Origin of the sequence: Breznakia blatticola (genome assembly GCF_004365815.1) — a bacterium.
Taxonomy (GTDB): Bacteria; Bacillota_I; Bacilli_A; order Erysipelotrichales; family Erysipelotrichaceae; genus Breznakia; species Breznakia blatticola.
In genome coordinates, this window is the sequence record NZ_SODD01000009.1 from 1 (window position 1) to 57,671 (window position 57,671).

The 57,671-nt window shown below is 34.4% G+C and carries 58 protein-coding genes and 1 other annotated feature (1 of these 59 running past the window's edge); of the genes, 7 read left to right on the forward strand and 51 right to left on the reverse strand.

Annotated features, from left to right (window positions below; translation table 11 throughout):
- Positions 1-123 precede the first annotated feature (123 nt).
- Positions 124-552, forward strand: a complete 429-nt coding sequence (locus tag EDD63_RS03940; protein WP_243833731.1) for an RrF2 family transcriptional regulator — start codon at positions 124-126, stop codon at positions 550-552.
- A complete protein-coding gene (locus tag EDD63_RS03945) occupies positions 530-1,009 on the forward strand; it encodes an RrF2 family transcriptional regulator (RefSeq protein WP_134168704.1) in 480 nt (159 codons plus the stop codon). Before EDD63_RS03940 ends, EDD63_RS03945 begins: the two co-directional genes overlap by 23 nt.
- Positions 1,010-1,020: 11 nt before the next feature.
- Here EDD63_RS03945 and EDD63_RS03950 read toward each other — a convergent pair whose 3' ends face one another.
- The 10 genes from EDD63_RS03950 to EDD63_RS03990 form a co-directional block, all read right to left on the reverse strand.
- Complete coding sequence (locus tag EDD63_RS03950; RefSeq protein WP_134168706.1) at positions 1,021-1,638, reverse strand: DarT ssDNA thymidine ADP-ribosyltransferase family protein; 618 nt, start codon at positions 1,636-1,638, stop codon at positions 1,021-1,023.
- A 142-nt stretch (positions 1,639-1,780) separates the two neighbouring features.
- A complete protein-coding gene (locus EDD63_RS03955) occupies positions 1,781-2,377 on the reverse strand; it encodes a transglutaminase-like domain-containing protein (protein WP_134168708.1) in 597 nt (198 codons plus the stop codon).
- Between the two features lie 217 nt (positions 2,378-2,594).
- The gene (locus EDD63_RS03960; RefSeq protein ID WP_134168710.1) at positions 2,595-3,155 is read right to left on the reverse strand and encodes a YdeI/OmpD-associated family protein; all 561 of its coding nucleotides are present in this window, start codon (positions 3,153-3,155) and stop codon (positions 2,595-2,597) included.
- A gap of 58 nt (positions 3,156-3,213) precedes the next feature.
- On the reverse strand, positions 3,214-4,530 hold the full coding sequence (locus tag EDD63_RS03965) for a DEAD/DEAH box helicase (RefSeq protein WP_134168712.1): 1,317 nt from the start codon (positions 4,528-4,530) through the stop codon (positions 3,214-3,216).
- Positions 4,531-4,663: 133 nt separating this feature from the next.
- Positions 4,664-5,203: a DUF1697 domain-containing protein gene (locus EDD63_RS03970; protein WP_134168714.1), complete on the reverse strand. Its 540-nt coding sequence runs from the start codon at positions 5,201-5,203 to the stop codon at positions 4,664-4,666.
- A gap of 52 nt (positions 5,204-5,255) precedes the next feature.
- Positions 5,256-5,555, reverse strand: coding sequence for a hypothetical protein (locus tag EDD63_RS03975; protein ID WP_134168716.1), 300 nt, complete (start codon positions 5,553-5,555; stop codon positions 5,256-5,258).
- A 4-nt stretch (positions 5,556-5,559) separates the two neighbouring features.
- A complete protein-coding gene (locus EDD63_RS03980) occupies positions 5,560-6,024 on the reverse strand; it encodes a VOC family protein (RefSeq protein WP_134168718.1) in 465 nt (154 codons plus the stop codon).
- Between the two features lie 72 nt (positions 6,025-6,096).
- The gene (locus tag EDD63_RS11540) at positions 6,097-6,261 is read right to left on the reverse strand and encodes a hypothetical protein (RefSeq protein ID WP_166667536.1); all 165 of its coding nucleotides are present in this window, start codon (positions 6,259-6,261) and stop codon (positions 6,097-6,099) included.
- Positions 6,262-6,399: 138 nt separating this feature from the next.
- The gene (locus tag EDD63_RS03985; protein ID WP_134168720.1) at positions 6,400-6,876 is read right to left on the reverse strand and encodes an SAM-dependent methyltransferase; all 477 of its coding nucleotides are present in this window, start codon (positions 6,874-6,876) and stop codon (positions 6,400-6,402) included.
- Positions 6,877-6,951: 75 nt separating this feature from the next.
- Positions 6,952-7,770, reverse strand: coding sequence for a MerR family transcriptional regulator (locus EDD63_RS03990; protein WP_134168722.1), 819 nt, complete (start codon positions 7,768-7,770; stop codon positions 6,952-6,954).
- A gap of 113 nt (positions 7,771-7,883) precedes the next feature.
- Between EDD63_RS03990 and EDD63_RS11600 the strand changes: the two genes are divergently transcribed.
- The gene (locus tag EDD63_RS11600; protein ID WP_208318297.1) at positions 7,884-8,288 is read left to right on the forward strand and encodes a hypothetical protein; all 405 of its coding nucleotides are present in this window, start codon (positions 7,884-7,886) and stop codon (positions 8,286-8,288) included.
- Here the strand turns inward: EDD63_RS11600 and EDD63_RS04000 are convergent.
- The 13 genes from EDD63_RS04000 to EDD63_RS04060 all read right to left on the reverse strand — a co-directional run bounded on the left by EDD63_RS04000 (position 8,237) and on the right by EDD63_RS04060 (position 21,646).
- Positions 8,237-8,704: a pyridoxamine 5'-phosphate oxidase family protein gene (locus EDD63_RS04000; protein WP_134168724.1), complete on the reverse strand. Its 468-nt coding sequence runs from the start codon at positions 8,702-8,704 to the stop codon at positions 8,237-8,239. The genes EDD63_RS11600 and EDD63_RS04000 overlap by 52 nt on opposite strands.
- Positions 8,705-8,813: 109 nt before the next feature.
- Entirely contained in the window at positions 8,814-9,275 is a 462-nt protein-coding gene (locus EDD63_RS04005) for a hypothetical protein (RefSeq protein WP_134168726.1), read from the reverse strand.
- Between the two features lie 161 nt (positions 9,276-9,436).
- Complete coding sequence (locus EDD63_RS04010) at positions 9,437-9,724, reverse strand: hypothetical protein (RefSeq protein ID WP_134168728.1); 288 nt, start codon at positions 9,722-9,724, stop codon at positions 9,437-9,439.
- 9 nt (positions 9,725-9,733) lie between these two features.
- Complete coding sequence (locus tag EDD63_RS04015; protein ID WP_134168730.1) at positions 9,734-10,390, reverse strand: hypothetical protein; 657 nt, start codon at positions 10,388-10,390, stop codon at positions 9,734-9,736.
- Positions 10,391-10,535: 145 nt separating this feature from the next.
- Positions 10,536-11,216, reverse strand: coding sequence for a DinB family protein (locus EDD63_RS04020; RefSeq protein ID WP_134168732.1), 681 nt, complete (start codon positions 11,214-11,216; stop codon positions 10,536-10,538).
- 64 nt (positions 11,217-11,280) lie between these two features.
- A complete protein-coding gene (gene rlmD / locus EDD63_RS04025; RefSeq protein WP_134168734.1) occupies positions 11,281-12,597 on the reverse strand; it encodes a 23S rRNA (uracil(1939)-C(5))-methyltransferase RlmD in 1,317 nt (438 codons plus the stop codon).
- Between the two features lie 24 nt (positions 12,598-12,621).
- Positions 12,622-13,218, reverse strand: a complete 597-nt coding sequence (locus EDD63_RS04030; protein WP_134168737.1) for a hypothetical protein — start codon at positions 13,216-13,218, stop codon at positions 12,622-12,624.
- Between the two features lie 27 nt (positions 13,219-13,245).
- On the reverse strand, positions 13,246-14,670 hold the full coding sequence (gatB, locus tag EDD63_RS04035; RefSeq protein WP_134168739.1) for an Asp-tRNA(Asn)/Glu-tRNA(Gln) amidotransferase subunit GatB: 1,425 nt from the start codon (positions 14,668-14,670) through the stop codon (positions 13,246-13,248).
- Position 14,671: 1 nt separating this feature from the next.
- Complete coding sequence (locus EDD63_RS04040; protein WP_134168741.1) at positions 14,672-16,084, reverse strand: amidase family protein; 1,413 nt, start codon at positions 16,082-16,084, stop codon at positions 14,672-14,674.
- On the reverse strand, positions 16,084-16,374 hold the full coding sequence (gene gatC, locus EDD63_RS04045; RefSeq protein WP_134168743.1) for an Asp-tRNA(Asn)/Glu-tRNA(Gln) amidotransferase subunit GatC: 291 nt from the start codon (positions 16,372-16,374) through the stop codon (positions 16,084-16,086). The genes EDD63_RS04040 and gatC overlap by 1 nt, the downstream gene beginning before the upstream one ends.
- 10 nt (positions 16,375-16,384) lie before the next feature.
- Positions 16,385-17,512 carry a CamS family sex pheromone protein gene (locus EDD63_RS04050; RefSeq protein WP_134168745.1) on the reverse strand — a complete coding sequence of 376 codons (1,128 nt, stop codon included), beginning with the start codon at positions 17,510-17,512 and terminating at the stop codon, positions 16,385-16,387.
- Positions 17,499-19,487: an NAD-dependent DNA ligase LigA gene (gene ligA, locus EDD63_RS04055; RefSeq protein WP_134168747.1), complete on the reverse strand. Its 1,989-nt coding sequence runs from the start codon at positions 19,485-19,487 to the stop codon at positions 17,499-17,501. The genes EDD63_RS04050 and ligA overlap by 14 nt, the downstream gene beginning before the upstream one ends.
- 11 nt (positions 19,488-19,498) lie before the next feature.
- Positions 19,499-21,646, reverse strand: a complete 2,148-nt coding sequence (locus EDD63_RS04060) for an ATP-dependent helicase (RefSeq protein ID WP_134168749.1) — start codon at positions 21,644-21,646, stop codon at positions 19,499-19,501.
- A gap of 107 nt (positions 21,647-21,753) precedes the next feature.
- Between EDD63_RS04060 and EDD63_RS04065 the strand changes: the two genes are divergently transcribed.
- Positions 21,754-23,322: an LCP family protein gene (locus EDD63_RS04065; RefSeq protein ID WP_134168751.1), complete on the forward strand. Its 1,569-nt coding sequence runs from the start codon at positions 21,754-21,756 to the stop codon at positions 23,320-23,322.
- A gap of 140 nt (positions 23,323-23,462) precedes the next feature.
- On the forward strand, positions 23,463-25,310 hold the full coding sequence (locus tag EDD63_RS04070) for an LCP family protein (RefSeq protein ID WP_134168753.1): 1,848 nt from the start codon (positions 23,463-23,465) through the stop codon (positions 25,308-25,310).
- A gap of 55 nt (positions 25,311-25,365) precedes the next feature.
- Here the strand turns inward: EDD63_RS04070 and EDD63_RS04075 are convergent, their stop codons facing one another.
- From EDD63_RS04075 to EDD63_RS04095, 5 genes are all read right to left on the reverse strand, one after another.
- The gene (locus EDD63_RS04075) at positions 25,366-27,612 is read right to left on the reverse strand and encodes a heavy metal translocating P-type ATPase (RefSeq protein WP_134168755.1); all 2,247 of its coding nucleotides are present in this window, start codon (positions 27,610-27,612) and stop codon (positions 25,366-25,368) included.
- Positions 27,613-27,616: 4 nt separating this feature from the next.
- Positions 27,617-27,955: an ArsR/SmtB family transcription factor gene (locus EDD63_RS04080; RefSeq protein WP_134168757.1), complete on the reverse strand. Its 339-nt coding sequence runs from the start codon at positions 27,953-27,955 to the stop codon at positions 27,617-27,619.
- An 87-nt stretch (positions 27,956-28,042) separates the two neighbouring features.
- Positions 28,043-28,483 (reverse strand): CpXC domain-containing protein, encoded by a 441-nt coding sequence (locus EDD63_RS04085; protein WP_166667537.1) that lies wholly within the window; start codon positions 28,481-28,483, stop codon positions 28,043-28,045.
- Positions 28,483-29,763, reverse strand: a complete 1,281-nt coding sequence (locus tag EDD63_RS04090; protein WP_134168762.1) for a glucose-6-phosphate isomerase — start codon at positions 29,761-29,763, stop codon at positions 28,483-28,485. Before EDD63_RS04090 ends, EDD63_RS04085 begins: the two co-directional genes overlap by 1 nt.
- The gene (locus EDD63_RS04095; protein WP_134168764.1) at positions 29,756-30,118 is read right to left on the reverse strand and encodes a CvfD/Ygs/GSP13 family RNA-binding post-transcriptional regulator; all 363 of its coding nucleotides are present in this window, start codon (positions 30,116-30,118) and stop codon (positions 29,756-29,758) included. Before EDD63_RS04095 ends, EDD63_RS04090 begins: the two co-directional genes overlap by 8 nt.
- A gap of 130 nt (positions 30,119-30,248) precedes the next feature.
- On the opposite strand from EDD63_RS04095, the gene EDD63_RS04100 reads away from it, so the two are divergent.
- Complete coding sequence (locus tag EDD63_RS04100) at positions 30,249-30,497, forward strand: NifU family protein (protein ID WP_134168766.1); 249 nt, start codon at positions 30,249-30,251, stop codon at positions 30,495-30,497.
- A gap of 50 nt (positions 30,498-30,547) precedes the next feature.
- Here EDD63_RS04100 and EDD63_RS04105 read toward each other — a convergent pair whose 3' ends face one another.
- The 11 genes from EDD63_RS04105 to EDD63_RS04155 all read right to left on the reverse strand — a co-directional run bounded on the left by EDD63_RS04105 (position 30,548) and on the right by EDD63_RS04155 (position 43,059).
- Positions 30,548-31,210 carry a potassium channel family protein gene (locus EDD63_RS04105; protein ID WP_134168768.1) on the reverse strand — a complete coding sequence of 221 codons (663 nt, stop codon included), beginning with the start codon at positions 31,208-31,210 and terminating at the stop codon, positions 30,548-30,550.
- A gap of 7 nt (positions 31,211-31,217) precedes the next feature.
- Positions 31,218-32,603: a TrkH family potassium uptake protein gene (locus tag EDD63_RS04110; RefSeq protein WP_134168770.1), complete on the reverse strand. Its 1,386-nt coding sequence runs from the start codon at positions 32,601-32,603 to the stop codon at positions 31,218-31,220.
- Positions 32,604-32,696: 93 nt separating this feature from the next.
- Positions 32,697-33,263: a rubrerythrin gene (rbr, locus tag EDD63_RS04115; RefSeq protein WP_243833732.1), complete on the reverse strand. Its 567-nt coding sequence runs from the start codon at positions 33,261-33,263 to the stop codon at positions 32,697-32,699.
- A gap of 126 nt (positions 33,264-33,389) precedes the next feature.
- Complete coding sequence (gene pyk / locus EDD63_RS04120; RefSeq protein ID WP_134168772.1) at positions 33,390-34,802, reverse strand: pyruvate kinase; 1,413 nt, start codon at positions 34,800-34,802, stop codon at positions 33,390-33,392.
- A gap of 16 nt (positions 34,803-34,818) precedes the next feature.
- Entirely contained in the window at positions 34,819-35,781 is a 963-nt protein-coding gene (pfkA, locus tag EDD63_RS04125; protein WP_134168774.1) for a 6-phosphofructokinase, read from the reverse strand.
- Between the two features lie 68 nt (positions 35,782-35,849).
- Complete coding sequence (zapE, locus tag EDD63_RS04130; protein ID WP_134168776.1) at positions 35,850-36,761, reverse strand: AFG1/ZapE family ATPase; 912 nt, start codon at positions 36,759-36,761, stop codon at positions 35,850-35,852.
- Positions 36,748-37,914, reverse strand: a complete 1,167-nt coding sequence (locus EDD63_RS04135; protein ID WP_134168778.1) for a DnaD domain protein — start codon at positions 37,912-37,914, stop codon at positions 36,748-36,750. The genes zapE and EDD63_RS04135 overlap by 14 nt, the downstream gene beginning before the upstream one ends.
- The gene (gene coaE / locus EDD63_RS04140) at positions 37,901-38,512 is read right to left on the reverse strand and encodes a dephospho-CoA kinase (protein WP_134168780.1); all 612 of its coding nucleotides are present in this window, start codon (positions 38,510-38,512) and stop codon (positions 37,901-37,903) included. Before coaE ends, EDD63_RS04135 begins: the two co-directional genes overlap by 14 nt.
- Complete coding sequence (gene mutM, locus EDD63_RS04145; protein WP_134168782.1) at positions 38,485-39,318, reverse strand: DNA-formamidopyrimidine glycosylase; 834 nt, start codon at positions 39,316-39,318, stop codon at positions 38,485-38,487. Before mutM ends, coaE begins: the two co-directional genes overlap by 28 nt.
- A 9-nt stretch (positions 39,319-39,327) precedes the next feature.
- Positions 39,328-41,919, reverse strand: coding sequence for a DNA polymerase I (gene polA / locus EDD63_RS04150; RefSeq protein WP_134168784.1), 2,592 nt, complete (start codon positions 41,917-41,919; stop codon positions 39,328-39,330).
- A gap of 114 nt (positions 41,920-42,033) precedes the next feature.
- Positions 42,034-43,059 carry a M15 family metallopeptidase gene (locus EDD63_RS04155; protein ID WP_134168786.1) on the reverse strand — a complete coding sequence of 342 codons (1,026 nt, stop codon included), beginning with the start codon at positions 43,057-43,059 and terminating at the stop codon, positions 42,034-42,036.
- Positions 43,060-43,139: 80 nt separating this feature from the next.
- Between EDD63_RS04155 and EDD63_RS04160 the strand changes: the two genes are divergently transcribed.
- Entirely contained in the window at positions 43,140-44,009 is an 870-nt protein-coding gene (locus tag EDD63_RS04160; RefSeq protein ID WP_166667538.1) for a metallophosphoesterase, read from the forward strand.
- Between the two features lie 116 nt (positions 44,010-44,125).
- On the opposite strand, the gene EDD63_RS04165 is transcribed toward EDD63_RS04160, so the two are convergent.
- From EDD63_RS04165 to serC, 12 genes are all read right to left on the reverse strand, one after another.
- Positions 44,126-44,794, reverse strand: coding sequence for a putative ABC transporter permease (locus EDD63_RS04165; RefSeq protein WP_134168790.1), 669 nt, complete (start codon positions 44,792-44,794; stop codon positions 44,126-44,128).
- Between the two features lie 4 nt (positions 44,795-44,798).
- The gene (gene leuB / locus EDD63_RS04170; RefSeq protein WP_134168792.1) at positions 44,799-45,872 is read right to left on the reverse strand and encodes a 3-isopropylmalate dehydrogenase; all 1,074 of its coding nucleotides are present in this window, start codon (positions 45,870-45,872) and stop codon (positions 44,799-44,801) included.
- Complete coding sequence (gene leuD / locus EDD63_RS04175) at positions 45,865-46,362, reverse strand: 3-isopropylmalate dehydratase small subunit (RefSeq protein ID WP_134168794.1); 498 nt, start codon at positions 46,360-46,362, stop codon at positions 45,865-45,867. Before leuD ends, leuB begins: the two co-directional genes overlap by 8 nt.
- Before the next feature lie 2 nt (positions 46,363-46,364).
- Positions 46,365-47,633, reverse strand: coding sequence for a 3-isopropylmalate dehydratase large subunit (gene leuC / locus EDD63_RS04180; protein ID WP_134168796.1), 1,269 nt, complete (start codon positions 47,631-47,633; stop codon positions 46,365-46,367).
- A 3-nt stretch (positions 47,634-47,636) separates the two neighbouring features.
- On the reverse strand, positions 47,637-49,316 hold the full coding sequence (locus EDD63_RS04185) for a 2-isopropylmalate synthase (protein ID WP_134168798.1): 1,680 nt from the start codon (positions 49,314-49,316) through the stop codon (positions 47,637-47,639).
- Positions 49,317-49,331: 15 nt separating this feature from the next.
- Positions 49,332-51,731, reverse strand: a complete 2,400-nt coding sequence (gene leuS, locus EDD63_RS04190; protein ID WP_134168800.1) for a leucine--tRNA ligase — start codon at positions 51,729-51,731, stop codon at positions 49,332-49,334.
- A 44-nt stretch (positions 51,732-51,775) separates the two neighbouring features.
- Positions 51,776-51,985: a binding site (T-box leader), on the reverse strand.
- 19 nt (positions 51,986-52,004) lie between these two features.
- Positions 52,005-52,466, reverse strand: a complete 462-nt coding sequence (locus EDD63_RS04195) for a DUF1307 domain-containing protein (RefSeq protein WP_134168802.1) — start codon at positions 52,464-52,466, stop codon at positions 52,005-52,007.
- An 88-nt stretch (positions 52,467-52,554) separates the two neighbouring features.
- Positions 52,555-53,940, reverse strand: a complete 1,386-nt coding sequence (gene gltA, locus EDD63_RS04200) for an NADPH-dependent glutamate synthase (protein ID WP_134168804.1) — start codon at positions 53,938-53,940, stop codon at positions 52,555-52,557.
- 2 nt (positions 53,941-53,942) lie between these two features.
- Positions 53,943-54,785 carry a sulfide/dihydroorotate dehydrogenase-like FAD/NAD-binding protein gene (locus EDD63_RS04205; RefSeq protein ID WP_134168806.1) on the reverse strand — a complete coding sequence of 281 codons (843 nt, stop codon included), beginning with the start codon at positions 54,783-54,785 and terminating at the stop codon, positions 53,943-53,945.
- 10 nt (positions 54,786-54,795) lie between these two features.
- Entirely contained in the window at positions 54,796-55,725 is a 930-nt protein-coding gene (locus tag EDD63_RS04210; RefSeq protein WP_134168807.1) for a LysR family transcriptional regulator, read from the reverse strand.
- A 91-nt stretch (positions 55,726-55,816) separates the two neighbouring features.
- Positions 55,817-56,974, reverse strand: coding sequence for a 3-phosphoglycerate dehydrogenase family protein (locus EDD63_RS04215; RefSeq protein ID WP_134168808.1), 1,158 nt, complete (start codon positions 56,972-56,974; stop codon positions 55,817-55,819).
- Positions 56,971-57,671: the 3' portion of a 3-phosphoserine/phosphohydroxythreonine transaminase gene (serC, locus tag EDD63_RS04220; RefSeq protein WP_134168809.1), read on the reverse strand. 379 nt of this gene lie beyond the right edge of the window; only the last 701 of its 1,080 coding nucleotides appear in the window; the start codon falls outside the window, past its right edge; the stop codon is at positions 56,971-56,973. The genes EDD63_RS04215 and serC overlap by 4 nt, the downstream gene beginning before the upstream one ends.

Below are 57,671 nucleotides of genomic sequence, written 5' to 3' on the forward strand. Positions count from 1 at the left end.
GTTACCTTCCTTATTTTTATATGGTAATCTTACATTTCAATGTATCATCATACATGTAACAATCTAAGTTAGGTGCGCATCGGTTGAATTAAGCCTAAAAATTTTCTATGATATAATTCTCATATGAAGATAAGTAAAAGAGGAGTATATGCCGTAGAATGCCTGGTCTACTTGGCAAATGAAGAAAAAAGTATGTCGATTGCCGACATTGCAGATAAACGAAATTGTTCAGCTAAATTTCTTGAACACATTTTCCGAGACTTGAAAAGTGCGAACATACTTATAAGTAAACGTGGGAAAACTGGAGGATATATGTTGGCTCGCCCATCAAGTGAAATATCCTGTAAAGATATTGTAATGGCAGTCGAGCAAAATATTGAAATTGTTCATTGTGTGTCTGGGTACTGTGCCCAGCAAGAACATTGTATGACAAGCAGTTTATGGAAACGAACACAAGACCAACTCTATCGTTCACTTGAAAATATCACGATTAAGAGTTTAGTTGATTCGTATAGGGAGGAGGTTTCTCATGAAACTAACTACCAAATCTAGATATGCAGTACGTGTATTGGTGGGTTGTGCAATATTTGAGGATCGAGGTTTGATTACTGTTAAAAATGCAAGTCGCCACTTACAACTATCTCCTAAGTATATTGAAACGATATTTATTGAGTTAAAAAAGGCAAATTATATAACAAGTGTTCGTGGACATAGAGGAGGATACAAATTAGCACTTCGACCTGAAGATATTACTATCTACAGTGTCATTATGGCAATGGAACCAATTGATGGACTTGCCCCTCGTCGTGATAATCCTGATGCTTTATCAAGATTTGTATATCGTGAGGTATGGTATCGCGCAGGTGCAGAATTAAAAATGTTTTTAAATGATATTTCAATTGCGGATTTAATTGAAGAAAAAGGTGGTATTGAAGAAATTAAGAAAACAGATTGGTATAAGGATTACAATAAAGAAGAACTCGAAGAAAAAAGAAACCTAGGATTGTAGGTTTCTTTCTTTTATTGTGGCAATGGCTTGTAATTATTGACCTTCCAAAACTCAAAATCATGACGTGTTTTAAAATAGGTACGATCAATACAAATCTTCGTTTCGCACTTTTTAGGAATGGTACCTTTATAAATCCAATAGTTAGCTGCATCAGGAAAATGAACTTCCTTAATCGCCTCTACTGGAATGGTCTCGTAACAAAGTATTTTGGATTGTACAGTTGTTGGATACTTGTCATCAAGTTCCATTTCTTTCCTACTTTTTTGGTCGCTGACTTCATCAAACAAAGACAAAAAGCCTGCTTTTCCATGGCGTAGTTCACTTCCCTTTAATGGTGAATACGCACATGCATCATAGTTAATCATCTGGGCATCAATTTTTAAGATGATCCATGGTAAATTGTGTTGACGAAAACGAATTGCATTAAATTGTGTATAATCTGGAAATTCTATCGTTAATGCTACGGCATCGTGATATTTACGACTACGTAAATTAAATGTAGAGTCAATGCCACGCTCAATCAATTCTGTCCGTGGTATCAAACCATAACGAAAAATATTATATAGATTTTCAGCATTTGTAAAATGGATTAAGTATTCTATCTTTTTCTGTTTTAGTATCTCTTTCATGGTATCCCCCTCTAGCGTTCATAAGTAAATTATACTTGAAAACGCTTACAGTTAATAGCCAGAAAAACTGAAAGTTTCACTATTTCTTACATTTATTTTCATCATTTTTTCATAAGAAAAACAAGCACAAATTTATGCCTGTTTATAGTTCTTGTAGCATGTGAAATTTATAGAAATCGATCATATTACGTGCATTTGCTAGTGGATTCATAACACGTGGTAAGGGCTCAGCATATACTTCTTGATAGTCTACTTCCCCATAAGCATCACGAACTTGAAATGCTAATACTTCTTCTTCAAGATTTAGTGCTGCATGAATTGATTCATTATTACCTCGTGCATCCATGCGGATCCAACGATTCTCATAATAAAATGCATTAAGTGCATGAATACAATATCCCTTTTCAGGTGTATCTTGAATGGTTAAGCGTTGGTAACAAATTCCACAAGGAATGCGTTTTGCGCGTAGTAATGCAGCTAATAGGTTTGATTTAGATAAGCAAACACCAACACCTTCAAGTAAAACATCACTTGCCTTTATCGTAATTCGCTTGTCTTGTACATCCCATGAATGTGCAATTTCATCACGGACGAACTCAAAACATCGCTTGATGTAATCAAGTGTTGTACTACTTTCTTGATCCAATTGCTGGACCAATTTCATAATATTTGGATGCTTGTAATCAATAAAACTCGTACACTTTAAGTAAGCTTGTAAATTATCTTCGACTGGTTTCATAGGCTCCTCATCTTGGGTAAGATTTCCCCACTTGTCACGGAATTTAATTGTTATATAATACGTTATTGTTCTTTTCTTTTTTCATTGTAGCAAACTTCATATCACTTGAACATTGAAATACACAAAAGTTCATAATAAATTCACAAAGCGTATGTATCTATCTTGATTCAGAAAGTGTAAATAAAAAGCATACATTCGTTTGCATGCTTTTCGCAAATTACATCGGTTTTAAGTTTTTTTCTAAACGTTCAATCATCCATTGAAGTCTTTTTCTTTTACCATCATCTGTTTTTGCGGCAAAATATGCACGTGTATATGTCTTCTTTACAGATGGTGACATATTCATAAAATTGGTATATGCAAGTTCGTTTGTTTGTAGTAGGTTTTGAACTTCGCAAATTGCATCATCATCCACAACACTTGGTTTTTTTGCTGCTTCCCACATACCGTTTTGCTTTGCCTCTTCTATTTTAGCAAGACCTAGTTCAGTGACTAGATTACGTGCAAGTAAGTCCTCAACCAATTTCTTATTTCTAAGTGACCATTTACTATTCTTTCTACGTTGTGAAAAGTACTTTATGTAACTATTTTGATCAATTTTCTTCATAACTCCATCAATCCAACCAAAGCATAATGCTTCTTCAAGCGCTTCATTTGCACTTAGTGTTTGGATATCTTTAGTTTTGGAAAAAAGTAGATATACACCTTCACTTGTTGCTGCATTATCTTCTAGCCACAAGCGAAACTCTGCTCTTGTTTTACATACGATTGGTTCCATCCATTTACCTCACTATATATAAGATTATACATGAACGAAATCGTTTTGTCGAAATGGATTATTTTTGCTTTTTTGTTTTATTCCTTACATTTCGCTTTGGTTTTTCTTGTTTTTTATCTTTATTTCGATAGTTTTTAGGATCCACACGTTTGTGTTTTTTACGTTTAGGTTTCTTAATAACATCTTCACGACGTTCTTTAACAACATTTTTCTTTTGTGGTTCTTTTTTCTTTTTCTCCGTTTTATCAATCATTGGATATTCAATATTTTCAAGAACTTGAATTCGTTTCTTTATCAATTTCTCAATATCCTTAAGTAATGGGATTTCTTGGTACGAACAATATGAAATAGCTAAACCACTCTTCCCTGCTCGACCTGTTCGCCCAATACGGTGAACATAACTTTCTACTTGTTCAGGTAGATCATAGTTGATGACATATTTTAAATCTTGTATATCAATACCACGTGATGCAATATCTGTCGCGATCAGTGCATCAATTTCATGATTTTTAAACAATGTTAATGCAATTTGTCGTGCATTTTGCGACTTATTGCCATGAATGGCTTTTGCGCTAATATCACGTTTTGCTAGATCACGCATCAGTTTATCCGAACCTCGTTTTGTTCGTGTAAAGATTAACACTTGTTCATGTTTATGTTGATTCATAAATTCTTTCAATAAATCAATTTTATGATTTCTGTCAACATAATAGACATATTGTTCAATACTATCAACTGTAGATGATACAGGTGTTACTACGACTTTCTTTGGTTCATGCAATAAGGTATCTACAATTCCTTCAATTTCTTTTGGCATGGTAGCTGAAAATAGAAGTGTTTGAATATCTTTTGGAATGTATTTAATAATCTTATGAATATCACGAATAAATCCCATATCCAGCATACGATCTGCTTCATCTAAGATAAAAATTTCAATTTGTGAGATATCGACGAATCGTTGGTTCATTAAATCAAGTAAACGACCTGGAGTTGCAATTAGTATATCCACACCTGCCTGTAATTGTTTTACTTGTTTATTTTGATTTACACCACCAAAAATGACTGCACTTTTTAGTGGTAACTGCTTTCCATAGATTTGAAAACTTTCATAAATTTGTAATGCAAGTTCTCTTGTTGGTGTAAGAATTAATGATTGAATTCTATGTGTCTTTACTTTCTTATGTGCAAGTTGTTGCAATGTTGGTATGGCAAAAGCAGCAGTCTTTCCACTTCCCGTTTGTGCTAAACCAAGAATATCTCTACCTTGCAATGCACTTGGTATTGTTTCTTGTTGTATTTTTGTTGGTGTTTTATATCCTTGTTTTTTTAGTACATTAACTATGGGCGTACAAATCCCTAATTCATCAAACGTCATGGCTTACCTATTCTTTCTCACATCCACCAATGGTTTGATTTTTGTGTTTATTTTTTTTCTAAGCTAGTGGATAATACCACATTCTAACAAAACTGTCCATTTATTTATCGATTGGACGATTCTAGCATTTACCTTACTTCTTTAAGATATTACGTATGGTATTCGCTGTACGTATGGTAATTTTACTTGCTATTTCACTTGATGCGGTCTTTTTCCACCAGGTGCTTTTATTGTATTCTTTTCTAGAAAATGACCAAAAGACTACTTGATCATAGTGTTCCACTTTTTCAATTGCATCGTTTGGATCTCCAACTTCTTGATAAAAGAAATCATATGAAATATCAGGAAATAAGCAAATGAGATTATCATATATACTTTTATCATCATTTCCCCACCATTCTGGTGCGTGTTGAAGTTTATTCTCAAGATCTTCAAGTGCAATCACAAGTACAGGTATCTCTAATGCTAAATGATCTTTGATACTTATTGAAATGGCTTCTTGCATAGCAAGATGATCAGTTTCTTCAGTTGAAAATATAACATTTCCACTATTTAGATATGTACATACATCTATAAATCCTAATTCTTGCATATACTGTGTCAAATCTTTCATGGAAATCTTATTTCTCCCACCTACATTAATTCCTCTTAATAATGCTACATATCGTTTCATCCTTGTCTCCTTATGAAATAAAGGTGCCCAATAGTTGCACCTTTTCTATTACTTATAATTGCTCGTGATACAAAACTTCTTTTCCTATTTGTTTTGCGTATGTGATTTCTTCTTTTGTTGTGTGACCGATATAACCTTGGATATTCACAACATAAATCGCATCACAAATTTCGATTTTTCGTTTATGTATATTGTTTAGTGTAAGTATTTTATTTTCACTTAATTTTGTGTTTGAATCAACATACACACATTGAATAACTACATACTTATGTTGTAATTCAAGATTGGCAGCTATATCTCTCATTTGTGAAGCAAATTTCATACTTCCACAAATAGTAACAACTTTCATCATCGTTTTAGCTTTCCAATAACGTAATTAAGTCCGGTATTGAGACATCCATTCGTACAGAGGTTTCTTCCATACTCATTCCTGAATCAAGAAAACGTTGAATTGTAATTTTCATCTTTTCACCAACTTCGATAATATGTCCATCCAAATCATAGAAACGAACATAGCGTTGACCCCAACGCGCTTCCATTGGACAACTTCCAATATATTCAATGTCATTTCTTGTTTGTAGTTTATGGATAAAACCATCTAAGTCTTCTTCTTCAAAGTACAATTCCATATTATTTGATTTGACTTTGATTTGATCTTTAGGCATTCCAATTAACCAATCGAATTCTTGTTGTAAAGAAACACCACCAAATGTAATATTAATTCCATAATCTTGCTGTACTTCTAAGCCAAAGACTTCTTCATAAAATGTACGCGCTTTATTGATGTCTTTTACTGAAAGACATACTCCTTCGTATTTCATATAAACTACCCCCCTACGTATGTATTTATTATGCCATTGAAATGACAAGATGCAAAGTATATTTATCAATATCTACTGAATTGTAGTTAGTTGTTGTACAAATTCTTCATAGGTGATATCACCTAAAACCAAACGTTTACTTAGACAGAAGATCTTTTCACTTTTCAAATATTCTTTTGCTTCTAGTTCACGTAAACAAAGTTCTCCATTCGCTAGTGGTTGTAAAACTCTATACACATATAAAACTCCTTTACTATGATATGTATCATATCACAAAACATGAATGAGAAAAGAGCTGACGCACTGCGCCAGCATAGCTATTTCGTAGTTAAACAATTCAGCAAACTACCATTTTAAAATCTATACATAACTTTACTAGAAATTAAACTCGTTTTCCCAATCGAATGCACCTGAACTTTCTATATTCTTTGGCCAATGACTACACCAGTTTGGCATGGATGGAGATTCTACTCGATCAATACTTGGTGTATATGGTTTTATGTCAAGAAGTGGTGTTTGATCATGTGCATCGATGTATGGAATATGAATCACTCCTTTTTCCATATCAATATGCAATACATCTACAACCGTCACTGCAATCGGGTTTGGACGAACTGGTGAACGTGTCGCAAAAATACCCATCACTTCTGGTGCATTCTTATAGGGTTGCTTTGTTTCTAATACTTCACGATATGTTGGTTCATCAAAATCGCTAGCCCACCAAAGAACGTTGATGTGGCTAAACCCTTCTAATGCTTGAAGTGCTGGTATATACGCTTTATCAAGTGCTATATATACACCTTCATTTGAATTACAGATTTTTCCAATTGATTTTACATTAAATGTTGTCATAAATTACCTCCGTGTATCTATCTGTACATACACTCTAAACCCTCACATCATGTGAGAGTCAAGCATAATTTAACATCATTTATTTCTAATCAATGGAATTTGAATTTCCGTAAGATATGCATCTGGATTTTCTTCATTCCAAGGTCCGCGATGAACGATTTGTCGACTGGATCCTGCCATCGTATATTGATCATTTTTTTCAAGCCAACTAGCAAAGGTTTGATATGCATTAGCAATGTTACTAAATTCACCATAGACCATCGTACAAGCCATAAACTCTACAGGTTCAACATAACGATACACGCAAGGAAATATATCATCATATTCTTTATCAACTTGCACACATAACTCAACATCTACATCTTGTTCGCGATAATCAGTATCGTGATAGATAGAAAACGTTTCTTCATTTGTATGGATTTGATATTGTTTTAAATAGGTTGATAGTTCCTTCCATAACTCCCCTTCATGGTAATAATCAGGCAAAATTCTTCTAAGGGATATAACTTGGTAACCAGGGACTGATTTGATCGATGTGTTGTAGTGCATGGTTTGTTTGCCATCACTTAATTGCTGTTTAGCAATCTTGATTTTATTGAGTTTTTCTTTTTCATCTTCAATATTCTGCTTTATAACATTTAATTTTTGATCCAACTGAGCCAATGTCTTTTGGGTATCCGAATACTCCAATGCTTCAAAAATTTCAGCAACACTAAAACCACTATCACGAAGATAGATGATTTTATTAAGTCTAGGAATTTGGTCTACTGCATACATTCGATACCCAGTATCTGCATCAACAGTTGCTGGCTTAAGTAAACCATTTTCATCGTAATAACGAAGCATACGAACTGACACTTGAGTTAATTTTGAAAATTCACCAATTTTAAACATAGTATTTCTCCTACATGTAATCAAATTATAGTCAGTTGTTTTTCATACTTCAATAAAAATATTATGCCTCACATAACATTTTCTAATGATACAAAAATGTAAGTAAATAACAAATGGCACAAATTAGTGATAACGGAGTCATTACATATTTTTCCTTTTTGCTGTTTGAAAAGAAATTCATCGCTGTATTGACTACAAGATATATTGCAAGAAACAAACAGATCCACTTTGCTGCAGTATATGAAAGTGGTAGTGTAATCATATTTCCAACATATAGAATTATCAATATTGCAAATATTTGTATGATAAAAGAAATACCTGTGGCAATTCTCATATGTTTAGGAAGCACTCTATGTGCACCTCCAAGCGTATATTCACCAAGAGGAAAACCAAAGGTAACTAGTAGTGTTAGAATTGCTACAAAACTAAATAGCAATGCACCAAGTAATGCATATATCACGTACTTCTATCCTATTGATTTCTTTTCAAAATCAATTGATGTTCGTGTACCAGCATGAGGATCATTCCATAATCCAAGTTTTAGCTGAATACGTAAAATACACGTACCTTTATCTTCTTCATTATTTGCAACATAGTACCACTCAGCAAATACCGTTCTCAGTTTCTTAATAATATCTTCATTCTTTTCATCACAAACCCAACCAAGGTTTTCAGCTACTCCATTTGCTGTAAAGTTATCGACAATAATACAAATTGCAACATTTGGATTCTTTGCAACCTGTTGCATCTTCCCTGTCACTTCATGTGTAACCACATAAAATGCCTCATCTTCATAATATGCATCAACAATTCGTGCATCTGGACGAACCATACCATTTACTTCATCTAAAGCGATAGTTGATAGCGATAACAAATTATCCTTATTTCCAAATTTCTCGTTTAAATCTTGTAGTGCTTTTTCATACGTCATCATACATGTCTCCTTTATATCATTTTGTGACTTCTATTACCAGTATTCAAATTTCATATTCATATTGCCAATCAACCAATCCAGTTTATCCTGCTATTGGAAGAGTCAAACATTATAGTTTAATCGTATTGATATCCTCTGTGATGATCCAATCATCCATGTTTTTCTCACGATTATAAGTAAATGGTTCAATTGCTTCTATATCAGATACTTCATAAACCGCAAGATACTTTTTACCTGCCCAACGTTCATACTGCTTCTTTGATAAATTCAATTCTTTTTCATATTTTTTTACGAAATCAATGGACTCTTCTTTTGTCATTTTCTCTGATTCAATGACTTTTGATATTCTTGCCTTGTGTGTAACTGACATATCTCCACCAGTTTCCACAAAATATAATGTATCATCAACTTTCGCACGTCCACCTAATGGTGATTTTTTACCTGCAGCACCACGAATAATCATCGTTTTTTCTCCATCAAGTAATTTGTTTAATTCTTTACCTTCTTTATTTAAATATACTAAGTGTTCTGCTTTTCCTTCTTTTCCAACATACCATTCTGCTTTTGTCATACATCCTTCTTTCCCTGGCTTTTCGACCACACGATTCAGCACTGCACCACAAGGTGCTTTTTAAGTTTATCACAACTCGCTTGTATTAACCTTACAGTCTATTTATCAGAATGTAAACTGAATTTTTAAAAGTATGTCTTTCAACTCTTATCAAATAGTTTTTAGTTTGACAGTAATATTGCATTGTTAATGTATGAAGGGCCTTCATCAACACTATACAAAAGATAGTCTTCATGATCTTTTAGATCAAATTTACGTAGTGCATTTCCATCAATATAATAAACTACTTTATTATGACTATCATAATAAACAGATCTTCCCATCAAATGCTCATATTCTTCAAAAGGTGCAGTAGCATCATAAATTGCTTTATCACTTTCATCTTTGAAGTGTCGATCATCTTCAGTACGATACAAATACGTATCATCATTTGGTATGATTGAACCCACTACTTTTCTTCAGATTTCTTTTATTGGTTTTATTTTAAAATTAGAAGCAAACTGATACATCGTTGATTCAGGCGTTTCTTGTTCATACAATTGATAAAATGGAACAACAACTGCATATATTGTTTTAGTTGCTGAATTGAATCCAAGATTATCAATATGTAATTCATCATTCCAGTCATAATTTTGAATGTTTTTTGATTGCTTATCTACTAAATATGGTTTTATTCCGCGATTGAATTCTTTGATTTCTTCGATTAGTTCACCACCAATGAATAAATGATCATCAATAGGAAAAATATAATTCACAGTTAAAAATCGATCATCAAAAACTGATACATCTTTCGTTTCTACATCGTAAATCATGATGCCATCTTCACGCGAATAAAGAACATCCTGCTCTACTAAGTTTTGTGAGTAATACACTTTATTATCTTTTCTATCATATACTCCAATTGGGTATTGTGCTCGATTTTCATATGTATAAATCTTCTCAGCTTTCTCACTACTCATATCAAAAGAATAAATACTTGTCTCTATTGTGTTTTCATCTTTTTGTATTGATGCTGTAAATGAAATATACTTCCCTTTCATTTCAGCTGTTTTATTATCACATGCAGTCACTATCAATAGAACGCATAGACAAAAACCAACTATAATTCTTTTCACTTGCTTCCCTCCTTTTAATTTTTCATAATCATTATTATGTCTAATTTACTAAATTATAGCATTGTAGTTAACGGTAAAGAAGGATACTTTCTAAAGTATAAAAGACCAACGAATTGGTCTTTTGAGTTTTAAATAATACTTGATTTTATTTTGTGCTTTTTATAATAGAGTAACAGTCACTTAAGTGAACTTTTTGATGTCTTGTTATTGGCATTAGTAGTAAACCACCAATATTTTTCTTACCCCAAAAATCAATTAGCCAAATAGAAACTTCATGATTTAATACAGACTTTGAAGTTAGAATAAAGTCTAATTGATCTTGTGTTGGCTTAACTTTCAAATCACTACTTGTGAGTTTTTGAATGATACCTCTTGTCTTTTTTGCTACTGCTAGGCGGTAGTCGAATAAAGCCTCTTGATTAATAGAAGAGGAAAACTCTATCATTTCCGTTTGAGACATAGAGTTACCAGTATCAATTCTATTAATATTCATTTTCTCGACCCAATTGTCTTGAAAAATCACTTGTGTGTCATTAGCAATTAATGTATTTGCGCAAATATCTTCAATTCGTGTCATATGAAAAATAAAGAACGCAAGTGTACGATATCCTTGATACTTTTTACTTGTAGTGTATCGAAAACTCTTCTCATTTAATCCAGCTAAGGCTTCATTTTGAAAAGTGTCTATAGAACTATACGTTAATTGCTTATCGTGAATAAGTTCATGTGCACGTAATGCCTTTACTTTAACTTTTTCAATATCGCCGTCTTTTATAGCTTGTCGTAACTCTTTAATAAGTAGATTATAAATACTGTTATCCAACATTTTTAACCCTCCCTTGGTCTAGGTTTGTTCGAATGTATTTAAAAATGCTTAAAATCAAAAATCTTTATGAAATTGCTCGTTGCAGTAATACCACACACTCCACATGATACGTGTTTGGAAACATGTCTACAGGTTGTACATATTCACATGTGTAACCATGTTCTTTGTATATCGCAATATCTCTTGCTAGTGTTGCTGGATTACATGAAATATATGCAATTGTTCTTGGTTTCATTTTCACTGTACTTTCAATTGTTAAAGTGTCTAGTCCTTTTCGTGGTGGATCTACAAAAACTACATCAGGATATTTTTTACTTGATACAATTTTATTAGCATATGTACCTGCATCACTACAAATGAACGTAACATTATCCATTTGATTTAATTGTTGGTTGATTTTTGCGTTTTCAATTGCAGGAGCAACAATTTCTACACCAGTTACATGTTTTGCTTGTCGAGCAAGAAATAATGTAATACTTCCAACACCACAGTATAAGTCAATCACTCTATCTTCGTTTGTTATATTAGCTGATTTAATTGCTTCATTATACAAATGGATGGTTTGCTTTGGATTAATTTGGAAGAATGAATGTAATGAAATTTGGAATTTTAATCCATCAAGTTCCTCGACAATATACGCTTTCCCATCAATCACATCAATATGATCACCTAAAATCACGTTGTCATTTCTAGTATTAATGTTTTGTAGTAAAGAAACGATTGGATATCTATCTAGTAATGGTTTCATAAATGCAGCAATTTCCTCTTTATGATCTTTACGCATGATAAAAGCAACCATGACTTCCCCACTTACAAATGCGTGCTTGATTAATACATGACGTACATCATCCACAAATGATGTATTTTTAATAGTTCGTAGTTCAGCATAGATTGTATCAATCAACTCACTTTGTACAAGACATGTATCAATATCGACTAAATCATTCGAACGTAGTCGATAAAACCCCATTGCAAATGGGTGTCCTTGTGCTGGAAACTGTGCTTTGTTTCGATAATGAGATGTATTACTAGCTAAAGGTTTACGCACGTCAATATCTAATTTTCCAATATTTTGAATATTTTGTTTTACAATTCGATGCTTGAAATCTAGTTGTGCTTCATAGTCCATGTGCATAATATGACAACCACCACATTTTGGATAATATGGACATGAAGGTGTAATACGATGTTCACTTTCTTTTAGAATTCGTTCAACTTTTCCATATCCTAGTTTTTTATTGCGTTTAAGTATTAAGAATTCAATTTCTTCATGTAATAAGACACCACGCACAAAATAGGTGAAGTTATCTACTTTAACTACACCCATTCCATCATATGTATAATCGCTAACTGTTCCTTGCAGTAGTTCACGTTTTTTCATTGAAACCTCCAAAAAAATCGAGCATTACTGCCCGATTTCTTCTCCTTTTTTTGGATATGATTTAAGTTTATCAGCAACTTCTTGATTTTTAGCGTTAGATACAATATCCGTATGTTGTGATTCTGCACTTGCATTTTTTACAAGTACGTAATGGATGTTTGTTGGTCTTGCTTCATCTGGTAGATAGTTATAAACCTGAATTTCTAAATCATACATTTTTGTATTTTCCTTGTTAGTGAAATACGTAGCAATCGGCAATATAGAATCCACTTTTGCATATGCATCATTTACGATGGCTGCAATTTGTTCGTTTGTTGTTTCATCTTTTGTGTTGATTGTAATTCGTAAAGTAGCACTTTTCAAATTCACTTCAACATCTTCTGCTTCAGCATATCCTAACAAACCTTCAATATCTTTTAACTTTGACTCTTCAATTTTTGGATCCAGTTGTCCTTTGAAACGATCTCCGACTACTGGTTGGCTTGAAGAACCCATAGATGTAAGTAATACGAAAGCAAGGATCAAACATGGTACTGCAACTATCACAATTGTGAAACGAAGCAACCAGTTTGGTCTACGTTTATTCTTCTTGTTTTTGTTTGTTTTTTTGAGTATAGCCATGAAACTCTCCTTGTCTAACCTATTTTACTATCTTTTGTTTAATTCTTCAACAAGCAACTTATTTGTAAGTCCTGGGTTTGCTTGTCCCTTTGATAGTTTCATAACTTGTCCTACTAAGAAACCAACTGCACGGTCTTTACCGTTTTTGAAATCTTCTATAGATTGTGGGTTTGCATCAAGTGCTTGGTTAATAAGCGCTAAGATTGCATTTGGATCACTTAATTGTTCCATTCCCTTTTCTTTAACAACAGCTTTTGCCGTCTTTCCTTCAACAATACCTTCAAATACTTCTTTGGCTTGTTTACTAGAGATTTCTTTGTTTGCAACCATGTTAATCATGCTTGCAAGTTCAATTGGTGCTAGTTTACTTTCTTGAATTTGTAATCCATTTTTATTTAAATATGCACTTACATCACCTAGTAACCAGTTAGCAACCAGTTTGTATTCTTTTGTGTGTGCTACGGTTTCATTAAAGAAATCAGATAATTCTTTATTTGCTACTAATGTATTTGCATCATAATCGCTTAATTCATAAGTTGAAATATACGTTTCATATCTTTCTTTAGGTAATTCAGGCATGTTATCGATAATATCTTGCATCATCTCATCGTCAATACGAATTGGAAAGATATTTGGTTCTGGGAAGTATTTGTAGTCTACAGCACCTTCTTTTTTACGCATTTCCACAGTTTGACGAGTTGCTTCATCAAAACGTAAGGTTGCTTGACTTACTGTTCCACCAGCTAATAGTATTTCATTTTGACGTTTCATTTCATATTCAATAGCTCTTTGCACATTGGCAATAGAGTTCAAGTTTTTGATTTCTGCTTTCGCCCCCAAAACATCACTTCCATATGGACGTAATGAGATGTTTACATCACAACGTAAAGAACCTTCTTCCATACGCACATCACTTACACCTAGGTAGTATAATGTCTTACGGATTTCTTCTACATAAGCAGCAGCTTCTTTTCCATTACGCATGTCTGGTTCACTAACAATTTCAATAAGTGGTGTTCCCGCACGGTTAAAATCAATCATCGTTCCTTCATCTGTATGGAATTGTTTTGCTGTATCTTCTTCCATGTGGATACGATTTAAACGAACTACTTTTTCACCTTCATCCGTTTGAATTGTTACACTACCATTACTTCCAATTGGATAAAACTGTTGTGTAATTTGGAAACCTTTTGGTAAATCTGAATAATAGTAGTTTTTACGGTCAAAGCGAATTAAACGATCTACTTCACAGTTTGTTGCTAAACATGCTTTCACAGCACTTCGCACAGCTTCTTTATTCACACATGGTAGAGTTCCTGGCATTCCTAAGTCAATTTCATTTGTACACGTATTTGGTGTAGCGGCAAAACTAAGTGGTGCACTTGAGAACATTTTAGTATTTGTTTTTAATTCACAGTGGATTTCAATCCCAATAATGACTTCAAAATTCATCTTAGAAATCCTCCTTTGTTATACCAGCTAATCCTGTTACATCTTCAATTCCTTTAGCAACATTAAACATTGTTTGTTCATCAAAAGCGCGTGCTAATAAGTTAATTGCAACAGGCATTCCATCAACCATATCATAAGGTACAGTAATTGAAGGATATCCACTAAAGTTTCCTAATAACATATGGTTTTCTGCAACCATAAATGTATTGTTTAAATCCTCTCCATATGAGTCATCTGGTTTAGGTGCAAGTGTACCTGCAGCTGGTGCTAATAATACATCATAGTTTTTTAATGCTTCATCAACTGCTTCAACAATAACACGACGTACTTTTTGCGCTTTTCTAAAGATTTTATCTTGGTTTTCGACAAATAAACTATATGATCCAATAACAAAACGGTTACGTACATCACTACTAAATCCTTTTGTTCTTGAATTGATCATGATTTCATTTAGATCTTCACCAGGCTCACGCATTCCAAAACGAATTCCATCCAAATTTGAATGATTAGCTGTAGCTTCTGCATTTGAAATAATGAAATATGTTGGTAATAAAGCGTTCATTAGATCTTGGTCAATTGTAACCATCTCTAATATAGTTCCTTTTTCTTCTAGTTTTTTAGTGAATGCATCGAAAGAAGGACGGAATCTAGGGTCAACAATTGCATCAATTACATTTGTGATAATTCCGATTTTCTTTCCTTTTAAATCACCATTTAATAAACTCGCATATGCTTCAACTTCCTTGTATGATGAAGTCATATCTTGGTCATCGCGACCTGCCATTACTTCTAAAGCAAGGGCAGCATCTTCAATGTTTGTTGTAAAGTATCCAACATGGTCCAAACTTGATGCATATGGAATGACACCGTAGCGTGAAATTCTTCCATAAGTTGGTTTTACTCCAACAATTCCACAGTATGCAGCAGGTTTTCTAACACTATCACCTGTATCTGTACCAATGGCTAGTGGTGTTAATCCAGCAGCAACAAGCGCAGCAGATCCACTACTACTTCCCCCAGTGATTCGTTCCAAATCATATGGATTATTTACTTTTCCAGTGTAGGCATTTAGTCCCGTTCCACCCATTCCAAGTTCATCCATAGCGCTTTTACAAGTGAAAATTGCACCTGCATCACGCAACTTTTTAACTACTGTTGCATCATAAAATGGTACATAGTTATCTAATATACGACTTGAAGCTGTCGTTCTAACACCTTTCGTTGAAATGTTATCTTTTAAGACAACAGGTGTTCCAAATAATGGTGCATCTTCTTTCATCTTGTAGTCTTTAATTTGTGCATCTACATCACAAAAAGAAACAACTGCGTTTAATTTCTCGTTTGCACTTACAAGTCTTGCTTGTAAATCAACAAGTTCATGTATATCTTTATTTTTAAAGTCTTGAATTCGCATTATTTCACCACCTTTGGTACTAAAATTTGACCATCTTTTACTTCTGGAGCATTTTCTAATGCTTCTTGTTGTGAAATAACATTCTCTATTTCATCTTCACGTAAAAAATGCGTTTCTAGTTCAAATGGATATACCATTTCCTTTACGTCGTCTGTATTGATTTTATCAAGTAAGTCCATCTTGCGAAGAGTCACTTCAAATTCCTTTTGTAGGATTTCGATTTCATCATCGCTCAAATCAATCATAATTTGATTTGCCAACTTACGAAAATATGCCTTATTTTTTTCCATAATGCTCCTTCTAATAATAAATTACTTCTGTATCTTTTGATCCTTGCTCACGTTTAATCATCGCAAAGAAATCATTTGTGTTATTTACAAAACGTACTGTAATTTCATAACTGTCGCTATCAAAGTTTTGTAGCAACTCATTGGTTGTTTGTAAAATTGCCATCAATTCTGTATAGGTTTTTGCTTGCGTTTGTACCGTGATTTGTAATTTCGTCAAACGGTCATCATCAAACTTCCCTTTTCCAATTACTCCAATATCATTTGGGACAATCATGAAGATTCCTTCTTTTACACTATTAAATTGACTACTTAATACAGGGTCAAGTTTTTCTACATCTGTACTTGGGAATAATACCCATTGTTCTTTGATGCGACTAAAACTGATACTTTCTTTTCCATATCCTTTTGCCATAAACACACCAGGTAATGAATCATCTGTCGATTGTGCTTTAAATAGCATCATACAAATTGGTGTACTGTTTCCAATGGCTGGATCTTTATGTAGATAATCAAGTAACGAAATACTTGCTTCCTCACCAATTTTATATAGTGTATCATCATCAATTGTTATTTCGTTACCTTCACCATCATAAGTGTTTGGATTTAACACAATTGCTAAGCTAATTCCTTTTACTTTTGGATCATCGCTGGCTTCTTGCACAAAATCTATTTCAAAGATATCTGCAATAAGAATTGTTTTTTCACCTACTGTGATAGTAGTTCCTGCAGTATTGATTGGCATAGTTGTACCCTTAGCAGGATTTAAACCATATGTATTTTGCTCACTTTTACGATCAAGCAAACCTTCAGTATCTTCCATAGTGATTCCAGCTTTTAAGTCATCACGAGAAATAATTTGGCCTTCCATCATATAATATGACTCTGGTGAAAAATGCTCTTTGGAATACTTCGTTAGTCCATTTCCAACTGCTTCAGCATCATACCAACCACGGTTAAAATCAACATGTGTTTTTCTTGTATCATTACTGGCTTTCGTTTTTAGTATTTTATAATCTCCAGCGACGATTGGTTCTGTAACAATTGCCTTGTCACCAGCATTTTCATCGCTTGAGCAACTAACAAGTCCCATTACCATACACAATAATACAACCAGCATTCCTGTTTTAGTTTTCTTCATATTTTGAGACCTCCGCTAAGAATGTTGCTTCATCCATAGTTTCTACACCAAGTTGTTGTGCTTTGCTTAGTTTACTACCCGCTTCTTCTCCATAGATAACCAAGTCGGTTTTCTTTGAAACACTACCTGAAACATTTGCACCATACTTTTCTAATAATGCTTTTGCTTCATTGCGGGTTAAACCAGTCAAACTACCTGTTAAAACCACGGTTTTATCACTAAACATCGTTTCGATGTTATCTATTGTATCACTATTCATGCGTAGTCCAAAACTTTTTAGACGTTCAATTAAGCGTTGATTGCTATCCTCTTTAAAGAAGTCAATCACACTCTCAGCTGAAATGTATCCAATATCATTAACTGCGATTAATTGATCGTATGTAGCAGCCATTAATTGGTCCATATCTTTAAAGTGTTGTGCAAGTACATGTGCTGCTTTTTTACCGATATGTTTGATTCCTAAACCGTATAGTAAATCATCAAGTGGTTTACTTTTACTTGTTTCAATCGCATCAAGTAATTTATCAATAGATGTTTCTTTGAATCCTTCCATTTGAATGAGTGTATCGCGATGCTCATGTAATGTATAAATGTCTTCAATTGTATCAAGTAAATGATTTTCATGGAATAAAGCAATTCTTTTATCACCAAGTGTATCAATATTCATTGCATCCCTACTTGCAAAATGCACCATACTCTCTAAAACTCGAGCTGGACAATCTACATTAATACAATAGTGATCTGCTTCTCCATCATAGCGCACTAGATGCGTATGACATACTGGACATGTCGTTGGAAATGTATATACTCCTTGGGAACCATCACGTCTTTCTGGTAAAGAACGGACAACTTCAGGAATGATATCTCCTGCTTTACGTACAACAACCATGTCGCCAATTCGTATATCTTTATGTGCGATATAATCCTCATTATGTAACTGCGCAGCTTGTACTTTCGTCCCAGCAACACGTACAACTTCTAGTACAGCATTTGGTGTGACTTTTCCCGTACGTCCTACAGTTAAGGTAATATCTGTTAATTTTGTAACAACTTCTTCTGCGGGAAATTTATATGCAATTGCCCATTTTGGTGTTTTTACTGTGTAACCTAATTGATTTTGTTTTGCTAAGGAATTCACCTTGATAACAATTCCATCAATTTCATATGGAAGTGTTGCTCTTTTTTCACTATTTGTTTCAATAAATGACCAAATTTCATCCATGTTCTTACAAATGCGATATTCTGGATTGATTTTAAAGCCGTTATGCGCAAGAAATTCAAGTGAATCACTTTGTGAATTCACTCCTTCAACATCTACAGCAAGTTGGTACCAAAATCCATCAAGTTTTCGCTGGTATACAACATTTGTATCAAGTTGACGAATTGTACCTGCTGCTGCATTACGTGGATTTGCAAACAGTTCTTCGTTTTGCTTTGCACGTTTTGCGTTTACTTGTTCAAAACTTGCTTTTGGCATGTAGATTTCTCCACGAATTTCCAATGTGTCTTTGTATGGGATTTGCATGGGTATAGAACCAATCATACGAATGTTTTCTGTTACATCTTCACCGACAACACCATCTCCTCTGGTTACTGCTTGAACAAAGATTCCATTATCGTAATGTAAAGACATAGCAAGACCATCAATTTTTAACTCCAAGACAAAATCGGTATCACCTACACTAGCATCAACACGTTTTACAAAACTTTGTAAGTCTTCATAGTTATACCCATTACCTAAAGAGTACATTTGACGAACGTGACGAACTTTACCAAATCCTTCTAGGATTTTCCCACCTACACGTTGTGTTGGCGAATTTGCATCATAATCTTCCGGATGCTCTTTTTCTAAATCTTGTAGTTCTTGCATCAAGCGATCATATTCTTGATCACTGACGCTAGGTTTATCAAGTACGTAATATTCATATCCATATGTATGAAGAAGATCACGTAATTCTTTTATTCTTTGATTCATTGTTTGTACTCCTATTTTTTATGCAACATATGATGATTTGCAGCTAGTTTTTTAATTCCAAATTTCTTGTCAAAAGCAATTTGTGCAACACCATCACTGATTTTAATAACAACACCATCTCCAAAGGCATCATGCGTAATTAAATCACCTTTGCGCAAGCTTCCTTTTCTTGTACTCTTTGGAATACTTGAAGATGAAGTGCGTGTAATTCCATCATCTTTTTTCGCTTTATATCCTTGAAAGATTTCACCTTCTTTATTTAATACGTCATCTCCAAGTTCTTTAACAAAGCGACTTGTTGTTTTCATACGACCAGTAACATAGCTTAAACCAACAGAAGTTGTAAGGAATAAACGTTTACGTGCACGTGTAAAAGCAACATATGCTAAACGACGTTCTTCTTCAAGTGCGTGCTTACCACCTTCATTTACACTACGCTCATTTGGAAAAATCCCTTCTGCTACTGAATAGACAAAGACATTATCAAATTCCAAACCTTTTGCACTATGCACACTCATCAATTGAACTGCATCACCAGCACCTTCTTCCTGGGTATCTGTATATAATGCAATCATTTGTAAGTAGTCATCTAAAGTTCCTTCAGGATTGTTTTCTTCATATGTTTCAATATCGTGAATTAACTCATTGATGTTATCTAAACGGTCCGTTTCATTTGCATCTTCCAACATTTTAAAATATCCACTTTCTTTAAGCAATTTGCGAATAATGATAGAAATCGCCATCGTTTCACTTTCTTTACGATACTTTAAAATCAGATCAACAAATGCATCGATATTTTGTTGGGTCTTTCCTTTTGCGATTGGATGTAATCGAATTGTCTCAAAATAATCAAAGTTATGTGCTTCTGCCAATACATCCATCGTTTCCATTGTCTTAGGACCTGCACCACGTTTTGGCACATTTAAAATACGTTTAATTGCAAGTTCACCCATGCTTTTATTATCGGTGATCATTAAACGCAAATAACTTAGTGCATCTTTAATTTCTGCACGTTCAAAGAACTTCACGGAACCATAAATTCGATACGGAATATTTCCATCAAGTAATACCTTTTCCAAGTTTCTAGATAAATAGTTACTACGATATAAAATCGCCATTTGATGATATGGAACACCTTCTTGGTGTAAAGAGATAATCTTTTTTGCAATCCATAAACCTTCATGTTGCTCATCTTGCGATTCATAGAAACTGATTTTGAAGTCTTCTTCATTTTCTGTGTATAAATCTTTATCAATTCGATATTCATTGTGGCGAATCAAACTGTTTGCAGCTTTTAGAATGGTCTTTGTTGAACGATAGTTTTCGTTTAATACGATACTTTTACATCCTTTAAAGTCCTTTTCAAAATTCATAATGATATCTACTTTCGCTCCACGCCATGTATAGATGGTTTGGTCAGGATCTCCTACCACACAAAGAATGCATGCTGGACCACATAAATACCGTACAATTCCATATTGAATCATATCCACGTCTTGAAACTCATCAACATGAATGTAATCATAGCGTCCTTGCCATTTTTCACGCACTTCGACATTTTCCTTAAACAATCGATATACGAAAAGTAATAAATCATCAAAATCTAGTGCTTGCATATCTTGTAGTTTCTTTTCGTAGTCTACATAAATTGTAGCTAAACGTTTTTCATGTTCATAATTTGCCATGTCATATGCTTTACCAGCACTCACAAAACTTGTTTTATTATTACTGATATATGACAATGTTTGTGCATAAGGTGCACTTTTTAATTCAATTTCATGTTTTTTATAAATATCACGTAAAATTGACTTTTGATCATCACTATCTAAGATGACAAAATTTCTCGGATAGTCAAAATAACGGATTTCTTCGCGTAAAATCCGTACACATAAACTATGAATGGTGGATAGTAAAACACCACTGTTTTTCACGCCTAGAATTCCTTCTACACGTTCTTTCATCTCATTTGCAGCTTTGTTTGTAAAGGTGATTGCAAGTATGCGATATGGTGCTACATGCTTCTCCATAATTAAATAGGCAATACGTGTTGTAATTACACGTGTCTTCCCACTTCCCGCTCCAGCAACGATTCGCAAATGTGAATCAATTGTGGTTACTGCTTCCTTTTGTTTTGCATTTAATCCATCTAATATATTCAAAGTTTTTACCTCGCTGCAAACATTATACTACAAAATCACACATCATTTTTGTTAAAACTACAAGATTTTTTATTCAATATGATATATAATCGTTACGAGGTGTGCCAGTGAAAAAAAATAAGAAAACAAGAAACATACGTTATGGTCGAATTCTTGACCTAATAAATATGATACTATTCCCTATCTTAAGTATTTTACTCGTGCTATTTATTCATAAATATAGCGACAAGTATTACTTATATGCGATAGGATTATTTGCATTTGTATTTGTAGTTATCCTTTTACTTTTTAAAATCAAAGGTAAGATTATTGAAAATATCCGTCGTGTCTTTTTATTGTTGATGGTGATTTTACTTGGACTCGCTAATTTTTATACAAAAGATATTACAAGTGGATATGAAGCATTTGCAAGTTCTATGGATAATTCGGAAACAACGATTCATTATGATGTACTTACCTTAAAAGAAAGTACAAATAACTTACAAACACTTGAAGATTTAGATGGCTATGTCATTGGATTTCCTACAAATGGTTCAACTGAAGCTACAGATAAAGCAAAAGAAACATTATCAAGTAAGCTTAGTGATTATGGAACACTAAATTACGATAACTATATGACGATGTATAGTGATTATACACAAGAATATGTTGATGCAATCGTAGTTGATCAAAGTCAAAAAGCCAATCTTCCTGAAGATTATAGAAACTTATATGAGATTAGCAATGTCGTTGATACGTATTCATTTACAATTAAAAACAATATCAAGGGTAACGATATTGATATCACAAAAGAAGTATTTACCGTTTTAGTTAGTGCAAGTGATCAAATTGAAGCACCAACAAGTCACTCACTAAGTGATACCAATATGATTTTGATTATTGATCCAGTAAATCATATTATTCAAACGATTTCGATTCCTCGTGATTCGTTTATCCCAAACCCTGCATATGGTAATGTAAGCGATAAACTTACACATACAGGAAATGATGGAGTGGAAAACACAAAAGTTGCAATTGAAAAAGCATTTGATATTAAAATTGATTTCTATGTGAAAGTGTCATTTTCTTCACTTATTGAAATTGTTGATACATTGGATGGAATTCCAGTTAATGTATTACAGCCAATCGTGGAACAAGATGAATATCGTAGTTTTGCTGAAGAGGATCTTATTTACTTAGATGCTGGACAACAAACACTAAACGGAAAACAAGCACTTGCCTATGCAAGACACCGTCATTCATACGAAAACCAAGACCTTGGACGTAATCAAGCACAAATTGAAGTTATGAAGGGATTGGTTAAACGCGTATTATCTCCTGATGGAATTACCAAAGTAGATGATGTGATGAAATTAATGAGTAACTATGTCATTATGAACTTCTCTGAAAGCCAATTAACAAGTTTTGTGAAACAACAAGTTGATAATATGCCTTCATGGGAATTCAAATCATTAAGTTTAGATAAAGGAATGCAAGGTTCTGAACCAACTGCATCTATGCCAAGTGTATATTCAAGTGTCTATTATTTATCAAAATCAGATATTGAAAAAGTAAACGCTATGTATCACCTTATGAAAGAAAGAAATCGCTTGAGTGAATTTCATTTTGATTTAGATGATATGTATAACGAATATAGTACATATGAAGAAAGTAATGATATTGTACTAGCACCATAATTCAGTAAAAACGGGATGGGTTTCCATCCTTTTTTTATACGAATCATGAAACCTCTTGCTAACGATACATTTCTTCATCACAATTTCACTTTACACTACCTGCCTTTCTATACTATAATTAGTTGAAAAAGAGGTTATTTATGAAAAAATTTATACAGTCGCGTAAGTTTGACTTTCTATTAATAATTTTACTAGGTATTGCACTTGTTTGTGCTGGATACTTTGCTTACCAAGTGCGTGTTTTACCAATGAAATACCGTATTGCGGTAATCGCAATTACAGCAATTGTATTTTTAATCTTACTTGCATTAACATTCAAACGTTTTCAAATAAAAGGAACATGGATACGACGTGTCATCGTTATTTTGATTACAATCATATATGGATTTGTTTCCTTATATGCATATAAAGGAAATCATACAATTCGCTCAATTACAGATCCTTCAAAAGATAAATACATTACGATATCGGTACTTGCAAAAGCCGATAGTGATATAAATGAATTAAAAGATCTAGAAGATGCAACTGTTGGTTTTCAAAACTCAACAGATGAAGACAATGCAAAATATGCAAAAAAAGAAATCAATGCTTCAGTAGCAAATGTTACTTATACAGATCAAAGTAACTATACAGATTTAGGTAACTCATTATTAAATGATGAAATTGATGCCTTAATCATTACAAAATCAAGCATTAGTACGGTAGAAGACCACATTGAAGGATTTACTTCAAATACAAAAGAAATCGCAACATTCCAACGTAAAGTGCAACAAACTGCATCAAAAAACTCTGGAAAAGATTTAACGAAAGAACCATTCACAATTTTATTAAGTGGTATTGATACATCAGATACTGGTGAAGCAAGTCAACGTAGTGATGTAAACATGATTCTTATTGTGAATCCAATTACAAACCACATGGAAATGGTAAGTTTCCCTCGTGATTCATATATCCCTAACCTAGCTTTAGGTGGGATTAATGATAAATTAACACACCTAGGAAACCATGGTGTTGAAAATATTATGGATTCGATTGCTGCAATTAGTGGCTTTGAAATTGATTTCTATGTACAAGTTAACTTCACATCAGTAGTTGAAATTGTAGATGCTATGGGTGGAGTTGAAGTTGATGTTGCTATGGATTTCACTGAACAAAATAGTCAACGTAGTTTTGAAGATGGTGATTTGATTGTCCTAAAGAAAGGATTACAAACACTTAATGGTGAACAAGCCTTAGCATATGCACGTAACCGTCATGATCAACCAGAAGGTGATGTTGGGCGTACAAGAGCACAACAGGATATTATTAAGGCGATGATTAGCAAATTAACGACTGCGCAAGGTGTTACAGCTGTTCCTTCCCTAATGGAAACCGCAACGAAATACATTGAAACAGATATGAGTTATGAACAACTATCAGACTTTGTGAATTATGAAATTGAGCACTTAGAACCATGGACATTTGGTAGTACATCTTTAGATAGCGGAAAAAATGACAATATCCCTATCCCATACGCTGGTGGTAGTATGCCATTATCAGTTTACATCTTATCTTTAACAGATATGGAGATGTTATATTATCGTTACCAAATGATTATTAATCCGACAAACTTCAAAGATTTCAGCTTTGATTTAGAAGATTTATATGGACAGTTACCTCCATACCAACGCCCAGCAACAGGAATGTTTGTTGGTGATGATTTCTCTAGCGAGAAAGGTGGCGGTGATTATGATACAGATTATGATGAACCTGCATATGTCCCACCTGTAGAAGAACCTACAGTACCTGAAACACCTGTTGATAATGATACAGATAACGGATCAAGTGGTGGTGATACAGGAACTGGATCTGGAAGTACTGGTGGTAGTGATACTCCTGGTAGCAATCCAGGAGATGGAACAAATCCTCCTTCTGGTGGAGAAACTCCTAGCGAGCCAGGAACAAGTGATCCAAGTACGGATCCTTCAGCTCCATCAACTGGACAATAATAAACAAAAACCAATTGGACAATGACATCCAATTGGTTTTCTTTTTTATACTTTTTTATACTTTTTTATAGTAGTAAAGCATACGCATTGCATTTAATACAGCAAGTAAGGTTACCCCAACATCTGCAAATACTCCTGCCCACATATTGGTAATACCAAATGCAGATAAGATTAATACAATGCTTTTAATTCCTAATGCCATCACAACATTTTGAATTACAATTTGTTTTGTTTTTCTAGCGATTTTCATCGTTTTTGGGATGAGTAGCAAATCATCACTCATTAAGACAATATCACTTGCCTCAATTGCTACATCACTACCTACACCACCCATTGAGATACCAACATCAGCTCTCATTAAAGCTGGTGCATCATTAATTCCATCACCAACAAAGGCAACTGCATGGTTTTCTTTATCTAAGTAAGACTCAAGAATACGAACCTTATCTTGTGGTAATAGTTCAGCATGTATATTTTCAATACCAACTTCTTTACCAATCGCATTCGCAATTTCTTTTTGGTCACCAGTTAACATAACAGTATTTGTTACTCCAAGAGTATGCATATCTGCAATTGCTTGTTTACTTGACTCTTTCACTTGGTCACCAATTACGACAGAACCTACGTATTGACCGTTATAAGCGACATAGAGCACGGTTCCTAGACTTTGGTTAGCTGTATAGCTAATTTGCTCTTTATCCATCAGCTTTTGATTACCAACGAATAGTGGCTTATCATCAAGTGAAACTGCAATACCATATCCTGCAATCTCTTGATAACTACTAAGTCGTGTTGCATCAATCGTACCTGTATATGCAGCAGCGATGCTTTTTGCAATTGGGTGATTTGAATAACTTTCTGCATAAGCAGCAAGTTCTAGTGTTTGCTCAGCTCCAGTAATACTTTCAACAGCAAATTCCCCTTTTGTAATAGTTCCTGTTTTATCCATGACAATGGTATCAACATGTTCAAGTAATTCTAAATAGTTACCACCTTTAACTAATGCACCAATGCGACTTGCACTACCAATACCTGCATAGAATCCTAACGGTACAGAAACAACAAGTGCACACGGACAAGAGATAACTAGGAATGTACATGCACGATATAACCATGTATAGAAATCACCAACAAAGATCGTTGGGATAATAACTAATAATAAAGCCAACCCAACAACGATTGGTGTATACACCTTCGCAAACTTTGTAATAAAGGTTTCTGTAGGTGCTTTTTTATTACTTGCGTGTTCTACAAGGTCTAGAATTTTAGACACTGTAGAATCTTTATAAACGCGTGTTACTTTACATGTAATTAGTCCTGATGTATTTAATGATCCAGCTAGCACTTCATCATTTTGATGTACATCTTTGAGTTTTACTTCCCCATTTAATGCACTTAAATCAAGTGATGAGCTACCATCGATTACAATTGCATCAACAGGTACTTTTTCTCCTGCTTTAATTGCAATTACATCATTAATTTTTAATGTTTTTGGATCCACTTGTTTATACGATTTATCTGGTTGTACAAGATTTGCGTACTCTGCTTGTAAATCCATCAATCCTGTAATTGACTTTCTTGTTCGGTCGACTGCTAAATCTTGGAAATACTCCCCGATATTGTAGAAGACCATAACAGCAACAGCTTCTTCATAAGATGAGACTACAAATGCTCCTAATGTTGCAATTGTCATTAAGAAATGTTCATCAAAGATTTCTCCATGTTGAATATTCTTAAAACTTTTATAAATTACATGATATCCAGCAAAGATATATGGAATCACGTAAATAAAGAATGGATGTATATTTGTAGTTTTCTCGATAATGACTCCAACAAAGAATAAGATAATACTTAAAATCAATTCGTTTCGTTCTCGATTGGACTGTTCAGGTGCTTGTTCTTCTTCACCAAGTAATTTAGCCCCTGGTTCTACTTGATCGATCAGCACATTACTACGTGTAAGGACATCGTTTTGACTTAATTTACCTTTTGGTTCAATATAGGCTAATCCATGAGTAAAGTTAATTTTTGCATGTTCAATAAAGTCTGCTTTATTTAAACGATCTTCAACTTTTTGTGCACAGTTTCCGCAATCCAGACCCGTAAGTTTAAATTTATACTTGGCATCTATATCGCCGATATCATCTTCCTCACTTGAAGAAGATGCTGCACACTGACACGATGCTTCATGATGGTGTTCATGTTCATGTGTTTCGTGTGATTCTTTTGTAATGCTTGTATCATGATTGCAACAAGATCCATCTGGCTTGTGATCATGATGATGTACATGTAAATGTTTCATAATTCTACTCCTTCATATGTTCATATGCTGCATTAAAGATAAGTTCAATGTGTCGATCATCTAATGAATAAAACATGTTTTTCTTATCTCTACGCGATTTAATGATTCGATTTCTTTTTAAAATTGCAAGTTGATGTGATATTGCACTTTGCGACATTTCTAATTCATCGGCAATACATTGCACACACATCTCACCTTTGAATAAAACATGTAAAATCTTTAGTCTTGTTGCATCTGCATACATCTTAAAAAAGATAGCAAGTTCTTCTGCTTCTACAGCATCTAATTCATCGACTCTTTGAAATTGTGTATGTTGACATTCATCTGCTTTTCTATTTTCCATCTCTTACCTCATATGAACGTTTGTTCATATGTTCATTATATACTGTTTTTCAAGTATTTCAAGTATTTGCACTAAAAAAGCGAGAAATTAATCCCGCCTTTTCAAACATATAAGTTGTTCTTCTTTACGAAAGAACAGTTGATGATCATCTTTGCCATCATATGTATAGCCTTTAAGCACTCCATCCTTTAATGGTAATATTGCTTCTAAGTCAATTCCATCTTGTAGTATATGTACATATTCAACAAACATATCCATTGTACTTGCTTCTATGTATGTTGAAGTAATACTTCCCTCACCCTTTAATTGATATCCAATATACATCCGTTGTTTAGGAAAATAATACAATACTGGATAATCTAATGGAAAGGTTGTTTTACAATTTTCACATGTATGGACAAATAAGCTTCGATTTGTTACTAAAGGTACAAGATTTTCATCGATTTCATGATTGATGATCGTATCACGCTTTATGTAAAATTCCTGTTTACATGTAGGACATACAAGTTGAAACAGTTTTTCTTGCACTATTTTTTTCCTAATAGTCTAAACATGTTTTTCTTATATACTTCAACCCCTGGTTGATCAAATGGGTTTTCATCTAACATCAACACAGACATTGCAACTGCTCTAAAGAAGAAGTATACAAGGTATCCAAATGAGTGTGAACTCATATCTTCAACTTCGATTAATAAGTTAGGAACATTTCCTTCAACTTCGTGTGCTTCAAGTGTACCTTGCATTGCCATTTTATTTACCCAATCAAGAGATTTTCCAGCAAGATAGTTCATGTTATCTAAGTTATCTGCATCTTCAGGGAAAATAACATCTTCAGTTGGATTTTTAAATAAAACTAATGTTTCAAATACAATCTTCAATCCATCTTGAACAAATTGCCCCATTGAGTGTAAATCTGTTGAGAATGTTCCAGCAGCTGGGAAAATACCTTTTCCGTTCTTGCCTTCTGATTCACCGAACAGTTGTTTCCACCATTCAGCTAACATCGTTGTTTGTAAGTCGTAAGTAATAAACATTTCGACATTTTTACCTTGGTTTTGTAGAATACGACGAGCTACTGCATACGCATATGCAGGATTCTTTGATAAATCTGCTGTATCAAAGTCATTAAATGCATCAGTTACCCCTTGCATTAATGCATCGATATCAATTCCAGCAACAGCAATTGGTAATAATCCAACAGGTGTAATTACTGAGAAACGTCCTCCGATATCATTAGGAATTACGTATTTCGTGTAACCTTCTTTTGTTGCTAAATCAAATAGTGTACCTTTTGTTCCATCTGTTGTCGCAATGATACGTTTTTTTGCTTCATCTTTTCCGTATTTCTTTTCGATAAATTGTTTAAATAAACGGAACGCTAATGATGTTTCAGTTGTTGTTCCTGATTTAGAAATAACGTTAATCATTACTTCTTTATCAGCAATATAGTCTAACACTTGTTTTGTATATGTACTTGAGAATGTGTTTCCACAGAAAATAATTTCAGGTTTATATTTATCTTTACCATATAATCCGTTAATCATTTCGATTGCAGCACGTGCTCCTAAGTATGAACCACCAATACCACAAACTAAGTAAACTTCACAGTTTTCACGAACATATGCTGCATCTTTTTTGATGCGAGCGAATTCGTCTTTATCATAGTTGTTGCACCAGTCAACCCATCCTAAAAAGTCATTTCCTTTTGCTGTTTTGTTCATGATTGCATCATGAAGTTCATTCACTTGTCCTTGGTATGAAGCAATATCTTCATTTAAAAACGCGTGGTCTGTGTTTAATTTAATCATCATTTTCCTCCTGTAACGTTTCTTTGATCCAAATAGGAAGTTTTTCTTCCAATGTACGAAAACCTAATTTATGTTCCGGTAAAAGTTTTTGCACATTCGAACGACGATATCGTCCTCCTTCTTTGCGCAAAGCCTTTAAGGATAGTTTAAAATGGTGATCATCCTCTCCTAAGTCAAGAATCTTCACCTGTAGTATTTCTTCCATTTGTAAATACTGACGAATATCGTGAATATAATCGTCTGAAACTTCAGATATATGAAGTAGACCATTGTGATTGTCATCAATTCTTACAAATGCCCCATATGGTTGAATTCCTGTGATTACCCCTTCAACTACATCTCCTACTTGATACAATAGCGTTACCTCCTATGAGAAACATTATATCACAAACAACTCACAAAAAAATAAGGAATAGAAAGCAAACCTCTATTATTTTTTATAAAACATGCTATAATACATCTCAGTAGATAAAGAGGTGTATAGTATGGCAACTAAAAAAGAAGAAGAGATTATTGCTGTTATCAATAAAATGCGTCCTTACATCCAAAGAGATGGTGGAGACGTTGAATTTTCGAAATTTGAAGACGGCGTAGTATATGTCAAAATGTCAGGTGCTTGTATGGACTGTTTAGCCCTTGATGATACAATTACATTTGGTATTGAAGCAATGCTAAAAGACGAAGTTGAAGGCGTTAATGAAGTTCAAGTTGAACAAACAGAAATGCATTTCTAAGCAACCGAAAGGTTGCTTTTTTTGTACAATAAAAGAAGTCAAATGACTTCTTAAATTAAATCTAAATTTTGAATCACATTAATGTGTGCAATCACAACAAGTCGATCATCAGCTTCAAGAATATATGAAGGATCTGGTGTAATGTTTAGTTTTTCATGAAACTTACGAATTCCTAGTACATTAACACCTAGTTTGTTGCGTAAATCTAAATCAACTAATGACTTACCAACCCAGTGATTTGGTACTTTGATTTCAACGATTGAATATTCTTCATCAAGACTAATTTGATTGACGATATCATTATTGATGAGTAAGTTTGCAGTAAGTGTCCCCATCGCTTTTTCTGGGCGAATAACTTTATGTGCACCTACTTTGCGTAACACCATTTCAAAGCGTTTATTTTTTGCTTTTGCTATTACCTGAGGCACACCAAGTTCTAAACAGTTTAATAAGCTCATAACGCTTACTTCTAGTTGTGTACCAACAGCAATTACTGCTACATCGCAATCTGCTACTCCTGCAGCTGTAAGTGCATCTAAATCTGTAATATCTTCACGAATTGCAACTGAGACAATGTCTTCAAGTCGTTCAACTGCTTCCTGGTCACGATCAATTGCAATAACTTCAATTCCGTGATTACTTAACGTTTTTGCGACAGTCGATCCAAAGACACCAAGTCCTAATACTGCTACTTGTTTAATTTTCTTTTCCATATAGCTCCTATCCGATCATCAAACGCCCTTCAGCGTATTCGATATCTTTATGTTTATCTTCTCTAATAATAGAAGACAAGAATGTGATAATACCAATTCTACCTACATACATCAAAGTAATAATTATCAGTTTTCCTAAAATTGGTAAACTTGCTGTAATTCCTAAACTCAAGCCCACTGTTGCCATTGCAGATACTGCTTCAAACATAATGGCTAGTAAACTAAAATCGGTTGCTGATGATAATATCATTATCCCAGTAAAAAGAAATAAGAAATTAAGTGTGAATACATTTAGTGCACTGGCAACCGTTTGTAAGGAAAGTGTTCGATGGAAGACACTTGTTTTTGTATGTCCTCTTAAACTGCGAATAACAAAGATTGCAATAACTGCAAACGTTGTCGTTTTAATACCACCGGCAGTACCTCCAGGAGATCCTCCGATAAACATTGTCACAATCATCATAAATGCGGTTGGTTCATAGATTTTAGTATAATCAATCGTTGAAAAACCTGCCGTACGTAGTGTAACTGAGTTAAATAACGAAGCAGATATCTTTCCATCAAAACTAAGTGCTCCTAGTGTATTTGGATTGTTGTATTCATTAATGAAAATAAATAGTGCAGGCACAAAAATTAAGATAATTGTCATAATAAAAACAAGTTTTGTTTGTAGATTTAAACGCTTTATGAATTGTTTAAATGGAATATGTTGTTTTGTTAGCAAATGCATTTTATCACGAACATCAAAGTACACGATAAAACCAAGTCCCCCACTAATAATAAGTCCCATAACAACAAGATTGACTAATGGTTGACTTACATATGGTGCTAAATTGACAGTTCCTACAAGGTCAAATCCTGCATTACAGAAAGCTGAGATAGCTGTGAATATAGACCAAAATAAACCTCGTACAATTCCTTGTTCAGGAACAAACACAAATGCAAGTAGTAAAGCACCAACAAGTTCAAAACTAAATGTATATTTCACAATACGAAATAGATATGCTTTGTAGTTTACGACTTGTTTTTGACCAAGTGCTTCTCTCATTGCGACTTTGTTTTGTACTGACAAGCGATTCTTTAATCCTAAATGAATAGTTGCAACTAAAGTCATTAATCCTAAACCACCAATTTGAATGAGTAGCATAAGTACAACTTGTCCAAATACCGTTAACTGTACGGCTGGAAAATAGACAACTAAACCAGTTACACAAACTGCACTTGTTGCAGTAAAAAGTGCATCAATGAAAGTAATACTTGTACCTGGTTGATTTGCAATTGGCAGTGTTAATAAACATGCGCCTATGAAAATAACCACAAAGAAACTAATTGCAATTTTCTTTGTTGGAGATAGTCCAGACATAGTCACAATCTTATATAATTTATGTTTCATAAAATATATTATACCCCTTCCCAGTTTTTATACAACCATAGTTGAGCCATATTTAAAAAAAGCGACATCGTGTCGCTTTATTGTTGTACTAGCTTAGAATTCTTCTTCAAAAATTTCGTAGTGAGCACGTGGGTGATCACATGTTGGGCAAATTTCTGGAGCTTCTTTTCCAACTGTAATATGTCCACAGTTTGTACAAATCCAAACTTTTTCTTCAGATTTACTGAATACTGTGTTTTCTTCTACATTTTTAAGTAACTCTAAGTAACGTTCTTCGTGACGTTTTTCAATGTCACCAACACTTCTAAATCGTTCAGCGATTTGGTGCAATCCTTCCGCATCTGCTGTTTCGGCAAATCCTTTATACATGTCTGTCCACTCGTAGTTTTCACCAGCGGCAGCATCTTTCAAGTTCCATGCTGTATCTTTTACAGCACCATCATGTAACATTTTAAACCAAACTTTCGCATGTTCATGTTCATTGTGTGCAGTTTCATTAAAGATATTTTGAATTTGCACATATCCATCACTCTTTGCTTTTGAAGCATAGAATGTATATTTAATTGATGCTTTAGATTCCCCTGCAAACGCTGTTTGTAAGTTTTCTTCCGTTTTGGTTCCTTTCAACTTTTTAAGATCAGACATTTCTGCTATTTTCATATTTCCGTTCCTCCTATATGTTATCTTAATTAAAACACTTTATATATATACTATCAAGTATGACGCACACGAAGAGTGTAAAAAAAATGAGAACCCATTATAGAGTCCTCATTCAATTAAAATGAATTATTCAACTTCGATAATACGCATTGAGTTTGTTGCTCCTGATCCATGTGGATATCCAGCAACAACGATGATTGTATCACCTTTTTTGCATCCGAATTCTTTAGCAACATCACTTGCTAATTCTGATTCGTTATCTAAGTTATTTACTTTATCAACAACCATAGCGTTTACACCCCAGTTGATTGTTAATGCATGACGAGTTCTTTCGTCGAATGTTGCAGCTAAAATTGGGCAATCTGGACGGAATTTAGAAATACGTCTAGCACTTGTTCCACTTGATGTGAAACATACGATTGCTGCAATATCCATTGCAAGTACTGTATCTGCTACGGCAATACCAATAGCATCAGATTTTGTACGTTTAGAAGTACTAATTGAAGTACGTAATTTTTCACGGTAAGGTAAAATTGCTTCCATACCTTCAGAAATTGTAACCATTGTTTGTACAGCTTCAATTGGGTACATACCAACAGCACTTTCTCCTGAAAGCATAATTGCATCAGTTCCATCCAATACAGCATTGGCAACATCACTTGCTTCAGCACGTGTTGGACGTGGATTTTGTTGCATTGATTCTAACATGTGTGTTGCAGTAACAACTGGTTTTCCGTATGCGTTTGCTCTTTTAATCATTTCTTTTTGGTAAATAGGAACTTTCTCAAAGCTTACATCGACTCCAAGGTCACCACGAGCAACCATGATTCCATCAGCAACTTGTAAGATTTCATCCAAGTTGTCATATCCTTCTTGGTTTTCAATCTTAGCAATAATATGAATGTCTTCTTGACCTTCTTCTTTTAAGATTTTACGGATGTCCATGATGTCATCTTTACGACGTGTAAATGATGCAGCAATGTAATCCACTTTGTTTTTACATCCAAAACGAATGTCGTTAGCATCTTTTTCAGATACGAATGGCATACTTAATTTAACATTTGGAACGTTACATCCTTTTTTGCTTTTAAGTACTCCAGGGTTTTCTACACGACAAACCAATTCTCCATCTTTTTTTTCAAGAATTGTTAAACGTACTTTTCCATCATCGATTAAGAATGTTCCACCTTCTTGAACATCATCAAATACTTCTGGACATTGTACATGTACACGGTCGTGTGTTCCTAAAATCGGTTCACGAACAAGTGTTACGATATCTCCTGCTTTGTAGCTTTCTTGACCATTTTTGAAATCTCCTAAACGAATTTCTGGTCCTTTTGTATCCAATAAGATTCCGATATTTGAATCTAATTCTTCGTTTACTTTACGGATGTTTTTAATTCTGTTTCCGTGTTCTTCATAATCACCATGAGAGAAGTTTAAACGTGAAATGTTCATTCCTGTCTCTACTAGTTTTTTAAGCATTTCTGGACTTTCTGTAGCCGGTCCAATCGTACAAATAATTTTCGTCTTTTTCATTTTTTCTTACCTCACCTTATACTAAACGATCGAATAAATTTTGTAATTCTTTTCTTGATTTTGCTGGCATGTTAAGTGCTTCTTCAATCGGTACACCAACAATATTACCTGATTGCGTCCCAACGCACTGACCACCAATACCTTGCATCAGTAGATCGACAGCTTTCTCACCCATGCGAGATGCTAAAATACGATCAGCAGGTACAGGAGATCCTCCACGTTGAACGTGCCCAAGAATAGTTGCCCTACCAGAAAATCCGGTATGTTGTGAGACCTTACGCGCAAAAACTTCTACATCTGTAATTTTCTCAGAGATAATTACCAATGCATGGTTTTTCTTCTTCACAACATCAAACTCACGCAAGCGGTCTAACACTTCACCTTCATCAAATCCTGTTTCACTAGTTATGACAATTTCCGCACCTGTAGAAATCCCTGCAAATAATGCAAGGTCACCACAACGGTTTCCCATAACTTCGACAACAGAACAACGATGGTGTGAACTTGATGTGTCACGTAACTTATCGACGGCATCAACAATGGTCGTTAGTGCGGTATTAAACCCGATGGTTTCATCCGTACTGGAAATATCATTGTCGATTGTCCCAGGTAGACCGATACAGTTAATACCCATTTCGGTCAAGGCTAAAGCTCCTCTGTAACTACCATCCCCACCGATGACAACTACTGCTTCAATTCCGAATTTTTTAAGCTGCTCGACAGCTTTTTCTCTCACTTCGAGGCTTTTGAACTCAGGAAGTCTTGCAGACCCCAGCATTGTTCCTCCACGGTCAAGTATGTCAGATACATCACGACGTGTAAGTGGTTGGATTTTTCCTTCCACCATTCCGCGGTATCCATCATAAATTCCGTAGACTTCAATACCGATATTCGTTGCAACTCTTGTGACTGCACGAATCGCAGCATTCATTCCTGGTGCATCACCACCAGATGTGAGTACGCCAATTCTTTTTACCATAATTGCACTCCCCACTGATTAAAAATCACTACTAATATACCACTTATCTTCAATAATATCTAGTGTATCTATCGGCGATTTTTACCTTTCACGACTTTTTCCTCAGCCAACATCTTAATTCGCTCACTAATTCGCAAAGCACCGAGCTCATTATTGACTGATTTCTTACCTAAACTATAGAATTCTTCGAGTTTATCCATCGCACAATTACTTGTGAATATCGTTAAGCGATGTGCTTCCATTCGCTCATTTAATATTGGCAACAGGATATCGTCTCGCGACCAAGATGATGCACTTTCTCCAGCAATATCATCAAGTGCTAAGACCTCTACTTTTTTTAATTTCTCAATCACATGTCCATATCCATGCGGTGTATTCATCAATGTTTTTAAATTCGCAATCAGTGTTGGCACATGCACAAATGCACAGCGCTTTCCTCTAGTTGCCATTTCATTGATAAAACAACACATCAAATAGGTTTTTCCAACACCTGGTAAACCACTTAGATAAAATCCTTGTGGATCACTGATCGTGCTTCGACGTTCGACATAATTAGCAACTGCTAAATATGGTCCACTTTCGTTTGCAATATCGATATTGGTAAAACGATATCCCATTTGTTCAATTGACATATCATTGTAAATTAACTTGTTTTGGTGTGCAGTTTGACGTTCAATTTTGCTTTCATAACGACATGCTACATACTCATAGTCTAATATACCATCATTTGCACTTACTTCAAGCAAATAGCCTGTATTTGGCTGTTTACAGTGACTTAAGCCTACACAATCACGACATTGGTCAAGTCGAGCAACATAATCTTTTAGTGTATATGCATTTTGTAAAACAAACTCATAGTCGACTTTATATGTTGCAAGAAAGCGTTGAATTCGTTCATCTTTAATTAAACTTTGTGCTAGAAACTCACGTTCTTTGCGTTGTAGTTCATCTTCTTTTAATTGAAAACTAACTTTCTCCATTTGCTAACCTCCTTTGTCGTATTTCTTCAATCAAGCGTTGACGTTCATCTTCACTCATTGTATCTTCCTCATCATATGAGATTAATACTTTTTCATCTTTAGTTGTTTTTGTTGGATTATGCATATATGCAACTGCTTGTTCGTAGGTTTCAATATTACTACGTAACCAAGAACCAGCAACACTCTCTACGAAATTCCGTGGGAATCTCTGATTTGCTTTTTGCAACACATAATCGATAAGCACATTAACAACCTCTGGGTGTAATTTATACTCTTCTAATAAAATACGAATCGTTTCACGATCATAACGACTTACCTCAACACCCTTTTGTTTATTTTGTAGGAATCGAACAGGTGGCCACTTGTAGATGTTTACCTCATCTGTTTCGTATTTTGCTTTACTATTTGCAGCACGCTTACGCATCGCTTCTACATCAAGGTTTCCATCTTTATCAAGTGAACGTGAGACGATTCCACGCATCGTTTGCGGATGAATTCCATATAGTGTAGCAACACGTCCAATTTCCTTTAATAGTTTAGCAGAACGCTTCTTTGGTGGCCATACATTTTTAAAATTCAACAAGAATGCATCATAGTTGAAGATAATTTCACTGCCATCCCGTTGTTCTTGAATTTCTTCTTGCATTTGACTAAAGGTATTTTCAAAGTGTTCATTCCAACCTTCTCGAATTACATCACTAATACATTCAGAGATATCTTCATATTCTTGCTTACGTAAGCTTTCTTGTAAGAAGGCTTGTTTTTGAAAGCGAAAGACTTGTTCTCCTAGTAAATCTAGATACATACGTCCAAATACTTCATGTTCCAAAAACTCTGTTGGTTTTTTTGGTGGATATAGTTCATAAATGTATCGATCTAGTTTTTGCGAATAGTATGTTTTTAGTAATTGATATTTTTCAAGTACTTTACGTTCACGCTCAATAACTTCAATGCTTAAACCACTTACTTTAACTAAGATTAAATGATTATCAAAACTCATCTTTTCATCAGCTAAAGCTGCCATCATTTCATACAACAAATACGCGCTTTCATGAATCAAAGGATAATAAAGCATAGTTAAAACATGGTAATCACGTCGTTCGATTTTGCCATGGATCTCGATTTGCAATTTACTATCTTCACGTAATGTCATAACTACCTCTACTTTCTAATAATTCATCCAATTGACAAAATACATCATCACCTGGATTGTTGTATATATATGCACTTACTTGTTGAGTATTGGGCATAAACTTCTTTTGTGCACTCAATACTGTATTTGCATATTCTTTTGAATATCCTCTTTGTTTCATCAATCGTTCAATAGCAACTGCATCATCACAAGTCACAATCCATACTTCATCAAAATAGACTTCCCAACCAAATTCATGGACATTTGCTACTTCAACTACACAAATAGGTGCATGTGTATGTTTTTTAAAGAATGCTTGCATTTCAACTAATACTTTTGGATGAATGAAACTTTCCAATTGTCTTTTTGCTTGTTTGCTAGCAAACACAATGTTTCCTAATTTTTTTCGATCAATTTCATCATTTGTTAGAATGTCTTGCCCAAAAGCTTCAACAATTTCAGCTTTTGCTTGTGTATCACGAATATGTGCAGCCACTTCATCTAGACAAAGCACAGGCACACCTCGCTCTTTCAATATATTGGAAATATACGTTTTTCCTGAACCAATGGTTCCACTAATGACAACTTTTCTCATTTGCGTTTTTGACACGTACGACATACATACGTCCCCCTACCACCAACTACAATTTTATCAATCGAATTTCCACAAGTTGGGCAAGCTTCCCCTTTTTTCATATGGACTTTTAATTGTAATTGGAATTTCCCATCTACGCCTAAAGAAGATGTATACGAACGAATCGTCGTTCCTCCAGCTTTAATGGCACCTTGTAAAATAATACGTGTATTTTCTAAAATCATTTCGAAATCTTTTTTTGTTAGATGATAGATTTTCGTTTCTGGATGAAGTTTTGATCGAAAAGCAATTTCATCTGCATAAATATTCCCTACTCCTGCCATCACACTTTGATCAAGTAGGAACTGTTTCAATGTTGTTTTTCTTCTCTTTGCTTGTTGGTATAAGTAATTTGCATCAACATGTGAATCAAATGCATCATAACCAACATGCTGGAATGCTTTTTGTTCATAAAGAATTACATCTTTATCGTATACATACATCCGACCGAATTTACGAACATCATGGTAGACAAGTTTTCTACCATCATCAAGCATGAAAATAATATGTGCATGCTTACTATATGGATCTTCATCTTTTTGATAAATATAGAATTTTCCTTCCATCCGTAAATGAACTACCAAATTTACATCATTCATACCAAAGATTAAATATTTTCCAACACGCGAAAAATCAATGAAATGTTGATGCACAAGTAACTTTGTGAATTCTTGTGCATCTATCGCATCGATCATTTTTGCATAACGTACTTCAATATGTACGATTTCATTTCCTTTGATTTGATGTTCTAAAGTTCTTAGAACCGTTTCTACTTCTGGTAATTCTGGCATATTATCTTCCTATTTACTATCTAAGTAATTATCTGCAAAGTTTGCATCAATAACTAATGGTACTTGTAGTTTTGCAACATGTTCCATTGCATCTTTAACAAGTTGTTCCATCATGTCCATTTCATCTGTTGGAACATCAAAAACTAACTCATCATGAATTTGTAAGATCAGTTTACTCTTACACTGTTTTTCTTCCATAGCTTTTGTCACATGAATCATCGCAAGTTTAATTAAATCTGCAGCACTACCTTGAATTGGTGCATTCATAGCAGCACGTTTTCCAAACTCACGTGTCATATAGTTTTTATCATTAATTTCTTTAATAATTCTACGACGATTAAACATCGTTTTTACATATCCATGCTCTTTAGCAAAATCAATTGTCTCATCCATGAATGCTTTAATTTGCGGATATGAACGGAAATATCCATCCATAAAGTCTTTCGCTGTATTCATATCAATGTTTAATTCACTTGATAATCCGTATTGCGTTTGTCCATACACCATTCCAAAGTTAACAGTTTTTGCTTGACGACGCATTGCTGAAGTCACTTCATCTTTATCAACATTGAAAATCAACATCGCTGTTTTTGTATGAATATCAATACCATGTGTAAAGGCATCAATCATTTGTTTTTCATTTGCCATATGCGCAAGTACACGAAGTTCAATTTGACTATAATCTGCTGCATATAACATACATCCTTCACTAGGAATAAAGGCACGACGTACTTCACGTGACTCTTCATCGCGTACACTTAAGTTTTGCAAGTTTGGATTACTTGAAGATAAGCGTCCAGTTTGCGTTAAACTTTGATGATATAAGGTATGAATCTTTCCATCCTTACGAATGTGTTTTTGTAGTCCTACTGCATAAGTTGAGTCAATTTTTTGGTATTTACGATATTCAATTAATTTATCAATAATTGGATGTGTATGACGTAATTTCTCTAACACATCAATCGCTGTACTACGTTTCTTATTACTTTTTAAACCTAAAGTATCAAATAAGACCTCTGCAAGTTGCTTTGGTGAGTTTACATTAAATGTGACACCTGCAAGTGTATGAATTTCTTTTTCTAATGCTTGTAAAATCACTTGTGTCTTTCCATGAATTTCTTCAAGTACATCTTGTGATGTGCGCACACCTTGCTTTTCCATGTTAAACAAAATACGTGTCAATGGCATTTCCATTTCGATAAATAGATGGTCCATCTCTTTTTCTTTTAATTCTTCAGTTAGTTTTGGATACAAGTCTTGCACGATATACATTTGATCTCCAACATATGTTAAACGTTGGTCAGGATCTGCAAGTTTTGGTGATGTTGATTTTCCATATACATCATCTTTTGTCTTTTCAAATTGATAATTGTATTTAAATGCTAACTGCTTTTCATCATTGATATAGTTGTCGCATAAAAATGCAGCAATTTGTACATCAAAACTAAAATCTGTGTAGGATAAACCTGCATGATCTAATAAATGATACGCTTCTTTTGCGTTGTTGGTGATCTTTGTTAAATCACTAGTCAACAAAGTAGCTAGTACACTATCCATTAACATATATTCTTTGGCTAGATAATATGCTGTTGTATCACTAGCAACAAGCACTCCATATAATTGTGCATCATAAAATGGTTGATTGTCATAATCAAATACCATGTAAATTTCTTTTTCATTTACTAGTGCTTTTGGTAATGCTTCAACTTCTTTTACTTCGATATTTGTTTTTGTTGGTTTCACTGTAATGTTTTTCATAAATGAGCGCATTTCATATTTCGTGTAGAAATCATTTAATGCTGGCACATTTGCTTCATACTTCAATTGATCCAGTTCAACAGGTACTGTACAATCTGTTTTAATTGTAGCTAGTTGTTTTGACATAAAAGCATTATCTTTGTCCATTTCTAGCTTTTCTTTTAGTTTTCCCTTAATCTTGTCAATATTATCGTATACACCTTCAAGTGAATCATATTCTAATAATAGTTTTGTGGCTGTTTTTTCTCCAACCCCTTTTACTCCAGGAATATTGTCTGCACTATCCCCCATCAATCCTTTTAAATCGATGATTTGCTTTGGACGTACTTGTTTTAGTTCTTCTAGTTTTTTGGTATCAACTACTTCCATCTCTGTAATTCCTTTTTTCATAAGCATTACAGATGTTGTATCATCAATACATTGTAGTAAATCTTGATCACTTGTAAGAATTACAACTTTATGATCCTTATAATGTTTTGCTAGTGAACCAATGATATCGTCTGCTTCAATTCCATCTTCTTCATAACGGAAAATTCCATATGCATCCAAAAACTCACGAACAATTGGAAATTGTACCTTTAATTCAGGATCCAATTCTTTTCGTGTACCTTTATATGCTTCATATGCTTCATGTCTAAATGTCGGTTTCCCACTATCCCAAGCAACCATTACATAGTCAGGTTCAATTGTTGCAATTGCTTTATTGATCATGTTCACAAATCCATATACTGCATTTGTTGAGACCCCACTAGATGTACTCATTCTTGCTCCACTATACAAAGTTGCATAGTAGGCTCTAAATAACATTGAATTTCCATCAATTAATAAAATTTCACAGCTCATATATATCACGCTCCATACTTGTTAATCATACCACAAACTTGCTCGACTCGTTATAAAAACAATTCCGATAATACTTCGTTATCTTTTGATTTTTGGCAAAGAAAAAACAAAAGGCTAATCAAGCTCTTTTGTTTTGATTTCTTCTAAGACTTTTTTTGCATCATGAAGATCTTCAGCATTACTCTTTCCAACATAACGTAATGTTAATGGTTGGTAGGCTTTACCAGTCATACTTTCTTTATCCTTTGGATAACGGAAAGTAAATCCATACTCGTGTGCATGTTCAACTAACCATTTGTATTCCTCAGAACTTTCAATATCTTCTAATTTATCTTTTCCAACAATCTTTAATGTAATTGTAAATCCTAATTGACTTTCACTTTGACCTGGATAATCACTATATCGTTTAAAATCAACTGTTCCATATTGGATTTGTGCATTTTTCCATAACTCAATTTGATCTGTATACGATACATATCCACTTGTAAGTAATAGTTTTCCTGCATTGCTTGGTTCTGCTTTAACAAATGCTGCCATCATTTCACGTAAGGGTTCAATAACTTCATCACGCACTTTAACTTGTTCTTCCCCAGCTACAATACTTGCTGAACCAATAATTGAGAAATCAACACCAACTAAATTCTTTGGTACATAGTTAATCACAATATGTTTGTCTTTCAATAGAAGCATAGGATCTGCTGCATCTAATACAAGATTGCTATCTTTGAAATACAAATATCCATTGTCAAAATAACTTGCTAGACTTTCATAGCTATAGTTTGTGACTAATAATTCAAATTCACGAACGCTATAATCTTGACGATATGTATTCACAAAATTCACAATCGCTGTTGGATCTGCTGGTTGTACATTTTTAGCAGCTTCATAACATAGTATATTTTTCACAGTAAATCCTGGAACTTGAATGAATTCCATATACTGTTCTGGTTTTATTTTTTGTTGGACAATATAATCAATATCATTTGTATCTGTGATTGTTTGTCGAATGATATCTTCGTTTTCTTTTGTAAAGTAACTTTTGTATCTAGCAAACGGGTCATAATGATCATCCAATAAGCTAAAACACACTAGAAACATTGCACATAAAACGAGTACCAATACACCTCTTTTAAGTTTCATCTAACTCATTATACCAAATCTTAGGTCAATCTCAATATAAATAGTTCCACTTCGAGTGTCGGTGTGATAAAATAATGCCTATGAAAGAACGTTTATTAAAAGTACTAATCGTCCTATTAGTGATTGTAATTGCTTTTGCAGGAGTGTTATTTTATTCCATGTATTTTGCACCTGAAAACTATCAAGTGCAACATGAAAGTATTACATCTACTAAGATACCCGAAGATATGGACGAAATAAATATAGCTTACATTAGTGATATCCATTATGGTGAATTTGTTGATGAAGAGCGTCTACAAGATATGATAGACAAGATTAATAAAGCAGCACCAGATGTCATCTTATTTGGTGGAGATTTATTTAGTGATCCCGCTTCATTTATCGATCAACCTGAACAAACTGCAAAAGTAAAAGAACTGTTATCTTCACTAGATGCGCCACTTGGAAAGTTTTATGTACTTGGTGAAGCAGATATGCCTTTAGATCGTACAGATGCCAAAACGATGGTGCAAAACTTACTATTTGATGCTGGCTTTGAAGATATGACAAATCGAAACACTCGGATTCATAATGGTTCAACTAGTAGCATTACCCTAGTAGGTATCGATTCATTACTTGGTGGTTCACCAAATATCCAAGCAGCATTTACAAATGTGAGTGCAGATAGTTTTGTTGTTAGCTTTACACATGCACCAGATATTTATACCCAGTTACCTGATAATGTTGTAAGTATCGCATTTGCAGGACACTCACATGGTGGTCAAATCTCAATTCCAATTCTTGGTGCATTTAAAAGCATTGAAGGGGCAGAAACTTATGAAAGAGGTAAACACACACGTGGTACAACAACGATTCATGTTTCTAACGGTTTAGGTACAAGCAATGTAGATATGCGTGTATTTGCTAACCCTCAAATTGTAATGTATCGCTTAGCACATGCAAAAAAATAAAGATTTATAAGAAGAAGTATTTGTATTGATGAATACTTCTTTTTTTGCGCTTCACAATTGATATCAACAATTTCTCATATAAAAAGACATCACGCTACATGATGTCTTTACTATATTTACTTTTCTACAACAAGGTTTGGATATGCTTTATGCAAAAACTCATCTGGATATACTGTATCAAGCATTTCTCCAACAATTGTCATTGGTGGTTTTCCTTGATTGCGCATTCCTAAACGAAATAGTGCACTATAAGATATACACATATTCAAAATCATAAAAATTAAGATAATCGGATACAAACGATTTCCTATACGAACTGGAATTCGTTCAATCCAAGAAGATAACCACGGATAGATGACATACAAAATCAACATACCCCCAAGTCCCCATACCAACATAAATGGAATGGTTGTTCGTCCACCGATATTTAGAAAATACCCTGTATAATCCCAACTTTCTGCATGAAATGCTACTTCTTCAAACCAAGATAATCCAAACTCTGTAATACCTCCAACTAAACAACTAAGTAGATAATTTACATACCAGGGGCGTGTTTTATAGTTTTTCCCTAACAACACAACAAATAAGATAAATCCAAGTCCATATACTGGATTGAATGGTCCATAAATCAAACCACTGCGATTCACCCATTTATGCATTTCAAACAGCATTAGAATTTCTTCATAATACGTTCCGACAATGCATCCGATAAGAAACAGAAAGAATATTTTCTTAAAGCAGTATCCTTCTGCAAATCTACGCTCAACCTTTTTTACTTTTTCCATACATCTATGCTATTGCAGCTACAATAAGATCTCCCATCTCTTTACAGCCTACTAGCGTTGTATGTTTGTCCATCATATCTCCTGTACGATATCCATCATCTAACACTTTTTGAACTGCAGTTTCAATTGCCTGTGCTTCTTTTTCCATAAAGAATGAATATTTAAGCATCATAGCAACAGATAAGATCGTTCCAATTGGATTTGCTTTGTTTTGACCTGCAATATCAGGGGCAGAACCGTGAATAGGTTCATACATACCACGAGTTCCTTCACCTAATGAACTTGATGGAATCGTTCCAATGGTTCCTGTAATCATACTTGCTTCATCACTTAAGATATCACCAAACATATTTTCAGTTAAGATTACATCAAATTGTGCTGGATCCTTACAAATTTGCATCGCAGCATTATCTACATACATATGTGTAAGTTCTACTTCTGGGTAGTCCTTAGCTACTTCAAGCACGTATTTACGCCATAATTTTGATGAATCAAGAACATTTGCCTTATCTACAGAACATAACTTCTTATTACGTACCATTGCAGTTTCGAAAGCTACTTTTGCAATACGAATAACTTCAGGAGCTGAATACTTCATCACATCGTAAGCTACTTCTACATCATTTTCACTTGTTGTAACATGATCACCGAAGTACACTCCACCAGTCAGTTCACGAACGACCATAAAATCAATTCCCGCTTCAACAATTTCTGGTTTTAAAGGAGACGCATCTTTTAATTCAGTAAATAACTTTGCTGGTCGCAAGTTTGAATACAAGCCTAAACGACTACGAATTCCTAGAAGTGCTTTTTCTGGACGATTGTTTGGTGGTTGTACATCGTATTTTGGACCACCAACTGCACCTAATAAAACTGAATCACTTGCTAAACAAGCTTCTACCGTTGCTTCTGGTAAGCATTCACCATATGCATCAATTGCTTCCCCACCAGCTTTTACATAATTTAAATTAAATGTATGTTCATATACTTCTTCTACTTTTTTTAAAACTTTGATTGCTTCATCTACGATTTCTGGACCAATTCCGTCCCCTTTAATTACTGCAATATTCTTAATCATTGAATTTTCCCTCCTTGATTGCATTTAGATATCCATTACTTGAAATAATCTTTTGAATAAATTCAGGAAATGGAGGGAATGTATATTCTTTGTTTTGACTTTCATTTACGATAATTCCTTTATCAAAATCAACATTTACGATGTCTCCATCTTTGATTTCTTTAGCTGCTTCAGGGCATTCAATGATCGCTAATCCAATATTAATTGAATTACGGTAGAAAATACGTGCAAAACTAGAAGCGATTACACATGAGATTCCACTTGCTTTAATTGCGATTGGTGCATGTTCACGACTGGATCCACAACCGAAGTTTGCTTCACCAACCATGATATCACCTGCTTTTACTTTATGGATGAAATCAGCATCGATATCTTCCATACAGTGACTTGCCAATTCTTTTTCATCTTGTGTATTCAAATGACGAGCTGGAATGATAACATCTGTATCAACGTTATCTCCATACTTATGTACAGTTCCTTTTGCGATCATGATTATTCCCCCTTAACACTTTCTGGTGTTGCTAGTTTACCAGCAATTGCGCTTGCTGCTGCAACTTGTGGTGAAGCTAAATATACTTCACTTTTTGGATGTCCCATACGACCAACGAAGTTACGGTTACTTGTTCCTACACAACGTTCACCTTCTGCAAGAATTCCCATGTGACCACCTAAACATGGTCCACATGTAGGTGTTGAGAAAATACATCCTGCATCAATAAAGATATCAACAAGACCATTTTTAATACAGTCCTTATAGATTTGTTGGGTTGCAGGAATTACAATACAACGAATTCCCTCGGCAATATGACGTCCTTTTAGAATGGTTGCAGCTGCTTCCATATCTGAATAACGTCCATTCGTACATGAACCAATATATACTTGATCAATTGCAATATCTCCCCATTCACTAGGCGTTTTCCCATTTTCAGGTAAGTGTGGGAATGCAACTGTATGTTCAATTGTTGATAAATCAATATCATATACTTCATCATAGATAGCATCTGCATCTGCTTCAAAGATGGTTGGAGTACGTTGCCCACGTCCTTCTACATAAGCTAATGTTTGTTCATCAACTGGGAAGATTCCATTTTTTGCTCCAGCTTCAATTGCCATATTCGCAATACAGAATCGATCATCCATGCTCAAATTTTTAATTCCATCACCAACAAATTCCATTGAACGGTATAAGGCACCATCAACGCCAATTTTTGAAATAATATGAAGAATAACATCTTTACCACTAATATCTTTGTTTAATTTACCTGTAATATTAAATTTAATTGCACTAGGCACTTTAAACCAAGCACGTCCAGTTGCCATACCAGCAGCCATATCTGTACTACCAACACCAGTTGAAAATGCACCAAGTGCTCCATATGTACATGTGTGTGAATCAGCACCGATAACTAAATCACCACAAGTCACAATTCCTTTTTCAGGCAATAATGAGTGTTCTACTCCCATTTGCCCTACATCATAGAAATTTGTGATCTCTTGATGTTTTGCAAAACAACGACATTGTTTACTTTGTGTTGCTGCTTTAATATCTTTATTTGGTGTAAAGTGATCGAGTACGATTGAGATCTTATCTTTATGAAACACCTTATCAAAATCATGTTTTTCAAACTCATTAATTGCAACTGGAGTTGTAATATCATTTCCTAATACCATATCCAAATTTGCCATAATAAGTTGTCCTGGTTGTACGTTATCAAGACCTGCATGTGCTGCTAAGATCTTTTGTGACATTGTCATTCCCATTGTTTATTCCCCCTCTATTTTTGCTTTTTCATTGATCGCTCGATTTAAGGCACTAACCATCGCTTGAATACTAGCAGCGATAATATCATCGTGTATTCCTACACCAAAACGATCTACATTGACACAATCATTTATTTCCACATAGGCACAAGCCTTTGATGCACTACTTTTTCCAAGTGAGTGTTCATTGTAATCAATGACATCAAAAGTTAAGCCTAAGTGTTCTCTAAAGGCATTAGCAACTGCATCTAAACGACCATTACCATTACCTTTGCACATTTTATGTTCCCCTTTAAAGTTCACTTCAACTTCTACAGAAATATCTCCATTTCTAGTAAAGTGATAATCGATTAATTCTAATGGAGCTTGTAAATTCACAAAGTCCTTTTCGAATATATCTTTAATTTCATTTGGCATTAGTTCTGCATGTTTCTTATCCGAAATATCTTTGATGTAGTAGCCAAATCCTTCACGGAAGCGCTTAGGTAAATCAAATCCGTAGTACTCTTCCATCAAGTATCCAATTCCACCTTTTCCAGATTGTGAGTTGATTCGAATTACATCACTTTCATATTCACGACCAACATCTTTTGGATCAATTGGTAAATATGGAACATTCCATAAATCACTACCAATTTCTTCACGATATTTCAACCCTTTTGCAATCGCGTCTTGGTGACTACCAGAGAATGCCGCAAATACAAGTTTTCCTGCATATGGTTGACGGTCATAAACACGCATACGTGTTACTTCTTCATATACACGTACAATTTCTTGAATGTTGCTGAAGTCTAATTTTGGATTTACACCATGCGTAAACATATTTAATGCAAGAGTCACAATATCTACATTACCTGTACGCTCTCCATTACCAAATAATGTTCCTTCAATACGGTCTGCACCCGCAAGTAAACCAAGTTCACTATCTGCTACACCACAGCCACGGTCATTATGTGGATGCAAGCTAATTTCAACTGCATCACGGTGTTTCAAATGTTTATGCATATATTCAATTTGTGAAGCATAGACATGTGACATACTCATTTCTACAGTTACCGGTAAGTTGATGATTGCTTTCTTATCTGGTGTTGGTTGCCATATATCAAGTACAGCATTGCACACTTCAAGTGCATATTCCATTTCCGTTCCTGTAAAACTTTCTGGTGAATATTCAAAACGAATATCCCCTTTTGCATCTTTTGCCAATTCTTTTAATAACTTTGCTCCATTTGTGGCAATCGTAAGAATTTCTTCCTTTGATTTTCTAAAGACTTGTTCACGTTGCGCAACACTTGTTGAATTGTAAACATGCACCACTGCCTTTTTACATCCATCAAGCGCATCAAATGTCTTTTTGATGATATGTTCACGAGCTTGTGTAAGTACTTGCACAGTTACATCATCAGGAATTAAATCTTGTTCGATCAGTGTACGTAAGAATTGATATTCTGTTTCACTAGCTGCTGGAAACCCAACTTCAATTTCTTTGAATCCAACCTTTACGAGTAAATCAAAGAATTTTAACTTCTCATCTAAACTCATCGGAATAATCAAACTTTGATTTCCATCACGTAAATCGACAGAACACCATGTTGGTGCTGTATCGATATATTCTTTTTTTACCCAGTCAAAACAAGGCTCTGGTGGCATGAAATAACCACGCTTGTACTTATTAAAGTTCATAAACTTTACCTCCTATTACACAACAATATTCACTAATTTATTCTTAATTACAATTACTTTACGTAATTCTTTCCCCTCAATAAAACTTTGGATAGCTTCTAATGCCAATGCTTTTTCTTTAATTTCATCATCACTTGAACCATTAGCTATCATAAACTTACCACGTAATTTTCCGTTTACTTGTACGATAATTTCTAATTCATCTTCAACTAACATCGCTTCATCATATGTTGGCCAAGCTTCATATGTAATCGTATCGTTATGTCCTAAAATTACGTTCCATAATTCTTCACCTAAGTGTGGTGCAATTGGATATAGCATTTTTGTAAATCCTTCTGCATATGCTTTCGGGAAGTTTTTCTCTTTATATACCGCATTCACGAATATCATCATTTGCGAGATTGCAGTATTGAAGTTCAGACTTTCATAATCATCTGTAACTTTCTTAACTGTTTGGTGATATACCTTATCTAAGTTTGGATTTGCTACATCACTAATTTTACCTTCTTCAGTAAATAGACGATACACACGTACTAAGAAACGATGTGCACCTTCTACTCCACTTGTACTCCAAGGTTTATCGGCTTCTAATGGACCCATAAACATTTCATATAAACGAAGTGTATCTGCTCCATAATCTTCAACGATATCATTTGGGTTTACAACATACTCAGGGTAACGTTTTCCCATTTTCATATTGTTTTCACCTAGAATCATTCCTTGGTGAACAAGTTTCTTAAACGGTTCACTTGTTGGTGCAATTCCTTTATCAAACAAGTAACGGTTCCACATTCTTGCATATAATAAATGTCCAACAGCATGTTCTGGTCCACCAACATATAAATCAACTGGCATCCAGTGTTTTAATAACTCTGGATCTCCTATGGCTTTGTCGTTATGTGGATCAATATAACGTAAGAAATACCAACTTGAACCAGCACTTCCTGGCATAGTACTTGTCTCACGTTTTCCTTTTTTACCTTCTACTTCTACATGAACCCAATCCGTTGCTTTTTCTAATGGCGAAGATCCACTCGAACTAGGGCTATAGTCTTCAAGTTCAGGTAACACAAGTGGTAATTCACTTTCTGCAACTAACTGTTCAGTTCCATCTTCCATATGAATGACTGGAATTGGTTCTCCCCAGTAACGTTGACGTGCAAAGATCCATTCACGTAAACGATAGTTCACATGTTTTGTTCCTACATGGTGTTCTTCAAGCCATGCAATCATTGTTGCAATTGCATCTGCTTTATTCATTCCATCAAGGAATCCTGAATTGATATGTAAACCATCTTCTACATATGCAGCTTCTTCAATATTTCCACCTTCTAAAACAGCGATAATATCAATTCCATATTTTTTTGCAAAATCATAGTCACGCTCATCATGTGCAGGGACTGCCATAATTGCACCAGTTCCATATCCTGCAAGCACGTAATCTGCAATCCAAATTGGCACTTCTGCACCATTTACAGGATTTATTGCATATGCTCCAGTAAACACACCAGTTTTTTCTTTATTTAACTCTGTACGTTCTAAATCCGACTTACTTGCACATACTTTTTTATAGTCACTCACTGCCTGTTTTTGCGCGTCACTTGTAATCATATCAACAAGTACATGTTCAGGTGATAATACACAATACGTAGCTCCAAATAGTGTATCTGGACGTGTTGTAAACACGGTGAATGTTTCATCATATCCAGCAACTTTGAAATCAACATGTGCACCAACGCTTTTTCCAATCCAGTTACGTTGCATTTCTTTTGTTGATTTTGGCCAATCAAGATCATCCAAACCATCAAGTAGTTTTTCTGCATATGCAGGAATATCAATTGCCCATTGTTTCATATTGATACGAACGACTGGATATCCTCCACGCTCACTTTTTCCATCAATAACTTCATCATTTGCAAGTACAGTTCCTAATTCTTCACACCAGTTAACTGGCATATCGATATATTTTACTAGTCCATCTTTATATAACTGTTCAAAAATCCATTGTGTCCATTTATAGTATGATGGATCACTTGTCGAAAAGGATTTATCCCAATCATATGAGAAACCTAATAACTGTAATTGCTCAGAGAAGATTTTAATGTTTGCTTCTGTAAATCCATTTGGATGATTTCCTGTAGAAATCGCATATTGTTCTGCTGGAAGTCCAAACGAATCAAATCCCATTGGGTGCAATACGTTATATCCTTGCATACGTTTTAATCGACTTACTACATCTGTTGCTGTATATCCTTCTGGGTGACCAACATGAAGTCCTTGTCCTGATGGATAAGGAAACATATCTAATGCATAGAATTTAGGTTTACTAAAATCCCATACATCTGTTTTAAATGTATCGTTATCTTTCCAATACTTACGCCATTTTGTTTCAATTGCTTTGTAATCAAATACCATATTTTTCTCCTTTTACCTAAAATAAAAACGTCCTCAGAAATTCATCTAAGGACGTTTTAAACGCGGTACCACCTTAGTTCATATAGAAAAAATCTATATGCACCTTCATTATCGATTATCGCTCGATTCACGAATCGCTTATGAATTACGATTAGCTCCTTGGCGAGTTCACCTTAGTGTTTATACAAGTTTTCACCAACCACTTGCTCTCTATCATAAACCTTAAGATTACTACTCCAAATCTAAGCTATATTGTTACTTATTTTATCACAATTATTTACTTTTACAAGTAAACTCTAGATTTTCATAATTCGCTACAGTTTTCTTTAAACTTAAGCCTTTTTTGGTACTACCTTCAACTTCTAGTAATTTTGCTTCGATTAGATCTTCAACCGATGCTTCTTCTAAGTCAAATACGCTATCTTCTGTAAGTACATTATCTTTCAATGTATAGGTATATGTTACACCTTTTGTAGCTTCCATTTTCTCTTTAACTTCTTTTGCATTTTTATTTACATCATCTTCAGTAATTAAACCTTGATCAAATGCACTTGTTAAATCCGTAGCGACATGTTGTGTAAGCTTTGTGATTGTATCATCATCGGCTTCCAGTGTTAAGGTTGCTTTTGTTTCTGCTTGTTCAATTGTACATACAGTTGTTGTTTCTTCTTTTTTTGATTGACATCCACTCATAACAAATAGACTTATCAATAACAAATACGTTAACTTTTTCATTTACATTCCTCTTCTTGATTTCTTATATCATTTACTTTTTCAGTATATCATATTCCATCAATTTATAAACGTAAGAAAATGGTTCGTATTATTTATTTTGAATGTAATCATCCATTGCTTGTGCAGCTTCTTTTCCTGCTCCCATTGCTAGGATTACCGTCGCAGCTCCAGTTACTGCATCTCCTCCAGCAAATACACCTTCTCGTGTTGTTGCTCCTGTTTTTGGATCTGCAATTAGACATCCCCATTTGTTGGTGTCTAATCCTTCTGTGGTTCTGTGAATTAATGGGTTTGGACTTGTTCCTATCGACATAATCATACAATCGATATCTAGTGTGAAATTACTTCCTTCTTTGACTACTGGTCGTCTTCTTCCACTCTCATCAGGTTCTCCTAATTCCATTTCTACACATTCAATAGCCGATACATTTCCTTTGTCATCACCAAGTACTTGGACTGGATTATTCAATGTCTTAAAGATAATTCCTTCTTCCATTGCATGTTCCACTTCTTCTTTTCTTGCTGGTAATTCTTCAGTTCCTCGACGGTACACAATGTATACTTCTGCTCCTAGACGTTTTGCACATCTGGCAGCATCCATTGCAACATTTCCTCCACCGACAACTGCTACTTTCTTACCTTTGAAAATTGGTGTATCAGCTTCTACATCATAAGCTTTCATTAAGTTAAAACGTGTCAGAAATTCATTTGCAGAGAATACTCCATTTAAGTTTTCTCCAGGTATTTTCATAAAGTTTGGAAGTCCTGCTCCACTACCGATGAATACAGCTTCATTTTCATCTTCAAATAGTTCATCAATATCAAACACTTTTCCAATAACCATATTGGTTTCCATGTGAACACCTAAGTCTTTGAGTGCTTGTACTTCTTTACTTACAATCGCTTTTGGTAGTCTGAATTCTGGAATTCCATATTCAAGTACTCCTCCTGCTTTATGTAATGCTTCATAGACTGTAACTTCATATCCTTTTTTCGCTAAATCTCCTGCACAAGTTAATCCTGCAGGTCCAGCTCCTACTACAGCTACTTTATGTCCATTCTTTTCAATAGTTGGAATCTTATTTTCTCCATTTGCCATATGATAATCAGCGACAAATCTCTCCAGCCTTCCAATTCCGACTGCTTCATGTTTAATGGCTCTTACACATAGCTTTTCACATTGATCTTCTTGTGGACATACACGTCCACATACTGCTGGTAAAGCATTGGTTTCTTTAATCTTATCGTAGGCTCCTTCGATATCTCCTTCTTTAATTAAGGCGATAAATTCAGGAATTTGCACACCTACTGGACATCCATTTACACAAGGTTTGTGTTTACATTGTAGACAACGATCCGCTTCTTCTTGTGCCATTTCTAAGGTATATCCTGTTGCTACTTCTGCAACGTTTTTATTTCGTACATTTGGCTCTTGATGTGGCATTGGTACTTTATTTGGACTCATGTTTGGCATAACTAGCGCACCTCCTTGTGAAATAAGTGACAGTCTTTTTCACATGCTTTGGCTTCAAAGTCTGCATACTGTCTAGATCTTGCAATCGCTTCATCGAAGTCGACTTGATGTCCATCAAAATCAGGTCCATCTACACAAGCAAATTTCATTTCATTGTTTACACTTAGTCTACAGCATCCACACATTCCTGTTCCATCGATCATGATTGGATTCATGCTGACCGTTGTTTTCACATCATATTGTTTTGTGAGTTGGCAGACAAACTTCATCATAACTAGTGGTCCAATTGCGATGACTTCATCAAAGATTTCACCTGCATCAAGCAGTTCTTGTAGTTTGTTTGTGACTAAACCTTTTTCTCCTACAGTTCCATCATCACTCATCGTATACATATGATGACTAACTGCTTCAAATTCATCACGTAAGATTTCTAAATCTTTATTTCTAAATCCAGTAATTACAGTTACTTCTGTGCCATTATCATATAGTGCTTTTGCGGTTGGGTATGCAATTGCACAACCAACTCCTCCACCAACTACACAGACACGTTTCATACCTTCTACATGACTTGGTACACCTAGTGGTCCTACAAAGTCAAGAATGGCATCTCCTACTTCTAGGTTATCTAGTAACATCGTACTACGACCTACCAATTGGTAAATAATCGTAACAAGTCCTTTTTTTCGATCATAATCTGCAACAGTTAGGGGAATTCTTTCTCCCATTTCATGAGAACGAAGGATAATAAATTGTCCTGCTTTTGCCTTTTTGGCAATTGCTGGTGCTTCTACTACCATTTTCGTAACCGTTGGATTTAATCGTTCTTTTTCAACAATTTTATACATAATAGACCCCTTAGTATTTTTCTATACGTTGTGAAACTTCATTTTTCACTTCTTCTAGTTTCACCATAAAGCGTTGATCTAAATTCGTTAAGTTATATCCTTCTCGATATATAAATCCATCGCGATATTTCTTTCTTATTCCCTTACAAGGTTTTTGTTCGAGATTGTATAAATCTAACAACTCTTTTGGAATTGCAGATCCCCAAATATAGGTTTTGGGTACATGTGACATAATTGCAAATTGTGTTTGTCTTTCATAAACAAAGATTTGTTTACTACATGAATGTTCTTGATTACTCATTTGTTTCAAGTAAGGAACAAAATTATCACCATGTGAGATTTCCACAAAATCATCTAAATCTGATAATTCGAGTTCTTCTTTATCATGTAGTGGCGAATCTTTTGCAAGTGTCACCAGGTGCTTAAATTCCCAAATCGGTTCAAAAATCACCTTCTTATTCTTTAAATAGTCACGGAAATAGTTTTCATGTGCCATATCATAACGAATTACACCTAGATTAAATAATCCTTCTGCTACATTGGTAATGGCTTGCATTGAGTTTGTCTCTTGAATATTGACACGAATGGATTTATTTAAATCCAACTCTTCAATTAACTTTACAACGGCATAAGAAATATAACTTCCTCTAGGTATGGCTACATTGAAACGTTGCACATCTTTAAAATCATCCAAACGAATTTGTTCGATTTTTTCAATTTGTGCCAACACTTCTTTGGCATACTTAATTAACTGTGCACCTTCTGGTGTAGGTACAGTTCCTTTTGGTCCACGTTCAAAGATGGTAAAGCCAAGGGTTTCTTCAAATTCCTTAATAACTTTACTCAAGTTTGGTTGTGCCATAAACAGTTTCTCAGCTGCATGCGTTATGGAGCGGCGTTTCTCAATTTCAATAACGTATTTAAGATATGTTGTGTTCATAGTATCTCCCTGTAACCCAAGTGGGTCATATACATAAGTGTATTATAGGTGATTTACTTTCTATCTTCAACTAAAGAACTTTACATTTCTTTTATAGAGCAACAACCTTTAAAATTGCATCGATTAAAGATAATTCTTTTACTACATCATCGACATCTTTACTATTCACATCGACCATTGTATACGCATAATCATTTTTACTTTTATTAATTAAGTTTTCAATATTAATTCCCTTATCAGAAATCGTTTGCGTAATTTGGGCAATCATATTTGGTGCATTACGGTGGAAAATTGTAATTCTTGCTTCTCCACTACGATCCATATGTACATTTGGTAAGTTCACCGAATGTAAAATGTTTCCATTTTCTAAGAAATCTTGAATTTGATCCACTGCCATAATTGCACAGTTTTCTTCTGATTCTGGTGTAGATGCACCTAAATGTGGAATACAAATTACACCTTTCGCATGTAAGATATCTCCATTTGGGAAATCGGTAACATAATTTTTTACTTTCCCTGCTTCAATTGCATCTACAACAGCTTTTTCATCAACGAGTCCACCACGTGCAAAGTTAAGAATACATACGTTATCTTTCATTTTTGCAATCGCTTCACTATTGATCATGTTTTTTGTTTTATCGCTTAATGGAACATGCACAGAAATGTAATCACATTTCTCATATAGTTCTTCTAATGTTTTCGCATAATGTACTTTACGTGATAACTGCCAAGCAGCATCAATTGAAATATATGGATCGTATCCGTACACTTCCATACCAAAGTGTAATGCTAAGTTTGCTACTTTGATACCAATGGCACCTAGACCGATAATTCCTAGCTTCTTACCACGTAACTCATTTCCAACAAAGTTACTTTTTTCTTTTTCAACAATAGTTGATACATCATCATTTTCTGCTAATGTACTTACCCAGTTCATCGCATTATATACAGGACGTGCAGATAATAACATACCAGCAAATACCAATTCTTTAACTGCATTCGCATTTGCTCCAGGTGTATTAAAACATACAATTCCCGCTTCGCTACAACGATCGATTGGTAAATTGTTAACTCCTGCTCCAGCACGAACAATGGCGCGAAGTTCATCGTTAAACTCCATATCGTTTAATTTAGCACTACGTACTAAAATCCCATCCGGATTTACTACATCTTCACCGAAACGGTATGTTTCATCATCAAAGAGTGCTAAACCCTTTGGTGAGATTTTATTATATAGTTTTATATTCATTTTGTATTTTCCTCTTCAAATTCTTTCATAAACGCAACTAGTGTTTCTACACCTTCTTTTGACATTGCATTGTAAATGCTTGCACGCATTCCTCCAACACTTCTATGTCCTTTTAAATTCACCATTCCTTTAGCTTTCGCTTCTTTTACAAATTTTGCATCTAATTCTGCATCACCAGTAACAAATGGGACATTCATTAATGAACGGTCTTCTTTTGCGACAGTTCCTTTAAATAGTTTTGATTGATCTAAATAATCGTATAAGATTTGTGCTTTTTCTTGGTTATATTTACCAAGGTTTTCTAGACTGCCAAATTCTTCTGCAATCCATTCAAGTACAAGACCTAAAATGTAAATTGCATATGTAGGTGGCGTGTTAAACATCGAATCGTTATCCGCTTGCACCTTGTATGAAAGCATTGAAGGTAGTGTTGTATCATCTTTAATTAAGTCTTTACGTACAATCACAACAGTCAGTCCTGCCATACCCATATTTTTTTGCGCACCTGCAAAGATAATTCCATATTTACTTACATCAATTGCTTCAGAAAGAATACAGCTTGATAAATCTGCGACTAATGGAAGTCCTTTTGTATCAGGTAGTTCTTTATATTTTGTTCCATAGATCGTATTGTTTTCACAAATATAGAAGTAGTCCACATCTTCTGGTACTTCATAGTCTTTGGGAATATATGAGA

Coding starts and splice junctions, on each gene's coding strand:
- EDD63_RS04075 (WP_134168755.1), bottom strand. CDS start 27,612: ATGAAACATTTACATGTACATCATCATGATCACAAGCCAGATGGATCT.
- EDD63_RS04135 (WP_134168778.1), bottom strand. CDS start 37,914: ATGACATTACGTGAAGATAGTAAATTGCAAATCGAGATCCATGGCAAA.
- EDD63_RS04040 (WP_134168741.1), bottom strand. CDS start 16,084: ATGCGAATTCAAGACTTTAAAAATAAAGATATACATGAACTTGTTGAT.
- EDD63_RS03945 (WP_134168704.1), top strand. CDS start 530: ATGAAACTAACTACCAAATCTAGATATGCAGTACGTGTATTGGTGGGT.
- EDD63_RS04105 (WP_134168768.1), bottom strand. CDS start 31,210: ATGGAAAAGAAAATTAAACAAGTAGCAGTATTAGGACTTGGTGTCTTT.
- EDD63_RS04100 (WP_134168766.1), top strand. CDS start 30,249: ATGGCAACTAAAAAAGAAGAAGAGATTATTGCTGTTATCAATAAAATG.
- EDD63_RS03990 (WP_134168722.1), bottom strand. CDS start 7,770: ATGTTTAAAATTGGTGAATTTTCAAAATTAACTCAAGTGTCAGTTCGT.
- pyk (WP_134168772.1), bottom strand. CDS start 34,802: ATGAAAAAGACGAAAATTATTTGTACGATTGGACCGGCTACAGAAAGT.
- EDD63_RS04210 (WP_134168807.1), bottom strand. CDS start 55,725: ATGAACACAACATATCTTAAATACGTTATTGAAATTGAGAAACGCCGC.
- EDD63_RS04030 (WP_134168737.1), bottom strand. CDS start 13,218: ATGGCTATACTCAAAAAAACAAACAAAAACAAGAAGAATAAACGTAGA.
- EDD63_RS04000 (WP_134168724.1), bottom strand. CDS start 8,704: ATGATGACGTATGAAAAAGCACTACAAGATTTAAACGAGAAATTTGGA.
- EDD63_RS03965 (WP_134168712.1), bottom strand. CDS start 4,530: ATGACGTTTGATGAATTAGGGATTTGTACGCCCATAGTTAATGTACTA.
- EDD63_RS03940 (WP_243833731.1), top strand. CDS start 124: ATGAAGATAAGTAAAAGAGGAGTATATGCCGTAGAATGCCTGGTCTAC.
- EDD63_RS04195 (WP_134168802.1), bottom strand. CDS start 52,466: ATGAAAAAGTTAACGTATTTGTTATTGATAAGTCTATTTGTTATGAGT.
- EDD63_RS03970 (WP_134168714.1), bottom strand. CDS start 5,203: ATGAAACGATATGTAGCATTATTAAGAGGAATTAATGTAGGTGGGAGA.
- EDD63_RS04050 (WP_134168745.1), bottom strand. CDS start 17,512: ATGAAGAAAACTAAAACAGGAATGCTGGTTGTATTATTGTGTATGGTA.
- EDD63_RS04155 (WP_134168786.1), bottom strand. CDS start 43,059: ATGAAACTTAAAAGAGGTGTATTGGTACTCGTTTTATGTGCAATGTTT.
- mutM (WP_134168782.1), bottom strand. CDS start 39,318: ATGCCAGAATTACCAGAAGTAGAAACGGTTCTAAGAACTTTAGAACAT.
- EDD63_RS11600 (WP_208318297.1), top strand. CDS start 7,884: ATGGCACAAATTAGTGATAACGGAGTCATTACATATTTTTCCTTTTTG.
- EDD63_RS03980 (WP_134168718.1), bottom strand. CDS start 6,024: ATGAAATACGAAGGAGTATGTCTTTCAGTAAAAGACATCAATAAAGCG.
- EDD63_RS03975 (WP_134168716.1), bottom strand. CDS start 5,555: ATGATGAAAGTTGTTACTATTTGTGGAAGTATGAAATTTGCTTCACAA.
- gltA (WP_134168804.1), bottom strand. CDS start 53,940: ATGCCAAACATGAGTCCAAATAAAGTACCAATGCCACATCAAGAGCCA.
- EDD63_RS03985 (WP_134168720.1), bottom strand. CDS start 6,876: ATGACAACATTTAATGTAAAATCAATTGGAAAAATCTGTAATTCAAAT.
- EDD63_RS04080 (WP_134168757.1), bottom strand. CDS start 27,955: ATGGAAAATAGAAAAGCAGATGAATGTCAACATACACAATTTCAAAGA.
- EDD63_RS04005 (WP_134168726.1), bottom strand. CDS start 9,275: ATGACAAAAGCAGAATGGTATGTTGGAAAAGAAGGAAAAGCAGAACAC.
- EDD63_RS04160 (WP_166667538.1), top strand. CDS start 43,140: ATGAAAGAACGTTTATTAAAAGTACTAATCGTCCTATTAGTGATTGTA.
- EDD63_RS04020 (WP_134168732.1), bottom strand. CDS start 11,216: ATGTTGGATAACAGTATTTATAATCTACTTATTAAAGAGTTACGACAA.
- pfkA (WP_134168774.1), bottom strand. CDS start 35,781: ATGGTAAAAAGAATTGGCGTACTCACATCTGGTGGTGATGCACCAGGA.
- EDD63_RS04185 (WP_134168798.1), bottom strand. CDS start 49,316: ATGAACTTTAATAAGTACAAGCGTGGTTATTTCATGCCACCAGAGCCT.
- ligA (WP_134168747.1), bottom strand. CDS start 19,487: ATGAATCAAAGAATAAAAGAATTACGTGATCTTCTTCATACATATGGA.
- EDD63_RS04070 (WP_134168753.1), top strand. CDS start 23,463: ATGAAAAAATTTATACAGTCGCGTAAGTTTGACTTTCTATTAATAATT.
- zapE (WP_134168776.1), bottom strand. CDS start 36,761: ATGGAGAAAGTTAGTTTTCAATTAAAAGAAGATGAACTACAACGCAAA.
- leuB (WP_134168792.1), bottom strand. CDS start 45,872: ATGATTAAGAATATTGCAGTAATTAAAGGGGACGGAATTGGTCCAGAA.
- EDD63_RS04165 (WP_134168790.1), bottom strand. CDS start 44,794: ATGGAAAAAGTAAAAAAGGTTGAGCGTAGATTTGCAGAAGGATACTGC.
- rbr (WP_243833732.1), bottom strand. CDS start 33,263: ATGAAAATAGCAGAAATGTCTGATCTTAAAAAGTTGAAAGGAACCAAA.
- EDD63_RS03955 (WP_134168708.1), bottom strand. CDS start 2,377: ATGAAACCAGTCGAAGATAATTTACAAGCTTACTTAAAGTGTACGAGT.
- EDD63_RS04110 (WP_134168770.1), bottom strand. CDS start 32,603: ATGAAACATAAATTATATAAGATTGTGACTATGTCTGGACTATCTCCA.
- EDD63_RS04090 (WP_134168762.1), bottom strand. CDS start 29,763: ATGATTAAATTAAACACAGACCACGCGTTTTTAAATGAAGATATTGCT.
- leuS (WP_134168800.1), bottom strand. CDS start 51,731: ATGGTATTTGATTACAAAGCAATTGAAACAAAATGGCGTAAGTATTGG.
- polA (WP_134168784.1), bottom strand. CDS start 41,919: ATGAGCTGTGAAATTTTATTAATTGATGGAAATTCAATGTTATTTAGA.
- gatC (WP_134168743.1), bottom strand. CDS start 16,374: ATGGAAAAAAATAAGGCATATTTTCGTAAGTTGGCAAATCAAATTATG.
- leuD (WP_134168794.1), bottom strand. CDS start 46,362: ATGATCGCAAAAGGAACTGTACATAAGTATGGAGATAACGTTGATACA.
- EDD63_RS03960 (WP_134168710.1), bottom strand. CDS start 3,155: ATGGAACCAATCGTATGTAAAACAAGAGCAGAGTTTCGCTTGTGGCTA.
- EDD63_RS04215 (WP_134168808.1), bottom strand. CDS start 56,974: ATGAATATAAAACTATATAATAAAATCTCACCAAAGGGTTTAGCACTC.
- EDD63_RS03950 (WP_134168706.1), bottom strand. CDS start 1,638: ATGAAAGAGATACTAAAACAGAAAAAGATAGAATACTTAATCCATTTT.
- rlmD (WP_134168734.1), bottom strand. CDS start 12,597: ATGAAAAAACGTGAACTACTGCAAGGAACAGTTAGCGATTATACATAT.
- coaE (WP_134168780.1), bottom strand. CDS start 38,512: ATGTCGTACGTGTCAAAAACGCAAATGAGAAAAGTTGTCATTAGTGGA.
- EDD63_RS04205 (WP_134168806.1), bottom strand. CDS start 54,785: ATGTATAAAATTGTTGAAAAAGAACGATTAAATCCAACGGTTACGAAA.
- gatB (WP_134168739.1), bottom strand. CDS start 14,670: ATGAATTTTGAAGTCATTATTGGGATTGAAATCCACTGTGAATTAAAA.
- leuC (WP_134168796.1), bottom strand. CDS start 47,633: ATGGGAATGACAATGTCACAAAAGATCTTAGCAGCACATGCAGGTCTT.